The sequence below is a fragment of the Yonghaparkia sp. Soil809 genome, from assembly GCF_001429705.1.
Taxonomy (GTDB): Bacteria; Actinomycetota; Actinomycetes; order Actinomycetales; family Microbacteriaceae; genus Microcella.
Genome location: NZ_LMSV01000001.1, coordinates 465,053 through 521,968, shown reverse-complemented (window position 1 = coordinate 521,968; position 56,916 = coordinate 465,053). Strand labels below are relative to the sequence as shown.

Sequence of the window (56,916 nt, the reverse complement as noted above, 5' to 3'; positions counted from 1 at the left end):
GCGCACCTCTACCTCGCGAAGCAGATGTGGGAGGAGGCCAACCACTGCATGAGCTTCGAGTACGTGCTCGAGACCTTCCCGATCGACCGCGCCGCGGCCTACGACAGCCACATCGACGTGCCGTCGATGGCGCGCAAGGAGGAGTTCGAGGTCAAGTTCATCCGCCGCATGACGGAGGACACGCTCGACATCACGACGACCGAGGGCAAGCAGGACTTCATCCGCAACCTCGTCGCGTACAACGTGATCCTCGAGGGCATCTGGTTCTACTCGGGCTTCATGGTCGCCCTGTCGTTCCGCCAGCGGAACCTGCTGCGCAACTTCGGCTCGCTCGTCGACTGGATCGTGCGCGACGAGAGCCTGCACCTGAAGTTCGGCATCAACCTCATCCTCACGGTGCTGGAGGAGAACCCCGACCTGCAGACGCCGGAGTTCGCCGCCGAGATCAAGCAGATGATCCTCGACGCCGTCGAGATGGAGTCGGCGTACAACCACGACCTGCTTCCCAACGGCATCCTCGGCCTCAACGCCAACTACATCAACCAGTACGTCAAGTACCTGGCCGACCGCCGCCTCGAGGAGCTCGGCTTCGAGCCCGAGTACAACGTGTCGAACCCGGCGAAGTGGATGGCGACGGCGAACGACACCCTGCAGCTCGTCAACTTCTTCGAGTCGACGAACACGTCGTACGAGGTCAACGCGAAGACCTCGGCCTAGCTGTTCCCGACGTGCGGCCCGTGCTCCCGGCAGACCTCCTCTTCATCGGAGGGGTCGTCTACCGGGGCGCGGGCCGCTCCGTCGTTCCCGAGCCCCTCGAGGTCGCGGTGCTCGACGGCTGCATCGCGGCGGTCGACGCCGACCTGAGCGCCTGGCGCGGGCTGGCGACCGACGTGGTCGATCTGGCGGGCGGGATGCTCCACGCCGGGTTCGTCGACGCCCACATCCACCCCATCCAGGGCGGCCTCGAGCGGCTCGCGTGCGACCTGAGCGAGGGCTCGACGCGCGAGGAGTACCTCGAGCTCATCGCCGCCTACGCGCAGCTCAACCCGCCGAGGGGATGCGACGCCTCCCGCTCCTGGATCACCGGGGGCGGCTGGGCGATGAGCGCCTTCCCCGGCGGCACACCGACCGCCGCCGAGCTCGACGCGGTCGAGCCGATCCGGCCGGTGCTCCTCTACAACCGCGATCACCACGGCGCGTGGGCCAACTCGGCGGCGCTCGCTCTCGCGGGCATCACCGCCGAGACGCCCGACCCGGCCGACGGGCGCATCGAGCGGCTGCCCGACGGATCGCCCTCGGGGACCCTGCACGAGGGTGCGGCGAAGCTCGTCGCCGACCTCGCGCCGTCGCCGAGCCCGGACGACGTGCACGCGGCGCTGCTGGAGGCGCAGCGGTACGCGCTCAGCGTCGGCATCACCGGCTGGCAGGATGCGATCGTCGGCGACTACTTCGGCTCGGCCGACACCGCGCAGGTGTATCGGCGTGCGCTCGCCGACGGCCGACTGCTCGTCGACGTCACCGGCGCGCTCTGGTGGGACCGCGATCGCGGCGTCGAGCAGGTGCCCGAGCTCGTCGCCCGTCGCGATGCGCTCGCCGCCGACCTCGGCCCGCACGCGCGCTTCCGCCTCCCCGCGGTGAAGATCATGGCCGACGGCGTCGTCGAGAACGGCACCGCCTCGATGCTCGAGCCGTATCTCGGACCGCTCGGCGAGACCGAGCACCCGCGCGGCATCGCGTTCGTGGGCGGACGGGACCTGATCGACGCGATCGTCGCCCTCGACGCCGCCGGGTTCAGCGCGCACGTGCACGTCATCGGCGACCGCGCCGCGCGCGACGCTCTCGACGGCTTCGAGGCGGCGCGCACCGCGAACGGCTGGGCCGAGCGCGATCCGGCGGATGCCCGGCGCCACCACCTCGCCCACCTCCAGTTCGTCCACCCCGACGACGTCGCCCGCTTCGCCGCGCTCGGCGTGACCGCCAACATGCAGGCCCTCTGGGCCTGCTACGAGCCGCAGATGCGCGAGCTCACCGTCCCGTTCGTGGGGGAGGCGCGCGCCGCGACGCAGTACCCCTTCGCGAGCATCCTGCGCTCGTCGGGAGCCGGGGGCGGGATGCATTCCGACACCGGCATGGATGCTCGCCCGGTGCTGTGCGCCGGCTCCGACTGGCCCGTCTCGACCCCGGACCCGTGGCAGGCGATCCACGTCGCGGTGAACCGGCGCCTGCCGGAGGACGACCCCGAGTTCGACCCCGAGCCGCTGCTGCCGCACGAGGCGCTGACGCTCGCCGAGGCTCTCGACGCGTACACCGCGGGCTCGGCGTGGATCACCGGGCGCGGGCCGGGCGACGCCGAGGTCGCGGGCGTCATCGCGGTGGGCGCGATCGCGGACCTCGCCGCGACGGACCGCGACCCGTTCGCGGGGGAGGCGACGGGTATCCACGCCGCCCGTACCGTCGGCACGTGGATCGCGGGCCGCCGCGTCTTCGGCTGAGCGCCGGGTTCTGCCGCTCCGTAATCGGTCATCCCGTAACCGGGGGCTCAAGTCAATCCTGCGCTCCCGGCGTTGGCGTGGCGTCCTCCGTGCCCTCCGGAGTGCAGTACTGTCATCGCAAGCTCGGATGCCCCTCTAATTCGAATCGCTTTCATCGCGATCCGGCGGGGCGCGACGGTCGACCACTGCGTGCTGCTTCCTCCCCCGGATCGATCGGACCTGCCCATGGGCTTCCTCACTGCACGTGCACCCCGTCGCGAGACTCCCATCGGCGCGCGACGACCTCGCGTCGCGACGCAGGCCGTCTCATCGGTCGCGGTAGTCGCTCTCGGGCTCGGTGCGGCCCTCGCGGTCGTTCCCGCGATCGGCGCGAGCGCGGCGGTGCCCGCCGACTGCCGGCTCGATCTCTCGACCGGAGCGCCGGTCGCCGTCTGCGACTTCACGACCAGCGCGAGCTTCACGGTGCCGTCGGGGGTGACGCAGCTCACCGTCGTCGCGAGCGGCGCGGCCGGCGCGATGAACTGGATCATGCCCGGCGGCGCAGGGGCCACCGTCACCGCCCTCGTGCCCGTCATCGAGGGCGAGCAGCTCACCGTCACGGTCGGGGCCAATGGCGGCGCGCCCGGTGGCGGCGGCGCGTCCGACGTGCGGACCGGCGTCGACTTGACGACCGCGCTCGTCGTGGGCGCGGGCGGCGGCGCCGGGGGCTACGCCGGTGCCGGAGGGCTCGGCGGGGCGGCCGGGGTGCCGGACGGCTCGGCGCCGTGCGCGCCGGGTGCTGCCGGAACGAACGCCTCGACGAACCCGACGCGAGGCGGCAGCGGCACGGGCGGCGGCGGCGCGACCTGCAGCGCCGGCGGCGCGGCCGGAGTGTCGAACGCCGGTGCAGGCCTGCTCGGCATCGGCGGTGCGGGCGGCGTCGGCGGTAACGGCGGAGGCGGCGGCGGGGCGGGCTACTACGGCGGTGGCGGTGGCGGCGCATGGACGGGCAGCAGTGCGAGCAACGGCGGCGGTGGCGGTGGAGGCTCGAGCTATCTCGCCGACGGCGTGACATTCGTGAGCGGCGCCGCGAACGCGTCCACGACCGCATCCGTCAGCATCAGCTACGCGGTGTCGATCGCCAGCATCGCGATCAGCCCCGCCACGAGCGTCGTCACGTTCCCCGCGGCCGCCACCTTCGCCGTCGAGGGTTTCGATCGCGATGGCGACTCGCTCGGGGACCTGACCGCGATCGCGAGCTTCTCGATCACGAGTGCTGGCGGCTGCACGGGCTCCAAGTGCGGCGGGCCGGTGGGGGTGCACACGGTCACCGCGACGGTCGGCGACCTCACGGCGCAGGCTGCGCTCACCGTCGACCCGGCCGAGGTCACGCCTCCGGTTGATCCGGTTGATCCGGTTGATCCGGTTGATCCGGTTGATCCCGTCGACCCGGTGGACCCGGTGGACCCGGTGGACCCGGTCGAGCCGGTCGACCCGGTCGACCCTGTTGATCCTGTTGACCCCGTCGAGCCCGTGGAGCCCGTCGACCCGTCGGTTCCGATGGAACCCGAATCGCCCACTCCTGATCCGCCCACCGCGGTGGACACGTCGGCGACCAGTATCGAGCCCGGCGGCACGATCACCGTGAACGCGTCCGGCTTCCTCCCGGGCGAGCGGCTCCAGGTCTGGCTCAATTCGACTCCCGTGCTGCTTTCGACCGGCGTCGCCGAATTGGACGGGACCTTCGCGACCACAGTGAGGATCCCGGCGGGGACGGAGGCCGGTGCGCACCGCATCGAGGTGCGCGGCGCCGCCTCGGGCTCGGTCTTCACGGGGGTGACAATCCTGCCCGCGCTGGCCGCGACCGGCTCGGCCGGCGTCGACCCGCTCATCCGCACGGCGCTGCTCGTGCTGACGCTCGGGGCTCTGCTCCTCACGGCGCGACGCCGCGAGCTTCTCTCGCAGCCTTGACGGGGCGCCCCCTCACCGGGTGATTCAATCGAGCCATGAAGCCTCCCGCCGACCGCATCACGCTGCAGTTCTTCGCCGAGCCGATGGACTCGGCCGTCGGCGGGAAGACGGTCGCCGCGGGCAGCGTGCTGGAGTGGATCGACAAGGCCGGCTACGCCTGCGCCGTCGGATGGAGCGCGTCATACTGCGTGACCGCCTACGTCGGCAACGTGCACTTCACCCGCTCGATCGCCCCGGGCGACCTCGTGCAGGCGCACGCCCGCATCGTGCACACCGGTCGCACCAGCATGCAGGTGCTCGTCGTCATCGAGTCGGCGAGCCCGCGCACGCGCGAGTTCTCGATCGCGACGCACTGCATCCTCGTCTTCGTCGCGGTGGACGCGAACGGCTCGACGACGACCGTGCCGGAGTGGCGACCGCGCACGGACGAGGATCGTGAGCTGAGGGCGAGCGCCGAGCAGCGGATCCTCGTGCGACGGGAGATCCGCGAGGCGATGCTCGCTCAGGTCTACTCGGACGCGGGGACAGCGCCGCGAACGGTGTTCCGCTTCCTGTCCGCGCCGTCGGTCGCGAACTGGGGCGGGAAGGCGCACGGCGGCACGGTGATGCGCTGGATCGACGAGGCCGCCTTCGCGTGCGCGGCCGGCTGGTCGAGCGAGCACGCCGTCGCCGTGTACTCCGGCGGCATCCAGTTCGCCAGCCCCATCGGCATCGGCGACCTCGTCGAGGTCGAGGCGCGACTGATCCACACGGGGCGGCGATCGATGCACATCGCCGTGCACGTGCGGGCGGGGAGCCCGACGCGCCCGCACGAGCTCGCTCTCACCACGACGTGCATGACGGTGTTCGTCGACCGTGGCGAAAGCGGGCGGGCGGTTCCGATCGCGTCATTGGCGCTGGAATCCGAGGAGGACGGTCGACTCGATCGCCACGCGCTCGACCTGGTCGAGCTGCGGAAGAAGCCGGCGCCGATCCCTCCGAGTGCACTCGCGCCGGTGCTCGCGGGCCGGTAGGCGCCGAGGCTAAAGGGCAGTGAATCGTCCGCCGTGGGGGGCCGCGTAGCCGAGCGGTACCCCGTCGAGGGCCAGTACGAAATCGCCATCCTTGGCCACAGGCTTGCTCGGGAGCCGGGCGGCGACATCGGGGAGCGCCCGGACCCCTTCGAGGCTCACGCGTCGCGCGTCACGTCGTGAGATGACGGATTCCGCGGCCGCCCGCGCCGACTCATCGAGGTACGCGAACACTGCGCTGTGCATGATCACCACTGTCGAGTCAGACGGGGCTCTCGCGACGAGGCGGGAAGCTCGGTCACGAGGTCGCCGTGAAAGATGGCTGGCGGGTCTTCGCGAAGCACGTCGACCGCGCGACGGAATCGATCCCGTCTCGCGGCGTGCTCCGGCCAGATCAGCGTCTCCATCCAGGAGCGCTCGTCAGCGTCTGAGAGATCGACCGGATTCAGATCAAGGCCCGCACGCCAGACAATGTCCGGCATCCGCGCAGGGGCCTCTGTGCCTTCGACGGCACACTCGATCACCAGCGAACCGTCATCGGCAGGTCCGAGCGTGCGTGTCGTCCGTCCGTGGGTGAATCGATAGCCGTAGCGATCCGGAATCAGGCGCCACCCGGGTTCGGCTGCCGGTTCCCGTCAGGCCGAGCGCGAATCAGCGGAAGCCGAGAGTCCGACTCTGAGACGGCCACAGCCCACGCCTCGTAGATGTCACTGGAACCGCGGGCTTCGATCTCCGCCCAGCGGCGATACCCCTCGGCGATTCGATTCACGGCGCAGACCGTAGCAGCGCTACCCGCCGAGCGCCTTGCGGATGCGCTGCACCGAGATCGGCCCGTGCGCGCCGAGCGGCTGCGCGAAGAGCGAGATGCGGAGCTCCTCGAGCATCCACCGGGCGGTCACGAGGTCGGGTCGCGCGTCGGCAGGGAGCGGCAGCGAGCCGCCCGCGCGGGTGAAGAGCGTCGTCGCCTCCTGCTGCTCGGTCATGCGCTGGCGGTCGCGGCCGACGTCGTCGGCGAGGCGCTCCACGCGGTGGGTGATGCCGCGCACGTAGACGGCGAGGCGCGGCAGGCGATCGAGGCCCGTGCGTGAGAGGAAGCCGTCGAACACGAGGTGGTTCAGGTGCTCGCGCGCGTCGGCGAGCGGCGCCATGAGCGACATCGACGAGGCGCGCCCGATCGCGACGTCGGCCTCGCGTGCCGCGGCGAGCACGGAGACGCACGTCGCCACGATCCGGAACAGGCGGTCGGGGAGTCCGGCATTGACGCGATCGCGGAGGGCCTCGAAGGACGCGCGATCCCAGGGGATGCCGCCCGCCGCATCCATCTCGGCCTCGACGACGGCGCGCAGCGCGTCGTCGATGAGCGCCGCGGTCGACCGGTACGGTGAGGCGGCGAGGGTGAGCTTCTCGGGCGTCGTGAGGTGCTCCTGCACGTACGACAGCGGAGAGGGCACGCCGAGCTGCACGAGTCTGCGGACGCCGCCGCGGTGGGCGCGCTCCTGGTCGGCGGCGGTCGCGAAGAGCTTCAGGGCGACGCTCGAGCCCTCGTCGACGAGGGCGGGGTAGGCGCGGATGGTCGTCTCGCCGCGCCGCGAGTCGAGCGCGCGCGGGAGGGTGCCGGCGGGCGCGCCCGAGCCGGCGCCGATCGAGTCGTCCCACGCCGTGATGCCGCCGCGCTCGATCGGACTGCGTGTCGCGGCGGTTGCGACGCGGGCGACCGAGTCGCGCGTGCGCTCCTTGAGCTTGGCCTGCAGAGCGGTGAGGTCGGTGCCGCGCGCGAGGCGCGACCCGCGCTCGTCGACGACCGCATAGCCCATGCGCAGGTGGGCGGGCAGGCGCTCGAGGTCGAAGTCGTCGGGCTCGACGGGCGTGAACGTCTGCCGCCGGATCTCACGCGCGAGGAACTCCGTGATCGACAGCTCGCGCAGATCGGCGCCCTCGGGAACCGCGGCGAGCAGCTTCGCGGCCCAGTCGGCGGCGGGCACGACGCTGCGGCGGATCGCCTTCGGCAGCGTCTTGAGCAGCGCCGTCACGAGCTCGAGGCGCAGCCCGGGCACGAGCCAGTCGAAGCCCGCGGTGTCGAGACGGGGCAGCAGCGGCAGCGGCACGGTGACGGTCACTCCGTCGTCGGCGGTGCCGGGCTCGAAGCGGTATCCGACGCTCAGGGTCTGGTCGCCGAGCGTGAGCCTGGTCGGGTAGGCATCGTCGTCGACCGAGATCTCGTCGGCCTCGACGAGATCGTCGCGCGTGAGGGTCAGCAGATCGGGATGCTCGTGCCGGGCATCCCGCCACCACTTCTCGAAGCGGCGCACGTCCGTGACGTCCGCGGGGATGCGCGCGTCGAAGAAGTCGACGATGCGCTCGTCGTCGAGCAGGATGTCGCGGCGGCGCGTGCGCTCCTCGAGCTGCTCGAGCTCGCGGCGGGTGCGCTGATTGTCGCGGAGGAACGCGGTGAGGCGCTTGTCGATGCGCGAGACATCCCAGTCGCCCTCGACGAGCGCGTGCCGGATGAACAGCTCGCGCGCCTGAGCGGGGTCGATGCGGGCGAGCTGCGCGCGGCGGCGCGGCACGATCGGCACGCCGAAGAGCGTGACCTTCTCGTCGACGACCGCGGCGCCCTGCCGCTTCTCCCACCGCGGCGCGCTGTACTGGCGCTTGGCGAGGTCGCCGGCGATCGGCTCGGCCCACGCGGGGTCGATCGATGCGACCGTGCGGGCGAAGAGGCGGCTCGTCTCGACGAGCTCGGCGGCCATGATCGCGGTCGGCTGCTTCTTCGCGAGCCCCGACCCGGGGAACAGGACGAAGCGCCGCTGGCGGGCCCCGAGGTAGTCGCGCTTCTCGGCGTCGCGGATCCCGAGATGGCTGAGCAGGCCCGCGAGCAGCGAGCGGTGGATGGCGTCGCCGTCGGCGCCGCTCTCGGCCGGGCGGCGCGCCTCCTCCTTGGTGAGCAGCCTCAGCTGCTGCCCCTGGCGAGAGAGCTGCCGGTAGACGTCCTGCCACTCTCTGATTCGGAGGTAGTTGAGGAACTCGGCCCGCACCTCCTTGCGGAACTGGTTGCCGCTGAGCTCGGCCTGGCGCTCCTGCAGGTGGTTCCAGAGGTTGAGGAGGCTGATGAAGTCGCTGCTGGGGTCGCGGAAGCGGTTGTGCAGCTGGTCGGCGCGCTCGCGCTTCTCGACGGGCCGCTCGCGCGGATCCTGGATCGACAGCCCGGCGACGATCGCCATGACCTCGCGCACGACGCCGTGCTTCTTCGCCTCGAGCACCATGCGGCCGTAGCGGGGGTCGAGCGGCAGCTGGGCGAGGTCGCGGCCGAGCTGAGTGATCCGGTTCTGGCCGTTCGCGGGCACGATCGCGCCGAGCTCGAGCAGCAGGTCGAGGCCGTCCTTGATGCCGCGCTTGTCGGGCGGCTGCAGGAACGGGAAGCGCTCGACGTCGCCGAGCCCGAGCGAGATCATCTGCAGGATGACTGCCGCGAGGTTCGTGCGCAGGATCTCGGGGTCGGTGTACTCGGGTCGCTTGGCGTAGTCGAGCTCGGAGTAGAGGCGGATGGCGATGCCGTCGCTCGTGCGGCCTGAGCGGCCCGAGCGCTGGTTGGCGCTCGCCTGCGAGATCGGCTCGATCGGCAGCCGCTGCACCTTCGCGCGCGCGGAGTACCGGCTGATGCGGGCCGTTCCGGTGTCGACGACGTAGCGGATGCCCGGCACCGTGAGGCTCGTCTCGGCGACGTTGGTCGCCAGAACGATTCGGCGGCGGATGCCCGCGGGCGCCCGCTCGAACACCCGGTGCTGCTCGGCCGCGCTGAGCCGACCGTAGAGCGGCAGGACCTCGGTGCCTGCGCCGCGCGGAGCTTGGCGGGCCAGGTGGCCGCGCAGGGCATCCGTCGCGTCACGGATCTCGTTCTCGCCGCTGAAGAACACGAGCACGTCGCCGTCGCCGCTGCCTTCGCGCGCGAGCTCGTCGACCGCGGCGATGACGCCGTCGATCATGTCGATGGCCTCGCCGGGGGTCGACGGGCCGTCGGCCTCGTCATCGTCGGGGTCGGGGTCGGTCAGACTGTCGGTGTCGACGCCGTCCGGGACGAGCGGGCGATACCGCACCTCGACCGGGAACGTGCGCCCGCTGACCTCGATGATGGGGGCGGGCGTGCCGTCGGCGGCGGCGAAGTGGGCGGCGAAGCTCTCGGGGTCGATCGTCGCGGAGGTGATGATGACTTTGAGCTCGGGGCGGCGGGGGAGGAGCTGCTTGAGGTAGCCGAGCAGGAAGTCGATGGTGAGACTGCGCTCGTGGGCCTCGTCGATGATGATCGCGTCGTAGTTCCTGAGCTCGCGGTCTCCGCGGAGGGCGGCGAGCAGGATGCCGTCGGTCATGAGGGTGACGCGCGTGGTCTTGCCGACCTGGTCGGTGAAGCGCACCTTGTAGCCGACGAGCCCGCCGAGCTCGGTGCCGAGCTCTTCGGCGACGCGCTCGGCGATCGTGCGGGCGGCGATGCGGCGCGGCTGCGTGTGGGCGATGCGCTCCCGGCCGAGCTCGAGCAGGATCTTCGGCAGCTGCGTCGTCTTGCCCGACCCGGTCTCGCCTGCGACGATGACGACCTGGTTCGCGGCGATCGCTGCGGCGATGTCGTCGCGTCGCTGACTGACCGGCAGGTCCTCGGGGTAGGTGATGCGCAGGGGGGCGGCGCTCGCCGGAGAGGTGGCGGCGCGGTCCGCGGTCGCCGACGGCGCCGACGAGTCGGCCGGCGTGGTCTCGGGCTGCGCGGTCATGAGCCCTCCAGTCTAGATTCCCGCACCTGCGGCCTCGCCCGCCCGCTCAGCCCGCTCAGCCCGCTCAGCCCGCTCAGCCCGCCCCTCCCGCCCCGCCCGCCCAGCCCGCCCCGCTCGCCGGCCCGCCGGACCGCCGGCCGAGCCGGCCCGCGGCCACGCCGACCGACTGCGGTTTCTGTTTCGCCAGTGTGCCTGTCGCGGCACGTGCCGCGCTTGGCCGTAGTCGTCCACAACCGGGAGGGGCCCGGCGCACTCGACTGATCCGACGCAGGCGCCCCGCGGCATGTGCCGCGGCGGGCACACTCGCGAAATGGAAACTCTCTTCCTGCTGGCGCACCCGCTGCGGTGGCGCCTCATCGAGATCCTCGCGAGCGGCGAGCACAGCGCCGGGCAGCTCGCCGACGCGGTGCAGTCGATGCGGGGCGTCGGACGCGAGGCGGTCTCCAAGCACCTCGGCCGCCTCCGCCGAGCGGGCCTCGTCGAGATCCGCATCGACATGAACAACCGCATCTACCGGCTCAGCCCTCGCGTCATCGGGGCCCTCGACGGTCTCGTCGCCCACCTGATCCAGTTACGAGCGGCGACCGAGTACGACGACCTCGACCTGGACGGCGGCGACCGCGACATCGGCTGGGAGCCGCCGCCGACGTTCGACACCGAGGAAGACGTCGCGCGCTGCTGGTGTATACGACGGGGCCTCTATCTGCAGAATCGCTAGCGCCCGATGCCCTCAATGTATACATTGAGGGCATGGCGATGGATGCGGCGGTGCAGCGGGCGAGCGCCCTCACCTCCGCCGACCGCGCGTTCGAGAAGCTGCGCACGCAGATCGTCGAGGGTGAGCTCGCGCCCGGCGCCCCGCTCGCCGAGGTCGAGCAGGCGACGCGCCTCGGCGTGAGCCGCACGCCCGTGCGCGAGGCATTCGCCCGGCTCATCGCCGCCGGGCTCGCGACCGAGCGCGGGCCGCGCTCCCTCGTCGTCTCCGACATCGACGCGGCCGACGTCGCCGCGCTCTTCGACCTCCGCCGCGCGCTCGACGAGCAGGCCGCCCGCCTCGCCGCCGCCCGCGCGTCCGCCGACCCGCACACCGCGGCTGCCTTCGCCAACCTCGCCGACCGGTTCCGCGCCGTCACCCCATCGACCCTCGCCGACGACGATCCCCAGCGCCACGGCTACTACGCCCTCGTCGCCGAGTTCGACGCCGCTCTCGACGACGCGCTCAGCCGCAGCCCCTACCTCGCGGCCGCGATCGCGAGCACGCGCGTCCACCTCGCGCGCGTGCGGCGCCTCGCCCGCGACGATGACGCCCGCCTCGCGGCCAGCGCCGCCGAGCACGGCGCCATCGCCCGCGCGATCGCCGACGCGGACGGCGAGCGCGCCGCCGCCGCCACCCGGCTGCACCTGCACGAGGCTCTCACGAGCATCCACCGCCACCTGCCGCCCGGCGCCGGCCAGAACCAGGAGACACCATGACGACCGTCCACACCGTCCGCACCTACAAGAGCAGCGAGCCCCTGAGCGCAGAGAACCAGCTCGCCGGCAAGCTCGCGGCGCTCGCCGCCGAGCAGGACCGCCCGCTCGACGACCGCGCCGTCGACATGGTCATCAACCGCATCATCGACAACGCTGCCGTCGCTACCGCGAGCATCGGCCGCGCCCCCGTCGTCAGCGCGCGCGGCCAGGCCGAGGCGCACCCGTACAGCCCCGGCGCGACCGTCTTCGGGCTGACCCAGCAGCAGCGCGTCAGCCCCGAGTGGGCCGCCTGGGCCAACGGTGTCGCCGTGCGCGAGCTCGACTACCACGACACCTTCCTCGCCGCGGACTACTCGCACCCGGGCGACAACATCCCGCCGATCCTCGCGGTCGCGCAGCACACCGGCCAGAACGGCGCGCAGTTGCTGAAGGGCCTGCTCACCGGCTACGAGATCCAGATCGACCTCGTCCGCGCGATCTGCCTCCACGAGCACAAGATCGACCACGTCGCCCACCTCGGCCCGAGCGCCGCCGCCGGCATCGGAACGCTTCTCCAACTCGACCAGAGCACGATCTTCCAGGCCATCGGCCAGGCCCTCCACACGACGACCGCCACGCGCCAGTCGCGCAAGGGCGAGATCTCGACCTGGAAGGCCCACGCCCCCGCCTTCGCCGGCAAGATGGCCGTCGAGGCCGTCGACCGGGCCATGCGCGGCCAGACGAGCCCGAGCCCCATCTACGAGGGCGAGGACGGCTTCATCGCGTGGCTGCTGAGCGGCCCGGATGCCCGGTACGAGGTCCCGCTGCCGGACAGCGGCGAGCCGCTCACGGGCATCCTCGACAGCTATACGAAGGAGCACTCGGCCGAGTACCAGGCGCAGGCGTGGATCGACCTCGCGCGACGCCTCGGCACCGAGCGCCCCGAGCTGCGCGACCCCGCGAACATCGCGAGGATCGTGCTGCACACGAGCCACCACACGCACTACGTCATCGGCTCGGGCGCGAACGACCCGCAGAAGTACGACCCGACCGCGAGCCGCGAGACGCTCGACCACTCGATCCCGTACATCGTCGCCGTCGCGCTGCAGGACGGCCGCTGGCACCACGTCGACTCGTACGCCCCCGAGCGTGCCGCCCGCGCCGACACCGTCGCGCTGTGGCAGAAGATCACGACGACCGAAGACGCCGAGTGGACCCGCCGCTACCACTCGCTCGACCTGAGCGAGAAGGCGTTCGGCGGTCGCATCGAGATCGAGCTGACCAACGGCGAGAAGGTGATCGACGAGATCGCCGTCGCTGACGCCCACCCGCTCGGCGCTCGGCCCTTCGGCCGCGCCGAGTACGAGCACAAGCTGCGCATCCTCGCCGACGGCGTGCTGGCCGACGAGGAGGTCGACCGCTTCCTCGCCCTCGCCGCTCGCCTGCCCGGCCTGAGCGCCGACGAGCTCGGCGGCCTCACCGTCACGCCGATCAGCCCGGTGCCCGCCGCCCCGAAGGGACTCTTCTGATGCTCTCCACGACGACGACACCCAGTCAGCGCCGCCAGGCCTTCCGGGCGGGGCTCGCAAGCGACCGCCTGCAGGTCTTCCCCGGCGCGTTCACGCCGCTGAGCATCCGCCTCATTCAGGAGAAGGGCTTCGACGGCGCCTACATCTCGGGCGCCGTCATGGCCGCCGAACTCGGCCTGCCCGATATCGGCCTCACGACGCTCACCGAGGTCGCGCAGCGCGCCCACCAGATCAGCCGCATGAGCGACCTGCCGACCCTCGTCGACGCCGACACCGGCTTCGGCGAGCCGATGAACGTCGCCCGCACGGTCCACGAGCTCGAGGACGCGGGCGTCGCCGGCCTGCACCTCGAGGATCAGGTCAACCCGAAGCGCTGCGGCCACCTCGACGGCAAGGCGGTCGTGGATGCCGACACGGCGATCAAGCGCATCCGCGCAGCCGTCGACGCCCGCCGCGATCGCGACCTCGTGATCATGGCGCGAACCGACATCCGCGGGGTGGAGGGCATGGACGCCGCGATCGACCGCGCGAAGGCGCTGCAGGACGCAGGCGCCGACGCGATCTTCCCCGAGGCGATGGGCACGCTCGAGGAGTTCGCGGCGATGCGCGCGGCCGTCGACGTGCCGATCCTCGCCAACATGACCGAGTTCGGGAAGAGCCAGCTGTTCACGCACGCCCAGCTCGCCGACGTCGGCGTCAACATCGTCATCCACCCCGTGTCGCTGCTGCGCATCGCGTTCGGCGCGATCGAGCGCGGCCTCGACACGCTGCTCGCGACGGGCACGCTCGACGACGAGGTCGCGGGCATGCAGACTCGGGGCAGGCTCTACGAGCTGCTCGACTACGAGGCGTACAACGCCTTCGACGCCGGCATCTTCACGTACACCGGCCACTGACCCCGCACCCCCAAGGAGCCACCATGACCGAAGACATCCGCAAGGGCCTCGCCGGCGTCGTCGTCGACCGCACCGCCGTGAGCAAGGTGAACCCCGACACCAACTCGCTGCTGTACCGCGGCTACCCCGTGCAGGAGCTCGCTGCGAACTGCACCTTCGAGGAGGTCGCGTACCTGCTCTGGCACGGCGAGCTGCCGACGGATGCCCAGCTCGCCGAGTTCGAGACCCTCGAGCGGGCGCACCGACGCCTGAACCCCACGGTGAAGGACGCGATCGACGCCCTGCCGCTCTCGGCCCACCCCATGGACGTCGTGCGCACGGCCGTGAGCGTCATCGGCGCCCTCGACGAGACGCTCACGACCGACCGGACGTGGATCGATCTCGACCTAACCCTCGAGCGGAGCATCCGCCTCTTCGCCCAGCTGCCCGCGATCGTCGCCTTCGCGCAGCGCCGCCTGCGCGACGAGCACCTCGTCGAGCCCCGCGACGACCTCGGCTACTCGGCGAACTTCCTGCACATGACCTTCGGCGAGGTGCCCGAGAAGGTCGTCGTCGACGCGTTCGACGTGTCGATGATCCTGTACGCCGAGCACTCGTTCAACGCCTCGACCTTCACCGCGCGCGTCATCACCTCGACGCTCAGCGACGTCTACTCGGCGGTCGTCGGCGCGATCGGCGCGCTCAAGGGTCCGCTGCACGGCGGCGCCAACGAGGCCGTGCAGCACACCTTCGACGAGGTCGGCTCGGCCGACGGCGCGCGCGAGTGGCTCGCGACGGCGCTCGCCGAGAAGCGCAAGATCATGGGCTTCGGCCACCGCGTGTACAAGAACGGCGACTCCCGCGTGCCGACGATGAGGGCCGCGCTCGAGACCCTCGTCGTGCACTACGACCGGCCCGAGGTGCTCGACCTGTACGACGCCCTCGAGACCGCGATGGTCGAGGCGAAGAACATCAAGCCGAACCTCGACTACCCGTCGGGCCCCGCCTACAACCTGATGGGCTTCGACACGACGATGTTCACGCCGCTGTTCATCGCCGCGCGCGTCACCGGCTGGACGGCCCACGTGCGCGAGCAGCTCGCCTCGAACGCGCTCATCCGTCCGCTGAGCGCGTACAACGGCCCCGACGAGCGGCACCTCACGGTTTCGTGAGTCAGCATGGGGCAATGACTTCTGCGATTCCCACCCCCCACCTGACGCTCAACGACGGCCGCACGATCCCGCAGCTCGGGCTCGGAGTCTTCCTCGTCGACCCCGCCGAGGCCGAGCGCATCGTCTCCGACGCGCTCGAGGTCGGCTACCGTCACATCGACACGGCGATGATCTACAAGAACGAGGAGGGCGTCGGTCGCGCGATCGCCAAGTCCGGCATCCCGCGCGAGGAGCTCTTCATCACCACCAAGCTCTGGAACAGCGACCAGGGCACCGACTCGGCCCGCGCCGCGCTCGACACCTCGCTCGAGAAGCTCGGGCTCGACTACGTCGACCTCTACCTGATCCACTGGCCGGCGCCGAAGTACGGCAAGCACGTCGAGTCGTGGCAGACGCTCGTCGAGCTGCGCGAGAGCGGCAAGGCGCGGTCGATCGGCGTCTCGAACTTCATGCAGACGCACCTCGACGACCTCGCGCAGGTCTCCGACGTCGTGCCCGTCGTCAACCAGGTCGAGCTGCACCCCGCCTTCCAGCAGCGCGAGCTGCGCGCCTTCCAGGAGCCCCGCGGCACCCTCACCGAGGCCTGGGGCCCGCTCGGCCAGGGCAAGTACGAGCTCGCCGAGCTGCCGGGTCTCACCGAGATCGCCGCGCGTCACGGCAAGAGCGTGCAGCAGGTCGCGATCCGCTGGCACCTGCAGGAGGGCATCATCGTCTTCCCGAAGACCACGAAGCGCGAGCGCATGATCGAGAACGCCGATGTTTTCGACTTCGAGCTCTCGGCCGACGAGATGGCGACGATCGCCTCCGCCGACCGCGACCAGCGCGTCGGCGCCCACCCGCTCAACACCGACTTCTAGGGGCGGGGCGGATGCCCGGCTCGCGCTGAGCTAGAGCGCGAGCTCGGTGCGCTCGCCGAGCGGCGTCGCCGCGAGGAGCGCGCCGCCCGCGGGAGACTCGAGCCCGGCGAACTCCCGCTCGAGGGCGTCGCGACCCTCGCTGAAGTGCGTCCACTGGTCCACGTGCAGCCCCACGACTCGACGGGCGGCGAGCGCGAGGGCGGCGGCGCGCGCGTCCGCCGCGGTGAGGGTGAGGGCCGCATCGATCGCGGGGACGCGCGCCGCGCCCGCGAACAGGATCGCGGCATCCACCGCACCGTGGCGAGCGGCGATCGCGCGCACGACGTCGACCGACGAGTTGTCGCCCGACACGTAGATCGTCGGCTCGCCCGGAGCGGTGAGCACGAAGCCGATGACGGGGCCGAGCTCATCGGCGACCTCGAGCGGCCCGTGCTGCGCCGCGACGGCGATCACGCGCGCGCCGGCCGGGGCGTGCTCGGCGACCGCGTCGCCGACGAGCGCCGCGCTGTCGAGGGCGAGCGACTCGTCCTCGTCGAGTCCGATGACGGTCGCCGTGCCCTCACCGGCCTCGCAGCGGGCGGCGAGCTCGCTCGCGCCCTCGGAGGTCGTGATGACGAGCGGCAGCCCGAGCGAGACGGCGCGGCCGGCCACGTCGAGGTTGTCCTCGTGGTGATGGTGCGAGACGAGCGCGACGTCGATGCGGCCGAGGTCGGCGGCGGCGACGGCGGGCGGGTCGGTCTTCGTGAGGTCGTTGGGTCCGGGGCCGTAGACGGTGGGCGGGTCGAACGTCGGGTCGAGCAGCAGGCGCAGACCCGCCCACTCGAGCAGGGCGGTGGGCCCGCCGACGACGGTGACGGCGACCGGCGAGGCCGGGTGGAGGCTGGGAGACGCGGGGGAGTCGGAGGGGAGGCTCATAGGCTCGAATGTATGGCAGTCAGACTCGAGAACGCCGTCAGCCCGTACCTCCAGTCGCACGCCGACAACCCCGTCGACTGGTGGCCGTGGGGCGAGGAGGCCTTCGCCGAGGCCGCGCGTCGCGACGTCCCCGTGATGATCTCGATCGGCTACGCGACGTGCCACTGGTGCCACGTCATGGCGCGCGAGACCTTCTCCGACCCCGAGGTGGGCGCGTGGCTCGCCGAGAGGGTCGTCAGCATCAAGGTCGATCGGGAGGAGCATCCCGACGTCGACGCCGCGTACATGACCGCCGCTGGCGCGTTCAGCGACCAGCTCGGCTGGCCGCTCACGGTGTTCGCGACCCCGCAGGGGCGCGTGTTCTACGCCGCGACGTACCTGCCGCCGCAGCCGATCTCGGGCGTGCCGTCGTTCCGACAGGTGGTCGACGCGGTGCTCGAGGCGTGGACGAGCCGACGCGAGGAGGTGCTGCAGAGCGCCGACGGGCTGCGCGACGCGATCACCGCCGCGAGCCGCCGCGACCCCGGCGCGCTGCCGAACGCCGACGCTTTCGCCGAGATCGTCGCCGAGCTCGCGGGCTTCGAGGACCAGCTGCACGGCGGCTTCGGAGGCGCGCCGAAGTTCCCGGTCGCGCCCGCGCTGCTGTTCCTGCAGGCGCGCGGCTCCGCCGGTGATGCGGATGCCGATGCCCTCGCCGCGCGCACGCTGCAGCGCATCGCCGCGAGCGACCTGCGCGACCCCGTCGAGGGCGGCTTCTTCCGCTACGCCACCCGGCGCGACTGGAGCGAGCCCCACTACGAGCGCATGCTCAACGACAACGCCCTGCTGCTCGAGGTCGCCGCGCGCGCCGGGGCGCGGGAGACCGCGGCCGGGGTCGTGGGGTTCCTCCGCGAGATCTTGCGCGTCTCCGGCGGCCTCGCCTCGGGGCAGGACAGCGAGAGCCTCATCGACGGAGAGCGGAGCGAGGGCGGGTACTACGCGCTGCCGGCCGCGGCCCGCGCGGAGCATCCGCCGCCCGCTCTCGACGCGAAGGTGCTCACCGGCTGGAACGGCCTCGCGATCGGCGCGCTCGCCGTCGCCTCGCGGCTGCTCGACGAGCCCGAGTGGGCGGCGTTCGCGGCCGGGCTCGCCGACGAGCTGGTCGCCGCGCACCTGACCCGCGTCGACGACGGCAGTGATGACGACGGGGCGCCGCGACTGCTGCGCGCGAGCCGCGACGGGCGCCCGTCGACCGCCCGCGCGGCGCTCGAGGACTACGGCGACCTCGCCGTCGGCCTGCTCGAGCTCGCGATCACGACGGGCGAGCATCGCTACGCGACCGTGGCGCGCGAGCTCGTCGACGCGTGCCTCGTCGCCGGCGACCGCGAGGCCGTCGCGTCCGGGCGGCCGATCACCGCCGCGGTGCCCGGCGGCGGCGACCCCGTGCTCGCGGCGCAGGGCCTCGCGGCGGGGGAGGATCCGAACGAGGGCTCGGCCCCGAGCGGCGAGGCGGCGATCGCGCGCGCGGCCTTCCTGCTGCACCAGCTCACCGCTGAGCCGCGCTACCGGTTCTCCGCCGACGCGCTCGTCGCCGCGCTCGCCCCCCTCGCGCGGCAGCGGCCGATGGCGTTCGGGGCGACCCTCGCCGTCGCGTCGGCGCTCGCGGCGCCCGCCCGGCAGCTCGTCGTCGTGCGACCCGATGGCGCCGCGCCCGGAGAGCTCGAGGCGCGCGCCCGCGGGCCGCAGCGGGAGGGGACGCTCGCCATCGCCCTCACGGCGTCCGCGGCGTCGGCCTGGGCGGGCGCGGGATTCGCGCTGCTCGACGACCGGCAGCCGCAGGGGTCGGCGAGCACCGCGTTCGCGTGCACCGACTTCGTGTGCCGGCTGCCGGTCGCGAGCGTCGCCGAGCTCGACGCCGACGGCTGACAGGGGGAGGGGCGTCCGCCCTCGAGGTATTGTCACCCTGAGTCGATGGGTCTAGCATCGCGCTCGTGCGCATGCTCGCGTCGGCTCTCGCGATCGCGATGGTCGGCGCCCTCGTCGGCTGCGGCCCGACGGGGCCGATCGAGGCGGTCGAGATCATCGAGCTCGACGTGGCGCCCGTCGCGGTGCCCGACGCGGCACCACCGCTGCCCGACGACCCGGGCGGCATCTACTTCGCCACGGCGGAGCCGCTCGGCGACTACATCGCCCTCACCGGCGAGACGGTCGATGTCGCCGGGCTGCTCGAGGCCGAGCGTCTCGCCGGTGAGGAGCTGCGCGCCGCACTCGACGAGCCTGACCCCGACGCGCAGCCCGAGGCCGGGGCAGCGACCGGGAGCCCTCCGGGAGTCGCGCTCTTCGATCCGAGCCTGACGGCGGCGGACGCCCGGCCCGCCGCTACCGCGCAGCTCGCCTTCGTGGGGCCGCTGCTTCGCTCACCCACCGAGTCCGGCGGAGCGGGCGAGTCGCTCGTGGTCGGCATGCTCAGCTCGGGCCTGCTGGTGCCCGCCATGCAGGGCGCGTGGTGGGCGAGAGACCTGCAGATCGGCCAGTCGAGCGGGCGCATCGGCGACGCGCAGACCGCCGCCGCACGCAGCAGCGGTGAGACGGAGGTGCGTCGCGTCGGCGCGAATGAGCTGTCGGTCGCGATCCAGCAGGAGTCGACGTCCGCCAACGGCGTCACGACGCGCAACCGACTCACGCAGGAGGGGAAGGTCTGCCCGAGCGATGACGGTGAGTTCGACTTCACCGTGAAGCTCGATCGCGAGGTGACCGGCCCCGGGGGCGACACGGTGCGGGAGGAGCTCACCGTGCGCGTCACGGGGCGGCTCGGTGAGGACGGCTATCCCGAGTCCATGGCCATCGATGCCACCCAGGCGACCCGGGAGGCGCCCGCGGGCAAGCAGCCGATCTACGTCGAGACGCGGCAGACGCTGCCGGAGGCGAACATCCTCAACGTCGTCCTGGTCAGCCAGCAGCCGGCGCAGCTCGTCCGCTCCTCGAGCGGTGCGACGAGTGCCGACGTTCGTCGAATCGCCAGTCGCGCGGCCGCACGCCTCGGTGCGCTGTCGTGGGGTTCGGCACTGGGCTCCGTGACGGGGATGTGGAACAACGGCTGCGTCGGCATCGAGGCGACGGGTCCGAAGACGGCGCCGCCCCGGTCCGGCACCGAGATCCCGGTCGTCGTGCGCTCGAAGCTCTCGGCTGAGGAGTTCAGCTCCTCCGTCACGGCCGCGCTCACCGGCAGTGACTCGGTGTCACCCGATTCGTTCCGATCGACGAGCTCGGTCACGTTCGTGGCGGGCGAGGCGGGCACGCAGGGCACGATCCTCTTCCGGGCGGCGTCACGTCGCGGCGTTGCGACGAAGGAGATCACGATCTCGACCGGCGGCCGCGCGTACTTCGTCGAGGGCACGAACGGCGACGTGTACGCCTCGGGCGTGATCTGCGACCTCTCGAGCGGTCGCTCGTTCGATCTGGTCGGCACCGGCACTGTGACGACGTTCTCGCCGAACGATGATCGCAGCGGCACCTTCCGGTACGTCGACGACGGCACCTACGGGCAGGGCCTGATCGAGCTGGATGCGCGCGGCACGTACACGATCGCCCTCGAGCCCGACGGGCTCACGGGCCGCCTCACGACCGACGGCACGGGCACGACCGCCTACGAGACGCCGCTCGGCCGACAGGAGTTCGAGTTCCCGGCGAACCTCACCTTCACGATGACAGCGGTGGAGGGAACGCCCGACGCGTGCGCCGGATGAGGCGTCGACCGCGAGGTCAGGGTGCGGTCGGCGGCGAGGGCTCGACCGCCGGGCTCAGCGCACCTGCTTCTTCGCGCTGATGACGCCGGTGTCGAAGCCCATGAGGTGCAGGCCGCCGTGGAAGCGCGCGTGCTCGACCGNTGCAGCGGTCCATGACGACCGTGAGCCCGCGCTTCTCGGCGTCGATCGCGGCCTCCTCGTTCCCGACGCCCAGCTGCACCCAGATGGTCGAGGCGCCCGCGGCGACGACGTCGTCGACGACGGAGGGGATGTCGCTCGCCCTGCGGAACACGTCCCCGATGTCGGGCACCCGCTCACGGGGTCGCGCGGAGCGGCGCCCGTGCGCGTCGTGCGCTCAGCCGCCCAGTCGCGACATCCACACCGACTCCGCGCCCGAGTGCCCGACGAGGATCGTGTACCAGACGGTGTAGATCATCCAGCCGGCCGCGATCACGGAGACGACGATGCGCGCGATCGCGAGTGCGCGCACGGGGGTCGCGCCGCGCCGCGCGGCCCGGGCCATCAGGTGGCTGATGACCGCCCACACGATGCCGAGCAGCAGGGCGATGCCCGCGATCACGGGAAGCTTCTCGCCGAGCTCCGCATGGACCTCGGGCTCGCCGACGCGCTCGGACAGCGCCTCACCCGACTCGGAGGCGACCCACGCCGACACCGCGCCGACCGCGAGAGCGCCGACGACGCTCCAGCGCACGGCCGCGTGGACCCGCGGGAACGCCATGGCCACGATGAGGCCGAGGGCGGCGACGGGGAGCGCGATGACGGCGAGGTGCACCACGAGGGGGTGCACCGGAAGGCCGCCGATCAGATCGAAGACGCCTCCGCCCTCTGTGGGGCGAGCGAGCGGGGCGGCGGCGAGGGCGGCGAGAGCGGTCATGGCCGTGATCTTAGGGGTCGCGTCGATGCGGGGCGCCTGCGCCGCCACCCGACCCGCCGACGATCGGCGTCAGCGCACCTGCTTCTTCGCGCTGATGACTCCCGTGTCGAAGCCCATGAGGTGCAGGCCGCCGTGGAAGCGCGCGTGCTCGACCTNTGCAGCGGTCCATGACGACCGTGAGCCCGCGCTTCTCGGCGTCGATCGCGGCCTCCTCGTTCCAGATGCCCAGCTGCACCCAGATGGTCGAGGCGCCCGCCGCGATGACGTCGTCGACGACGGAGGGGATGTCGCTCGCCTTCCGGAACACGTCGACGATGTCGGGCACCTCGGGCAGCGACGCCAGGTCGGGATACGCGGGCTGGCCCAGGATCTCGGTCGCGTTCGGGTTCACGAAGTACACGCGGTAGTCGCTCGACTGATGCAGGTAGGTCCCGACGAAGTACGAGCTGCGGGCCGGGTTCGGCGAGGCTCCGACGATCGCGACGCTCCTGGCCCGGCGCAGGATGCCCAGCCGCTCCTTCGCGGACGGGCCCACCCAGGTCCGCTGCGACTTCAGCAGCTTCGCGAGCGGCGAGCTCGCCGGGATCGCGCAGGTGAGGCCGTTCGCGAGGGTGACGGTCTCGGTGCTGTCCGTCGCCGTCGCCGTCGGCGTCGCGCCCCCGGCATCCGTCGTCGTCTCGCTCATGTCACACCGCCTTCTGCGCCGCGTCGAGCGCCTGATCGAGGTCGTAGATGATGTCGTCCACGTCCTCGATGCCGACCGAGAGGCGCACGAGGCCGGGGCCGATGCCCGAGGCGTGCAGCTGCTGCTCGGTGAGCTGCGCGTGCGTCGTCGAGCCGGGGTGGATGATGAGCGTCTTCGCGTCGCCGATGTTGGCGAGGTGGCTCGCGAGCTGCACGTTCTCGATGAGCGCCTCGCCCGCGGCGCGACCGCCCGCGACGTCGAACGAGAAGACCGAGCTCGGGCCGATCGGCAGGTACTTCGCCGCGCGGTCGTGGTGGCGGTGCGAGGGCAGCCCGGCCCAGCGCACCTGCTCGATGCGCGGGTCGGCCTCGAGCCACTCGGCGACGCGGCGCGCGTTGTCGACGTGCGCCTGCATCCGGTACGGAAGGGTCTCGACGCCCTGGGCGAGCAGGAAGGCGGAGTGCGGCGCGAGCGCCGGCCCGATGTCGCGCAGCTGCTCGGCGCGCAGGCGCGTCAGGAAGGCGTACTCGCCGAAGTTGCCGGACCAGGTGAGGCCGCCGTAGTGCGGCACGGTCTCCTCGAACAGCGGGAAGTTGTGGTTCGACCAGTCGAAGCGGCCCGACTCGACGACGACGCCGCCGAGGGTCGTGCCGTGCCCGCCGAGGAACTTCGTCGCCGAGTGCACGACGACGTCGGCGCCCCACTCGATCGGGCGGCACAGGTACGGCGTCGCGACCGTCGAGTCGATGACGAGCGGGAGGTCGGCGGCGTGCGCGACGTCGGCGAGCCCCGCGATGTCGGCGATGTCGCCGCTGGGGTTCGCGATCGTCTCGGCGAACAGGAGCTTCGTGCGCCCCGGGATGATCGCGGCCGCGTAGTCGGCCGGGTCGTCGCTGGCGATGAACGTCGTCTCGACGCCGAAGCGGCGCAGCGTGACGTCGAGCTGCGTGATCGACCCGCCGTAGAGGTTCGCGCTCGCGACGATGTGGTCGCCGGCGCCGGCGAGGGATGCGAAGGCCACGAACTGCGCGGACAGCCCGCTGGAGGTCGCCACGGCCCCCAATCCCCCCTCGAGGCTCGCGATGCGCTCTTCGAAGCTCGCCACCGTCGGGTTCGCGAGGCGGCTGTAGATGTTCCCGTACTTCTGCAGCGCGAAGCGCGCGGCGGCGTCCTGCGCGTCGTCGAAGACGAAGGCGCTCGACTGGTAGATCGGCAGGGCGCGCGCGCCCGTCGCCGAGTCGGGGACGTTGCCCGCGTGGAGCGCGCGCGTGCGGAAGCCATAGTCGCGGTCGGCCATTGAGTCAGAGTACGTCGCGGCGGCGGCGGCGACGGGCGCCCGCGTCACAATCCGTAGCGTGCCGCGGGGCGGGTTCGGCGGGGCCCGATCGACGATCCCCACCGCGATCGGGCACCGCCCGGGCGGCACTCGTCCGCCCGCCCCCGAACGCGAGCTCCCCGCCGCCCCGCACCCTCGGGGCAGGCAGGCAGGATCGCGTCACATCGTGGCCCCCGCGCACGGCGCGAGGAGGGGATCGCCGCTGCGGCGGTGACGCGGGGTGGGCGTCTGCCGGGCTTGCGGCGGGTGGGTACAGACAACCTAACCCCCGAACGGGTCACACGGAAGACGGTGTCGCGAAAAGGATCCTCGGGTGTCGGAAGCTCAGATCCAGCCCGGCAGCCAGTAGTGCAGGCGCAGGAAGTCGAGCGGCACGGACCAGCCCGTCCACAGCGGCAGGAAGAAGGCGCTGAGCACGACGGCGGCGACCACGAGCGACGCCACGACCGCGATGCCGAGCCGGCGTCGGGGCGCCGGATCGGCGGGCCCGCCGAGCACCGCACGCAGCACCGCCACGAGCGCGAGCGCGAGGAACGGCGTCAGCACCACCGTGTAGAAGAAGAACATCGTGCGCTCCGGGTAGAGCAGCCACGGCAGCCAGCCAGCCGCCGCCCCGGTCAAGATCACGGCGAGAGCCCACGGGGAGCCGAAGCGCGCGATCGCGGCGCGGGCGCCTGTGCCGCGCGCCGCCGCGACGGCCGCCAGGAGGCATCCGATCACCAGCACGATCACGGCCGCGACCGACGCCCACCACAGCAGCGGATTCGGAATTCCCGTGATCGCGACGGCCGTGCCGTCGCCCTGATCGACGTAGTGCATGTAGGTGGGGCGCAGTAGCAGCGGCCAGCCGAGCGCGGGCGCCTCGTACGCGTGCGGGCTCGACTCGCCCACGTGATACCCGTACACGGACGCCTGGTAGTGCCACAGGTTCTGCACCGCGTCGGGCACCCAGGCGAGGATGCCCGACCATCGCTCGCCGCCCGACGCGATCCACTGCCGGTCGTAGCCGTCGCTCGACAGGAACCAGCCCGTCCACGTCACCAGATGCGCGGCGAGCGCCGCGGGCAGGACGAGCAGCGCGCTCGCCGGAGCCTGCCGCAGGAGCGTGCCCGAGGCCCACAGCGCGACGCCCGCGCTGCGGCGGTCGAGGGCGTCGGCGGCGACGGTGAGCACGGCGAACGCGGCGAGCAGGTAGAGGGCGCTCCACTTGATCGAGACGGCGAGGCCGAACGCGACGCCGGCCGCGATGAGCCAGGGCCGCCCCCACAGCACGGGCCCCCAGTCGGTCGCACGCCCCTCGAATCGTCGTCGGGCGAGCCACTCTCGCAGCCGATGATGGCTCCCGCGCCGGTCGAGGATCACGAAGAGCACCGCGATGAGCACGACGAGCGTCAGCAGCCCGTCGAGCAGCGCGACGCGGCTCATGACGATCGCGTTGCCGTCGATCGCGACGAACCCCCCGGCGAGGCTCGCGAGCCCCACCGACCGCCACAGCCGGAACGCGATGAGCATGACGATCCCGACGACCGCGACGCCCGCGAGCGCCGTCGCGATGCGCCAGCCGACGGGCGAGTCGGGCCCGAGCGCGGCGAGGCCGAGCGCGATGATCCACTTGCCGAGCGGCGGGTGCGCGACGAACGCCGCCTCCGGGCCCACCGCGCCGGGCTCGCCCGCCGCGAAGGCCTCGTTCGCGCCCTCCGGCCAGCGGCCCTCGTAGCCGAGCTGCAGCAGGCTCAGCGCATCCTTCACGTAGTAGGTCTCGTCGAACACGAGCGTCCGCGGCTCGTCGAGCCCGATCAGGCGCGTGGCGGCCGCGACGCCGAGCACGAGCGTCGGTGCGGCGATGCGCACCGCGCGGCGGGCGGCGGGGGATGCCGCGGCCCAGCGCTCGTCGAGGCGCGAGCCGGGCATCCCGCCACCGACCCCCGAGGGTGCGGTCGTGGGTTCGGCTCGCGTCACGCGCTCATGCTAGCCGCGCCCGCCCCGGGCAGGACCCCGCCCGCTCCGGGCCGCCCCGGGCGCTCGAGTGGGAGGATGACCGGATGATCGTGCTCGCCGCCACCCCCATCGGCAACCTCGGCGACGCGTCGCGGCGGCTCATCGAGACCCTCGAGGCGGCCGAGCTCGTCGTCGCGGAGGACACGCGCACGACGGCCCACCTGCTGCGCGCCCTCGGCATCGAGAACCGGCCGCAGCTGCTCGCCCTGCACGAGCACAACGAGCGCGCGCGCTCCGCCGAGCTCGTCGAGCGGGCCCGCGACACCGACGTCGTCGTGCTCACCGACGCGGGCATGCCCGGCATCAGCGACCCCGGCTACGTGCTCGTCGAGACCGCGATCGCAGCCGGGGTCGGTGTCACCGCGCTCCCCGGGCCGAGCGCCGTACTCATGGCGCTCGTGCTGAGCGGGCTGCCGACCGACCGGTTCGCGTTCGAGGGGTTCCTGCCGCGCAAGGGGCGGGCCGGGTCGCTCGCGGCGCTCGCCGCCGAGCAGCGCACCCTCATCTTCTTCGAGGCGCCCCACCGCATCGGAGCGGCGCTCGCCGACCTGCGCGACGCCTTCGGAGCCGACCGCCGCGCCGCCGTCTGCCGCGAGCTCACCAAGAGGTTCGAGGAGGTCGCACGCGGCACCCTCGCCGAGCTCGCCGACCGCTACGCCGACGGAGCCCGCGGCGAGATCGTCGTCGTCGTCGAGGGCGCGCCCGCGCGGTCGGGCGACCTGCCCGGCGCGGTGGCGGAGGTCGTCGCGCGTGCGGCGGCTGGCGAGCGGCTGAAGGATGCGGCGTCGGCCGTCGCCGCCGCCACCGGGCTCGGCACGCGCGAGCTCTACGAGGCCGCGCTGGCGGCCCGGCGCGGGTAGGCGCGGGCGCGCGGCTTCCGCGCCGCGCGCCCGGGCCCGCCGCCCCCGAGCTGTCCCGTCCCCGCCGCCCCCGAGCTGTCCCGTCCCCGCCGCCCCCGCGTTGTCCCGCCCCCGCCGCCCCCGCGCTGTCCCGCACCGACCCCTCTGACAATGCGTCAGTTTGATGACGATGCGCCACATTGATCCCGCGCATTCTCACCAATCCGGCGCATCGTTGGGTCGCACGGCTCGCACGGCTCGCACGGCTCGCACGGGCCGCGCCCGCGCCTCGCGCTTACCCGCAGTCGTCGAGCAGCACGAGGCGCACGGGCGCGATCGTCTCGCGCTCGTCCGTCGTGATGACGACGCCGTTCACGCGGCCCTCGGCGGCGCCCGTGCGCTCGACCTCGATGCCGACGAACGCGGCGGCGCCCGGCTCGATGCTCGCGTCGGCGAGGTCGACGCCGTCGAACCCACCGCGCCCCTCCGACTCGAACAGCACGGGCGTCGCCCGCGCCTCCGGGTCGATCGCGATGAACCGGTCGACGACCGCGACGCCTTCGGCCTCGGCGAGCTCGACCCCGGTGATCTCGAGCGGCTCGCCGGCCGAGTTGGTCACTCCGAGGGCGAGGGTGCCGCGATCGCCGACCAGGCACCCGCTCAGCTCGGCGTTCTGGTCAGGAGGCGGGCCCGAGCATCCGCCCAGCACCGCGACGGTCGCGATGACCGCGCCGACGGCGATCGCGCGGGATGCCCGTGGCCGGGCCGGGCGGGTCGGGTCGCGTCTCACGCTCAGAACGCTACGCGACCCCGCTCGCCCCGACCGTCGGCTCAGCCCTTGAGCCCGGTGTGCGCGAGCCCCTCGACGAACTGCCGCTGCGCGACGATGAAGACGAGCAGCACGGGCACCGCGGTCATGGTCGCCGCCGCGAGCTGCACGTTCCAGAGCGCTCCGCCGTAGGCGTCGGTGAATCGCGTGAGCGCGACGGGGAGCGTGAACAGTTCGGTCGACTGCAGATACACGGTCGGCTCGAGGTACAGGTTCCATACGTGGAGGAACGAGAAGATCGCGACGGCCGCGAGGGCGGGCCGAGCGAGCGGCATGGCGATCCGCCACCAGATGGAGAACCGGTTGAGCCCGTCGAGGCGCGCTGCCTCCTCGAGCTCGACCGGCAGCGAGAGGAAGAACTGGCGCATGATGAACGTCGTCAGCACGCTCGGTGCGCCGAAAGTCGACACGAGGATGATCGGCCAGTGCGTGTCGATCAGCCCGAGGCCGTTGAACATCTGGAACAGCGGGACGATCGTCACCTCGGCGGGGATCAGCAACCCGACGAGCACGACGAGGAAGATCGCGTTGGCCCCCGGGAACTGGATGCGCGCGAACGCGTACCCGGCGAGCGACGACACGAGCATCGTGCCGATCGTGACGACGATCGCGATGTAGGCCGAGTTCCAGTACTGCTGGGCGAACGGCTGAAGTGCGAACACGTCGAGGAAGGGCTGGATCGTCGGGTTCTCCGGCACGAGCGTCGGCGGGAAGGCGAAGATCTCGGTGATCGGCTTGAAGCTCGAGGTGATCATCCACCAGGTCGGGAAGACGAAGGGCACGGCGAGCACGGTCATGGTCGCGTAGAACGCGAGATACGACAGGGTGCGGCGACGCGAGCGGCGGGAGGCGCGGCTCACGTCGGGGGCCGTCTCAGTTCTCATGGAAGACCCACTTCCGGCGCAGCATCCACTGCACGATCGTCAGGACGAGCACGATGAGGAACAGCAGGATGGCGAGGACGGAGCCGTAGCCGAACTTGCCGAACTGGAACGCCTGCTGGAAGAGGTAGTAGACGAGCACGGTCGTCGAGGTGCCCGGCCCGCCCTGGGTGAGCACGGCGATCTGCGCGAACACCTGCAGCGAGCCGACGATCGTGATGATGACGGTGAGCAGGATCGTCGGCGAGATCATCGGGAAGGTGATGCGCCAGAAGATCGTGGACGGGCGGGCACCGTCGACGCGAGCGGCCTCGAAGAGCTCGTGAGGCACGCCCTGCAGCGCGGCCAGGAACAGCACCATGTTCAGGCCGACGTTCTTGAACACCTGCACGATGACGACGCTGGCCATGGCCGTCGGTCCCTCGCGGAGCCAGTTCGGGCCCTCGATGCCGATCGTGGCGAGCATCCCGTTGATGCCTCCGTCGGCCTGCAGCAGGAAGCCCCAGACGATCGTCCAGGCGACGAGCGAGACGACGACGGGGGAGAAGAACACCGTCCGGAAGAATCCGACCCCGCGCATCCGCCGGTTGAGGAGGAGGGCGAGTACGAGGGCGAGCGTGAGATTCGCGATGACGAGCGCGATCGAGAAGATCGTCGTGGCCTGGAGCACGCCACCGAGCTGCGGGTCGGTGAACAGGCGCTCGAAATTCTCGGTGCCGACGAAGCGGAAGGTGCCCGCGAGCACGTTCCACTCGTGGGCGCTGTAGTAGGCGATGAGGCCGAGCGGCACGAGCACGAAGGCGACGATGCCGAGCGCCTGCGGGGCGATGAAGAGGTAGCCGACGAGCGCATCCTGCCGGCGATGCCGGTGGGGCCGCCGCCGGGGCGCGCCCCCGGGCCGGGCCGGAGCCCGGCTCGGGAGCGCGCGAACAGCGGTGAGGGTCACGGTCAGCCCTGGATGAGCGGCTGCATCGCGTCGCACACCGACGTCAGAACCGCGGGGATGTCCGCGTCCGGCGTCCAGAGCGCGTCGAGCTGGGCGCGCACCGCCTGCTGGATCTCGGCGGAGCCCTCGATCGTCGGGCGAGTGACACCCGTTGCGATGCCGTCGACGACGACCGCGTCGAGCTGCTCGGCGCTCAGCAGGGGGTTGGTCTGCGCGAGCGTCTCGCCGGTGAGCAGCGACGCCCGCGGCGGCGGGAAGTACTGCGCGAGCTGGCGCGAGTTCTCCGGGTTGGTGAAGAACGCGAGGAAGTCGGCTGCGGCTTGCGCGTTGGGGCTGTCGGCGATGACGCCGATGCCCGCCTGCCCGAAGACCGAGTACTCGCCCGCGGGGCCCGCCGGCAGCGGGTGGAGCTCCCACTCGAACCCGGCTTCGCCGAGCAGCGCGGCCCGCGAGATCTGGGTCACCGTGTAGGCGACCTCGCCGGCGAAGAAGTCGGCGGTCGTGCCGGGGCCGGGCATCGCGCCGGTCTCGAACGCGGCCTCGTGCAGGAATTCGAACGCGTCGACCATCTCGTCGGAGTCCATCGTGCACTCGGTGCGCTCGTCGTTCCAGGGCTGCGCGCCCCAGCCGTTCCAGACCGTCGAGAGGAGATCCCACTGCTGGTACTCGAAGTCGCGGACGATGAAGCCGGCCTTGCCCGTCGCGGCCTTCACGGCGGCGCCGTTCGCGGCGACCTCCTCCCAGTTCCAGTCGCCGGCGGCGACCTGCTCGCTCGCGCTCGGCACGCCCGCCTCGGCGAGAAGGGTCGTGTTCGAGAAGATCGCCATGGGCGAGGTCGAGAACGGGTAGGCGTAGAGGCTCTCTCCGTCGCGCCACAGGCCGGTCGCCGAGTCGGTGAGGTCGTCGTAGTCGAAGCCCTCCGCCTTCTCGAAGGTCGGGGCGAGGTCGAGCAGAGCGCCGCTGCCGACGAAGTCGAGCGCGGCGTTCTCGAGCACCCACGCGAGGTCCGGGGCGTTGCCGCCCGCGATCTGCGTCGTGATGGTCGTGGTGTAGTCCTCGAACGGCAGCGGGTCGAAGGTGATCGACTCCACGTTCTCGTTCTCGGCCATGTAGGCCTCGGCGATGGAGTCGAAGAGGGCCAGATGGTCCTCGTTGGCCGTCCAGACCGTCATTCGCAGGTCGACCGGGCCTTCCGGCTCGACGGCCGTGGGCTCGGCCGCGGCGCACGCGGCGAGCGTCATCGCCGACGCGGCCAGCACGCCGGTGATGGTCAGCATCTTCGCTGATCTCATGAGTTGCTCCTCTTGGGTGTCAGTAGCCCTCGACGTCGGGCCAGTGCAGCTCGACGCCGGAGCGGTGGAGAAGGGATTGGAACTCCTCGAGAAGTCGAGGAGTGGAGCGGACCGCGCGGGGATCCACCGCACGGTCCAGGCAGAAGGCCGCTAGCCAGCCCGCCGCCTCGCCGATGCTCCACTCCACCGGATGGAGTCGGAAGGCTCCATTGGTGAGGTGAGTCGTACCGACGTTCTTTCCCGCGGCGAGCAGATTCCGGGTCCGAACCGGAATGAGCGCACCGAGGGGGATCTCGAACGGCGCCGAAGCGACGTCGATGTAGTTGTCCCCTCCCGTGGAGGGGTGCAGGTCGATGCGGTACATGCCGACACCGACCGAGTCGGAGAATCGCGCGGGGCGGCCGTGGCCCCTGATCGCGATCGACAGATCCTGCTCGCGGACCGTCACCTGGGCGCGGATGCGACGCGATTCGCGGATGTACGCCGCTTGCGCGAATCCGTCATCGGTTCCGGTCACGTCGCCGCGCAGGCGGAGGCCCGGCCATCCCGTGCCGCCGTCCGGGCGCGGAGCCTCGGTCTGCAGCCAGTAGAACATCGACAGCGACTGGCGCCTGGCGCCCTCGAAGTGCCGCTCGGCGTCGGGGTTGTCGATGACGGTGCCGCCGAGGTAGTCGATCATCGGCCAGTTCACGAGCACGATGTCGCTCGGGTAGAGGCCGCCGGTGAACTGCGCGCGCGCGGCGATGCGGCGGAAGGTCCAGAGCTCGCGGTCACCGCCGCTCGCCCGCTGGTCGGCGATCATGCCGTCCGGGTCGTCGTGCTGGTTCGGCGTGAAGGTGCGCGTGACTTGCTCGAGCGTCCGCGGGTCGGGCCCGGTGAGGGAGAGCATCGGCGCGCCCCAGAACTCGGGCTGGAGCGATCGCCAGTGGTCGTAGTCGTGCGGTCGATCGATCGTCTGGTCTCCGTCGACGTGGTCGACGACGAAGCACCAGCTGATGGCCTGCTGGTTGTCGGGCTGCGCCTCGGAGGGAGCGCTCGGCTCGCCGGTCTCGGCGCTCGACTCGAACCCCGTGACGTACTCGGTGCCGGTGAGCGGCAGCAGGTCGCCGAGCTCCGTGGCGTCGAGGATGTACGCGGCCTCGATCTCGACGCGATCGCCCGTCGAGACGTGCTCGAGCGTCACCGACCGCACGTCGTCCCCGTCGGTGGCGGCGGCGACCGGCCGGTACGGCTGCAGGACGGTGAGCCGGTCGGAGGAGCGCCACGGGGCGAGCAGCTCGTCGATGACGGCCGCGCCGACGCGCGGCTCGGCGCAGAGGCGGCTCACGAGCCCGGCGCCCGGGTTCAGGGCGAGATCGGCGCGAGCCCGCGCGGTGAGCGGGTAGTTGCGGCGGTAGTAGTCGCGGATCCCCTCGCGAAGTCGGCGATAGGTCGCGCTCACGCCGAACTGCTCGACCCAGGTGTGCTCGTCCATCGGCACGGCCTGGCTCGTGAGCTGGCCGCCGAGCCACGCGAACTCCTCGGTGAGCACGACGCTCCGGCCGGCGCTCGCCGCGGCGAGCGCGGCGGCGACGCCGCCCATGCCGCCGCCGACGACGAGCACGTCGCAGCGGAGGGTGCGGTGGCTCATTCGACCACCGCCACGAGCGTCGCGCCGTCGGTGATGTCGCAGTCGAGCAGGCGGCGGAGGTCGGCGTCGGTCGGTTCGTCGTCCGGGTCGAGGATGCGCGTGAGCAGCGCGACGGCGTCGGCGCCGAGCTGGACGCGGGGCGGGCTCAGTCGGGTGAAGTCGACCGCGAGCGCGTCGTGGACGGCGACCTCGCCGAGGACGACGATCGACACTTCGCGAGGGATCTCCACACCGTCATCGATGGCGATCCGCCGGAGCTCGGCGGCGTGGTCGGGCGATTCGACGAACAGCACGGTGGGGCGGAAGTCGCGGATGCGCGTCCACGCGCCGACGAGATCGTCACCGCGGGTCGGGCCGCTCCAGACCCGGATGTCGGCGTGCGCAGCGACCTCCTCGCGGAAGCCTCGCTGCCGGTCCAGCACCGATTCGGCCGTCGAGTCGAGGTGCAGCAGCGCGAGGCGCCGATGGCCGAGCGCCACGGCTCGGCGGACGAGCTCGGCCGTGCCCGCGGCGTAGTCCACGCCGACGTAGGGCACACCGGAGACGTCGCGGCGACCGATCGCGACGAAGGGGAACTGCATGTCGACGAGCCGCTCGAGCTCGACCGGGTCCATCTCGCGGCCCAGCAGCAGGGCGCCGTCGGCGAGCCCGAGACGGTTGTTCTCGTGGAAGAGCCGTCGGCGCCCGTTCTCGACCGGAGCGCTCGTGAAGACGAGGAGGTCGCAGCCGTGCTGCTCGGCCTCGGCCTCGATGCCGGTCAGGAGGGGCGTGTAGAAGTCGATGCTCCCGCTCGGGAAGGCGGGCTCGTACGTGAAGACCCCGAGGATCTTGTTGCCGACGCCCGCGAGCCGCCGCGCCGCGGGGTCGGCGACGTAGGAGGTGCCCGCGATGACGTCGAGCACGCGCTGTCGCGTCGCCTCGGGGATGCGCGCGTCGCTGTCCGCTTTGCCGTTGAGCACGAGGGAGACCGTCGCCTGGCTCACGCCGGCGAGCTCGGCGATTCGGCGTTGGGTCATCTTGATCTTGCCTGGGGCGGTCATGCGCGGGACATCCTTCGTGGGGAGGGTGCTAATCCGTATTAGCGGGGCGTTGTGGCGATGCTAATGCGCATTATCACTTCTGTCCAGTCGGACTTCCGCGACTCTTGCACTCGTCCGGACACTCGGGTTACGGTGATCGCGAATCGGGTGCTAATGCGCATTAGCGTTCGGGAGATTCGCTCCGGTTCTCGAGAGGGCGCCGTATGGGGGCGACGACGATGTCGCCGCGGCGCCTCATGAGGAGACCGTCATGCCATCGTCCCGTCGAGAGCGAACCGGGCGCATCGTCGCCGCGGCGATCGCGATCGTTCTCGCTGCCTCCGTCGTTCCCGGCGGACCGCCCGCGAGTGCCACGCACCCACCCGCCCCGATCGTTGCCGACCCGCTGCCCTCGTGGCGTCACGGGGGAGTGATCACCGATCCCGTGACGATCAAGTGGAAGCCCAACCCGACGAACTACGAGTACATCTTCCCGGGGGTCATCGAGACCACCGAGCTCGAGAATCCGCTTGGGCGCTACTACCTCTACACGGCGCCGCACGACAGGCCGGGCGGCATCATCCTGCTCTACTCCGACTCCCTCGAGGGCCCGTGGACGCAGTACGGCTCGACCCCGCTGATCGACAATCGATGGGAGAAGAACGACGGCTCGGGCCAGGTCTACTACGACGTGGATCACGTCTCGGGTCCGGATCCCATCTGGAACCCGACGGACGGGCTGATGTACCTGTACTTCCACGGCGAGAACTACACCACGCGGTGGGCGACCTCGAGCGACGGCATCACCTTCACCTACGGCGGCGAGGCGCTCAATTCCCAGGACGGCAACACGATCATCAAGAACGGCGTCGCAGTCGGCGAGACGATCACCGAGCGATCGTACGGCCGGGTGTTCGTCCACCCCGCGCCGACCAGCCAGGTGAAGTGGGGCATGCTCTATATGGACCACCGCGGTGACCCGACCTACACGAGGCGAGTCCGCCTTGCCGAGTCGGCAGATGGTCGGAACTGGACGGTGCGACCAGACTTCGTGATCACCGGCGACTCGGTCGCAGGCGCGCAGGTCTCCGGCGGCAACCTCTGGACCTGGAACGGTCAGAACTACGTCGTCTACCACGGGTCCAACGGCAAGACGATCGCCCGGACGGTGAACTCCACCTTCACCGACATCGGCGAGCCGATCGTGCTCCACGAGTCCACGGGCATCAGCGGAGACGTCGGTGGCGTGAAGTCGCCCGAGATCATCACCGATGAGACCGGCACGTACCTCTTCTACACGGGCAATCAGGGTGGCGCCGGCACGAACGAGACCGTGCGCTGGGCGAAGCTCGATCCGTCGGCGCCGTTGCACGACAGCTGCCCCGGGACAGGGTCAGACGAGTTCCGCGGGTCGGCGCTCGGGTCGAGCTGGACCGTCACGAATCGCGCGGGCGTCGCAACAGCCCATCGCGTCGAGGGCGGGGAGCTCGTCATCCCGACCTATGCGGCCGGCGTCGCGGGCGCTCCGCTCGTGCAGCGCTCGCTGCCCTCCGGAGCGTGGGAGTACACGGCCGAGGTCCGCGTGGACCCGCAGACCGCGTATCAGCAGGGCGGAATCCTCCTGCACGGAACTGACTCGACCTACGCGAAGCTCGCACTCGCGCAGAGCTCGAGCGGCGAGCGCTTCGAATTCACGTGGAGGAAGAACGGGACCGAGCAATCCATCGGGGTGGGGTTCGCTCCATCGGAGGACATCGCGGGCGAGCCCGTGTGGCTGCGCCTCGTGAGCGACGGCTCGTCGGTGCGAGCGCGCTACTCGACGGATGGCGATCGCTTCCAGCCGCTCGGCGGCGCGGTGCCGCTCGCGGACATCGCCGCGACGCGCATCGGCCCGGTCGCACTGCAGGGAGCGACGGGCGGCGCAGCGACCGAGGCGTCGTTCCGTTGGGCGCGATTCACGCCGTCCGATGCGCAGCGCGACGCGTGCGCGCTCGGCGGGCCGACAGCGGCGAGCGCGGGCAGCGGCTCCGACGAATTCGCCGCAGCATCGCTGTCGAGCTCGACGTGGCCCATCCGACCGTCGACGTCGACCTACCGGCTCGAGAACGGCCAGCTCGTCATGCCGACGGTCGCGGCGGGCATCTCCGGTGCGCCGCTTCTGGCGCAGCCGGTCCCGGCGAGCGCCCCGTGGGCGGTGACCACGCGCATCCAGATCGACCCGACGCAGCCGTTCCAGCAGGGCGGGCTTCTGCTGAGGAGCGACGGTGATGACTACGCGAAGCTCGTGCTCGGTCGCGCGAGCGCCGGGCTCGTCGTCGACTTCGCCTGGCGTCACGAAGGAGTCGACCGGCCGTCGACGTCGGTCGACACGCGAGGACCGGGTTCGGGCACGGCTGCCGGATTCTGGTTGCGACTGTCGAGCGACGAGCGCTACATCACCGCGAGCATCTCGCACGACGGCGTGCTCTTCACTCCGATGGGTCGACGGATTCCGGTTGAAGAGCTCCCGCTGGCGACGATCGGCCCGGTCGCCATCCACGGCGCGACCGCCGCCTCGCCGACGGATGCCCGATTCGACTGGTTCCGCTGGCGCAGTCCCGGTCGATGACAGACCTGAGGGGGTGCGCGCCTGGGCGCACCCCCTCAGCCATCTCGGCACGCCTCGCGCGCGCTCGAGATCAGTTGACCCAGCCCAGCTCCCGCAACCAGCCCGCGCACTCCTCAGACCACCGCGCGGCCGCGCCCTCACCATGCGCGAGCCCGAGGCCGTGCCTCCCGTGCGGATAGACGTGCAGCGCGTGGGGAACCTCATGCTCCGCGAGGGCGGCACCCAGGCGGTACGCATGCTCGACGCGCACCGAGGCGTCCTCCGCGGTGTGCCAGACGAAGGTGGGCGGCATCGCCGCGGTGACGAGTCGGTCGATCGAGAGAGCGCGGCGTCGCTCGTCAGCGGCGTTCTCTCCGGCGAGCCAGCGCTGCGAGTCGGCGTGCGTCTCGGTCTCCATCGAGACGACCGGGTAGCAGAGGATCGCCGCGTCGACGAGCCCCGAGACGGCGGCATGTCCGGCGAGGTGCCCGCCAGCGGAGAACCCGATGACGCCGAGCCGCTCGACGCCGCTCGCGCGCAGCTCGCCGACCCGGGCTGCCACGGCGTCGAGCGGGCCGGGGTGCTCGGTCATCACCGGGTACAGAAGCTCGCTCGCCTCGAGGCCGAGGGACTCGAGCCACTCGATGACGGGGGCGCGCTCGTGGTCGGCATGACGCCAGTACCCGCCGCCGGGGAGGACGATGATGTGGGGAGGTCTGCTCACGCGGAAAACGCTACGCGACCCCGCCCGTAGACTTGTGCGCTATGGCCGCAGGCGACTCCTTCTCCGTCACGACCCCGATCTTCTACGTGAACGACGCTCCCCACATCGGGCACGCGTACACCGAGGTCGCGGCCGATGTTCTCGCACGCTGGCACCGGCAGAGCGGCGTCGACACCTGGTCGCTCACGGGCACCGATGAGCACGGGCAGAAGATCCTGCGCACGGCGGTCGCGAACGGCGTCACCCCGAAGGAGTGGGCCGACAAGCTCGTCGCCGACGCGTGGGTCCCGCTGCTGCAGACGATCGACATCGCCAACGACGACTTCATCCGCACCACGGAGGAGCGCCACGAGTCGGTCGTGCAGCGGTTCCTGCAGAAGCTCTACGACGACGGCCTCATCTACGACGGCGAGTACGAGGGCTACTACTGCGTCGGCTGCGAGGAGTACAAGCAGCCGTCCGACCTCGTCGACGGCTCGGGCGAGTTCGAGGGCCAGTACGTGTGCCCCATCCACGGCCGCCCGGTCGAGGTGCTGAAGGAGAAGAACTACTTCTTCCGCATGAGCCGGTTCCAGCAGCGCCTGCTCGACCTGTACGAGTCGCAGCCCGACTTCATCCAGCCCGACAGCCTCCGCAACGAGATCGTGTCCTTCGTGCGGCGCGGCCTCGACGACCTGTCGATCTCGCGGCAGAGCTTCGACTGGGGCGTGCGCGTGCCGTGGGACGACAAGCACGTCGTCTACGTGTGGTTCGACGCGCTCATCAACTACATCTCGGCCCTCGGCTGGAACCCGGAGCAGCCCGGCGAGCTGTTCGACCGCTTCTGGCCGTCGAACCACATCGTCGGCAAGGACATCGCGCGCTTCCACGCCGTCATCTGGCCCGCCATGCTCATGGCGGCCGACCTTCCGGTTCCGCGTCGCGTCTTCGGTCACGGCTGGCTGCTCGTCGGCGGCGAGAAGATGTCGAAGTCGAAGCTCACCGGCATCGCGCCGTCGCAGATCACCGACGTGTTCGGCTCCGACGCGTTCCGCTACTACTTCCTGCGCGCGATCGCGTTCGGCCAGGACGGCTCGTTCTCGTGGGAGGACCTCGCCGCCCGCTACCAGGCCGAGCTCGCCAACGGCTTCGGCAACCTCGCCTCGCGCGTGGTCGCGATGGTCGGCCGGTACTGCGACGGGGTCGTTCCCGAGGCGGGCCCGCTCGGCGAGGCCGAGGCGGGCATCCAGCGAACGGTGGCGGATGCCGTGGTCGCCGCGACCGCCGCGATCGACCGGTTCGCGATCCACGATTCGATCGCGGCCGTGTGGTCGATCGTCGACGAGCTCAACGGCTACCTGACGGTGCAGGAGCCCTGGAAGGTCGCGAAGGACGAGTCGCAGACCGAGCGCCTCCGCACGATCCTGTACACGGCGGCCGAGGGGCTGCGGGCGCTCGCGGTGCTGCTGAGCCCGGTGCTGCCGCAGGCGACGCAGAAGCTGTGGACGGCCCTCGGCGCTGAGCCGCACCTGGGAGCACTGGTCGACCAGCGCATCCCCGATGCGGGAGAGTGGGAGCAGCTGCCGGCGGGCGCCCGCACCCAGGCGCTCGAGGCTCTCTTCCCGCGCATCGAGCACGAGGCCACCGCCTAGAAGGGGCGCGACATGACCGACGAGATGGCACCGCACGTGCGCTCCCGCGCCGCGATGGAGGACTCGTCGCGCGACCTCAGCTACCCGCCGAGCCCCGAGGCGCTCGTCGTTCCGGTGTACGACAACCACACGCACCTCGAGATCGCCGACGGCGAGAACCCGATGCACTACCGCGAGCATCTCGACCGCGCGTCGGCCGTCGGCGTGCGCGGCGTCGTGCAGGTGGGCACCGACGTGCCGACCTCGCGCTGGTCGGCGGCGATCGCGGCGCGCGAGCCGCGCGTGCTCGCCGCCGTGGCCATCCACCCGAACGAGGCCGCGACGCTCGCGGCGGCGGGTGAGCTGGATGCCGCTCTCGCCGTCATCGACGAGCTCGCCGCGCAGCCCCGCGTGGTCGCCATCGGCGAGACGGGCCTCGACTACTACCGCACCGAGTCGGGCACCGGACGCGACGCTCAGCTGCACGCCTTCGAGGAGCACATCCGCATCGCGAAGGAGCACGGCCTCGCTCTGCAGATCCACGACCGCGACGCGCACGACGACGTGGTGGCGACGCTGCGCCGGGTGGGGGCGCCGGAGCGCACGGTCTTCCACTGCTTCAGCGGCGACGTCGAGCTCGCGTCGATCCTCGCCGAGAACGGCTGGTACGCCTCGTTCGCGGGCACGGCGACGTTCAAGACGGCGCGCAACCTCCGCGACGCGCTCGACGTCCTGCCGCGCGCGCTGCTGCTCGTCGAGACGGATGCGCCGTTCCTGACCCCGCACCCGTTCCGCGGCCGTCCGAACTCGCCGTACCTGCTGCCGTGGACGCTCCGCGCGATGGCCGACCACCTCGGCACGGACGTGTCGATGCTCGCGGCGCAGATCAGCTCGAACACCGAGACGGTGTACGGCACGTGGGATGCCGAGCCGGTCACCGCCCCCGGCGACCCCTGGGCCGATCGCCCGGATGCCGATCACCCCGAGCGCGACGCTCTGCCGGGCCGTGCCGACGACCTGACGACCGAGCAGGGCGGGGCCTGAGTGGCGGGGCTCCTGGGCCCTGCTGAGGTGCGCGACCTCGCCGCGCTGCTCGACGTCACGCCCACGAAGAAGCTCGGGCAGAACTTCGTCCACGACGCCAACACCGTCCGCCGCATCGTCGCCACGGCCGCCCTGCCGCCGGGCTCGACGGTGCTCGAGGTGGGGCCCGGGCTGGGCAGCCTGACGCTCGGCCTGCTCGAGGCCGGGCATCCGGTCGTCGCGGTCGAGCTGGATGCCCGGCTCGCCGCCCAGCTGCCCCTCACTGTCGCCGAGCTGCAGCCGTCGGCGCGCCTCGAGGTCGTGCACGCGGACGCCCTTCGCGTCACGTCTCTGCCGGAGACGCTGGGGGAGCCGACGTCGCTCGTCGCGAACCTCCCGTACAACATCTCGGTGCCGGTGCTGCTGCACCTGCTCGCGCACGTCCCGTCGATCACGCGCACGCTCGTCATGGTGCAGGCGGAGGTCGGTCAGCGGCTCGCGGCGGGGCCGGGCTCGAAGATCTACGGCAGCCCGAGCGTGAAGGCCGCCTGGTACGGGCAGTGGGGGCTCGAGGGCGTCGTGAGCCGGCAGGTGTTCTGGCCGGTGCCTAACGTCGACAGCGTGCTCGTCGGGATGAAGGCGCGAACGGCGCCGCCGGGGACGGAGGAGGAGCGGCTGCGCATGTTCGCGCTCGTCGACGCCGCGTTCGGTCAGCGCCGCAAGATGCTGCGGCAGGCGCTCGCGGAGCTCTTCGGGTCATCGGCGGCCGCCTCGGCGGCGCTCGAGGCGGCGGGGCTCGACCCGACCGCCCGCGGAGAGCAGCTCGTCATGCGCGACTTCCTGGCGCTCGCGCGCGTGCAGGGCTGAGCCGCAGGCAGATCACCGCTCGAGCAGCACCATGACCTCCGAGTGCGTCGACTGCGGGAACATGTCGAACAGCCGCGCCTCGACGACGCGGTACGACGGCATCGACTCGAGGTCGCGCGCGAGCGACGCGGCGTTGCAGCTCGAGTAGACGACCGTCGGCACCCCCGACCGCTCGAGCCAGCTCGTGAGCGACTCCCCGAGTCCGCGCCGCGGCGGGTTCACGACGACGAGGTCGGGCGGCGGAGCGCCCGCGCCGCGACCCCGGGCGGTCGCGGCGCTCGTCGCGTCGCCGACTTCGAAGCGCACCGCGGGCATCCGCCCATCGGGCCCGGCCGGCAGCGCGGCGGCGGCGATGCGCGCGCTCGCGACCGCGTCGGAGGAGAGCTCGACGCCGAGCACCTGCCGCCCGGGCGCCGCGGCGTGAAGGGCGAACCCGCCGACTCCGCAGTAGAGATCCCAGACCGACGCCGCCTGAGCCGCGTCGATCCACGCGCGGCCCTGGCGGTAGAGCGCCCCCGCGATCGCCGTGTTCGTCTGCACGAAGCTCTGCGGCCGCACCTGCAGCGTCGCGTCGCCCACGCGCATCGGCAACGTCGACCGCGAAGTCAGCACGACCTCCTCCGCTCCCTCGACGACGGCCTTATGCTCGGGGTGCAGATTGACCGAGACGACGGCGATCTGCGGCAGAGCATCCGTCAGCCACGGAACGACCGCCCGCACGGCGGCGACCGACGCGCGCGACCGCACGACGAACCGCACCATGAGCTCGCCGTCGGCTGACTCGGTCACGATGAGGTACTTGAGCTTGCCCGCCCGCGACGGCACGTCGTACGGCTCGAGCCCCGACCGCGTGATCGCCTCGGCGAGCTGGTCGAACACGGCGCGGATGCCCGGCGCGATGATCCCGCAGGCGCGCAGATCGACGCCCCGCCCGCGGCCGTCGAGGATCCCGAGGGTCGGCGCGGTGCTCGAGCCCCCCACGACCATCTTCGCCTTCGCGCGGAAGCCGGACTCCTCGCTCGCGACCGCGGGGAGCCAGCGGGCCTCAGGATGCGCGGCGAGGAGCGTGCGCGCCGTCGCCTCCTTCACGGCCAGCTGCTCGGCGTACGGCGTGCCCATGAGCGTGCACGAGCGGCACAGTCCGGCGTCGAAGTAGGAGCACTGCATGGGCCTCCAGGCTAACGCTCAGGCTGCAACCTGCATCAGTGCATAAGATGCACCAGTGCAAACTTCTGTCGAGCATCCCGTCGGGGCCGCCGTGAGCCTGCGCGAGCGCAACCGGCGCGAGACCTGGTCCGCCCTCTACGAGGCCGCCGCCTCGCTTGCCGAGGAGCGCGGACCGAGCGCCGTGACCGTCGACGACATCGCCTCGCGCGCGGGCGTGAGCAAGCGCACCTTCTTCAACTACTTCGGCACGAAGGAGGACGCGATGCTCGGATTCCGCGAGCCGCGCCTCACCGATGCGGCGGTCGCCGCGTTCCGCGGCGGCGACGGGACCCTCCTCGACCGCACCGTCGCCCTCATCATCGCGGCGATCCACGAATCCACGGATCTGCCCAGCACCGGCGGACGGCGGCTCGCGCTCGTGCGCGCCCACCCAGAGCTGCGCGGACGGCTCGACGCCCTCGCCGGAATGCTCGAGTCGCTCGTCGCGCCCCACATCGCCGACGAGCTCGCCACCGACCACGTCCCCCTCGACGCCCCCGCCGAGCGCGACCCCGACCAGCGCCGCGCCGCCGCGACCTTCATGCTCGCGACGACGATCGTGCGCTTCGCCTACAAGACCGACCTCGCACAGGTGGCCGCCGGCGATGAGCGCCCCGCGCTCGATGCCGCGCTCGACCTGTTCCGCGATCTCCTCAGGAAGGAATCATGACCGCCACCGCGTCATCCAGCCCCACCGCGTCATCCGCCCCCACCGGAGCGTCCGCCGCATCGCCCACCGCGCGCGACCAGGCGCACGCGCGCCGCACTCTCGTGCTGCTCTTCGCGACCCTCATGATCGTCATGCTGCTCGCCTCGCTCAGCCAGATGGTCCTCTCGAGCGCGCTCCCGACCCTCGTCGGCGAGCTCGACGGCGTCGAGCACCTCTCGTGGGTGATCACCGCCTACCTGCTCGCCTCGACCGTGACGATGCCGATCTACGGCAAGGTCAGCGACCTCGTCGGCCGCAAGCCCATGCTCATCGCCGCCGTGGTGCTCTTCGTCGTCGGCTCGGTGCTCGGCGGCCTCGCGACCGACATGACCGCGCTCATCACCGCCCGCGCCGTGCAGGGGCTCGGCGGCGGAGGACTCATGGTGCTGTCGCAGGCCGCGATCGCCGACGTCGTCCCGGCGCGCGAGCGCGGCAAGTACATGGGGATCCTCGGCGGCGTCTTCGCCCTCTCGTCGGTCGCCGGCCCGCTCCTCGGCGGCTGGTTCACCGAGGGCCCCGGCTGGCGCTGGACGTTCTGGATGAACGTGCCGCTCGGGCTCCTCGCGATCGTCGCGATCCTCGTGCTCATGCGGATCCCCCGGCCGGAGCTCACCGCGCGTCCGCGCATCGACGCGCTCGGGATGGCGCTGCTCGCCGCCGCGACGACGGGCGCCGTGCTCATCGCGACGTGGGGCGGCTCGCAGTACGCCTGGAACTCGGCCGAGATCATCGGACTGGCCATCGGCACCGTCGTGGTGAGCATCCTCTTCTTCCTCGTCGAGCGCCGGGCGAGCGAGCCGGTGATCCCGCTGCGACTGTTCGCCGACCGCAACTTCGTTCTCGCCACCGTCGCAGGACTGCTCGTGAGCGTCGCCATGTTCGGCGCCATCGGCTACCTGCCGACCTACTTCCAGATGTCGGTCGGCGCGAGCGCCACCGAGGCGGGTCTGCTGATGATCCCGATGATGGCCTCGCTCCTGCTGACCTCGATCATCACCGGCACGATGATCTCGCGCTCGGGCCGCTACAAGCGCCTCCCGATCGTCGGCACGGCCATCCTCGCCGGCGGCCTCGTCGGCCTCTCGAGCGTCACCGTCGACACCCCCGTGGCGGTCGTCTGCGCCTGGATGGCCGTCATCGGCATCGGGCTGGGGACGAGCATGCAGGTCATGACCCTCGTGGTGCAGAACTCGTTCGCGCATCGCGAGGTCGGCACGGCCACTGCGGCGCACAACTTCTTCCGTCAGGTGGGCGGCAGCCTCGGCTCCGCCGTCGTCGGCTCGGTGTTCGTGACGCGGCTCGGCGACCTGCTCGCCGAGCGGCTTCCCGCGGCGCCGGGCGAGGGCGGTACCGGCTCGCTCACTCCCGCGCTCGTGCAGGAGCTCCCGGACGCCCTGCGCATCCCCATCATCGAGTCCTACAACGACGCGCTCATGCCGATCTTCCTCGTGATCGCGCCGCTCGCGGTCGCCGCCGTGATCGCGCTGCTCTTCATCGTGGAGCGTCCGCTCTCGACGAGCATCGAGCACGAGATCCCCGCCGAGTCGCTCGCCGAGGGTCAGCTGCTGCTCACCGAGGAGGACGACGTCGCGACCGCCCCGCGCGGCGCGCGGAACTGAGCAGGGGGCCCGGGAGAGAGCGCACGAACGCACTCCCGGGCTCCCATAAGGTGTTCTCATGGTCGCCACCGGAGCCTCGCGCGCAGTGCACGTGCGGGCGCCCGGCAAGATCAACGTCTTCATGAAGGTCGGCGTCCTCATGGGCGACGGCTACCACGACGTCGCGACCGCGTACCAGGCCATCTCGCTCTACGAGGAGGTCTCCGCCCGCCCGGCCGACGACTTCTCGGTGAGCTTCTCCGGCTCGATCGACACGAGCGCGCTCGCGACCGACGGCTCGAACCTCGCCATCCGGGCCGCGCGACTCCTCGCTCGCGTCGCCGACTACCGCGGCGGCGTGCACCTCGACATCGAGAAGAACGTGCCCATCGCGGGCGGCATGGGCGGCGGCTCGGCCGACGCCGCCGCGACCCTCCTCGCGTGCGACCACCTGTGGGGCACGGGCCTCGGGCGGGAGGAGCTGCACTCCCTCGCCGCCGAGCTCGGCGCCGACGTGCCCTTCGCGCTCATGGGAGGCACCGCCGTCGGCACGGGCCGCGGCGACGCGCTCTCGCCCGCCCTCGCGCAGGGCACGTTCCACTGGGTGCTCGCGCTCTCCGAGGCGGGGCTGTCGACGCCCGAGGTCTACGCCGAGCTCGACCGGCACCGCGAGCGCCACGTCAACGACATCGCGCCCGCCCCCGAGCAGCCGACCGTCGACATCGAGGTTCTGCAGGCGCTGCGCGCGGGTGACCCGCACCAGCTCGCCGAGTACCTCCACAACGATCTGCAGGCTCCCGCGCTGCACCTCGAGCCGGGGCTCGCCCGCACGCTCGAGGCGGGTGAGAAGGCCGGAGCCCTCGCGGGCATCGTGTCAGGCTCGGGCCCGACCGTCGCCTTCCTCGTCGCTGACGCCGACGCCGCGCTCGAGCTGCAGGTCGAGCTGAGCGCGGGGCGTCACACGGTCATCCGTGCGACGGGTCCGGTTCACGGGGCTCGGGTCGTCGCGGGCTGACGCCCATCAGGCTCAGCAGCACGACGCCGACGGCGCCGAGCACGAGTGCGATGTCGGCCACGTTGCCGATGAAGTAGCCCGCGTAGTCGATGAAGTCGACGATCTCGCCGCGCGCGAACGCGGGCTCGCGGAAGAGCCGGTCGCCGAGGTGGCTGATCGCCCCGCCGAAGAGCGCCCCGGCCGCGATCGCCCAGCGGATGCTCGACAGGCGTGACACGAAGACCGCGAGCCCGATGACCGCGAGCGCGGCGACGAGCGTGAGGATCCACGTGTAGTCGCCGCCGATGCCGAACGCGGCACCCGGGTTGTAGACGAGCCGCCACTGGATGAGCTCGCCGATGACGGGGACGCCCACGCCGCGCTCGAGCGTCGCCTCGGCCCAGAACTTCGAGCCCTGGTCGAGCAGGATGATGCCGGCGGCGAGCACGAGGGTCCACGGCAGCACGCGGCGGATGCGCGCCCGCACGGCGGGGTTGTCGAGCGCGGTCGCGCGCTCCTCGTCGGCGGGCACGGCGGGACCATCGGGCGAAGACATGACCCCATTCTGCCGGGTAGGGAGGCCCAGCCCGCGCGCCGTAGGCTCGAGACGTGGCCCACCTCCTGGGAGCCGAGCAGCTCCGCGTCGAATACCCCACCCGCGTCGTGCTCGACGGGGTGACGGTCGGCATCGGCGACGGAGACCGCATCGGCGTCGTCGGCCGCAACGGCGACGGCAAGTCGACGCTGCTGCGCATCCTCGCCGGCAAGCAGGAGCCGGACGGCGGTCGCGTCACGCGCCGCCGCGGCGTCACCCTCGGGATGCTCGACCAGGGCGACGAGCTGGCGACCGGCCGCACGGTGCTCGACACGGTCGTGGGCGGACGGCCCGAGCACGAATGGGCGGGCGATCGGAACGTTCGCGACGTTCTCGCGGGACTCATCGCGGACATCCCCGGCGACACGCTCGTCGATGATCTGAGCGGCGGCCAGCGGCGCCGCGTCGCGCTCGCCGCGCTGCTGAGCCAGGAGTGGGACATCGTCGTGCTCGACGAGCCCACCAACCACCTCGACATCGGCGGAGTCGCCTGGCTCGCCGAGCACCTCAAGCGCCGCTGGGCGATCGGACAGGGCGCGCTGCTCGTCGTGACGCACGACCGGTGGTTCCTCGACGAGGTCAGCCTCGACACGTGGGAGGTGCACGACCGCATCGTCGAGCCGTTCGAGGGCGGCTACGCGGCGTACGTGCTGCAGCGCATGGAGCGCGACCGGCAGGCCGCGACCATGGAGGCCAAGCGCCAGAACCTCATGAAGAAGGAGCTCGCGTGGCTGCGCCGTGGAGCCCCCGCGCGCACGGCGAAGCCGAAGTTCCGCATCGAGGCGGCGAACGCGCTCATCGCCGACGTGCCCGAGCTGCGCAACCCGATCGAGCTCGCGCAGATGGCGACCGCGCGCCTGGGCAAGGACGTCATTGACCTCCTCGACGTGTCGGTGTCGTACGGCGACCGCCAGATCCTCCACGACATCGAGTGGCGCATCGCGCCGGGGGAGCGCACGGGAATCCTCGGCGTCAACGGCGCCGGCAAGTCGACGCTGCTCAAGCTCATCGACGGCTCGCTCGCGCCGACGACCGGGCGCGTGAAGCGTGGCAAGACGGTCGTCGTCGCGACCCTCGACCAGCAGCTCGGCGACCTCAGCGCCGTCGCGCACGAGCGCCTCTCGGCGGTCATCGCGACGAAGCGCACCAGCTACGTGGCCGGCGACAAGGAGCTCACGCCCGGCCAGCTGCTCGAGCGGCTCGGCTTCACGTCGGCGCAGCTCTCGACCCCGATCAAGGACCTCAGCGGTGGCCAGAAGCGCCGCCTGCAGCTGCTGCTCATCCTGCTCGACGAGCCGAACGTGCTCATCATGGACGAGCCGACGAACGACATGGACACCGACATGCTCGCCGCGATCGAGGACCTCCTCGACTCGTGGCCGGGCACGCTCATCGTCGTGTCGCACGACCGCTACCTGCTCGAGCGCGTCACCGACCAGCAGTTCGCGGTGCTGCCGGGCTCCGACGGCGTTGGGCGCCTGCGGCACCTGCCGGGCGGCGTCGACGAGTACCTGCGGTTCGCCGCGGCATCGGCAGGGTCGGTATCGGATGCCGGGCGCGCGACGGTCGCGTCCGTCACGAGCGCGGGCGGGGCATCCGGTGCCTCGTCGTCGGGCTCGGCCGGTGCAGGCTCGGCGGGCCCTTCGGCTGCCGCGGCTGCTTCGAAGCCCGCTCTGTCGCTCGGAGGGGCCGAGCGCCGCACCGCTGAGAAGGAGCTCGCGTCGATCGAGCGCCGCATCGCGAAGCTTCAGGGCGAGATCGACCGGCTGCACGTCGCGCTCGCCGAGCACGACACGAGCGACTACACGGGGATCGGCGCGCTGCACGACCAGGTGCGCGGGCTCGAGGAGCAGCGCGACGAGCTCGAGACGCGCTGGCTCGAGCTCGGCGAGCTGCTCGGCTGAGGCCGCGCGACGTCAGCGACGCAGCGCCTCGGCGATCGGCAGGCGGGTGGCGCGCACTGCCGGCACTGCGCCGCCAATGAGTCCGGTGCCGATGCCTGCTGCCAGACCGAGAATGCCGGCGCCCCAGGGGAACTCGGGGGCGGCGATGGAGCTGGCGACGGGGAGGAGAGAGGGCAGGAGCCCGTACGTGAGACCGATCGCGATCGCGAAGCCGATGACGCCGATGATCGCTCCCACGAGAACGGCTCCGATGATGACTTGGGCGAAGATGTCGACTCGCCGGGCACCGAAGGCTCGGCGAACGAGAAGCTCGCGCGATCGTTCGGTGACGGCCGCGATACCGACGCTCGCGATCCCCAGCGCCGAGACGACGAGCAGGAGTGCGGCGCAGACGGCGAAGATCGTCGACAGCACCTCGATCTGAGAGCGCACCCCGTCAACCGTGTCAACGCGCCGCACCCCTCCGTCGAGGCTGAGCCCACGATCGGCCAAGGACTCGATCAGCAGCTGCTCGACCGTGGTCGCGTCGCGTGGACTCATGACGAACCTGATGACGCTGTCCTCCGGGGCAGGTCGACTGAGGATCATGCACTCGAGCTGCTCCCACGAGCCGTAGACGATCGGTTGCGATGCCCCGTCGGCGACGATCCCCGCAATCAACACGTACCGGGGCTGCTCTCCCGAATCGAACGACAGCAACGCCTGATCGCCCGCACGAACGCCCGTCACGCGGGCTGCCGGCTCGTTCAGCGTCATCTCCCCGGGGAGGCAGGTCGGAGCGGCGCGCCGCCCGTCGAGCACCGGGATGCGGCGCATTGCCTCGATGGCCCCTGACGTCCAGGTCACCGTCACCGCATTTCCGGCCAGTCCCTGCTCGCTCTCGGTCATCGAGCGCAAGCGGCCGGGGATGTCCGTGGTGACTGCGGCGGCGCGCACGCGAGCGCCGGCCCCCGCCAGCACGCCGTCCAGCATCGCAGTGATGGATGGGTCGATGACCGTCCCGCCCGCTGCCGGATTGGCTCGGGCAGAAGCCTCATAGGTGGCCTCACGACCGTTGAGCTGCTCTTCCTGCGCGATGAGCAAATCGGCGGCGACGGAGTTCCCGAGCGCGACTCCGACCAGTCCGAGCACGCCCAGCAGCATGCTCAGCGCGACGAGTATGTAGCGTCGCGTCTGGCTGCGGAGCTCCTGAGCGAGTACGAGTCGAGAGATCATGATCGCTCTATCCCCGCCGTCTCCAGCCCACGATCCGAGAGACGGAGCGCACGATCCGCCCGCGCGGCGATGACAGGGTCGTGGGTGACGATGACGAGACAGCTTCCCATCCTGGCCGTGGATGAGCGGAGGACCTCGAGAACGTCATCGCCGGTTGCGACATCGAGGGCGCCAGTCGGCTCGTCGGCCAGAATGATCGACGGCTCAGCGACGAGAGCGCGGGCGATGGCGACGCGCTGCTGCTCACCTCCCGACAGCGAGGCGGGCCTCCGTCTTTCGGTACCCGCCATCCCGACGAGTTCGAGGCATTCGGCGATGCGCGACCGACGGTGCTTCGCTCCCATCCGCTTGCCGTAGGAGAGTGGCAGCTCGAGGTTGCCGACAACGTCGAGCTGGGGGACGAGGGCGTAGTCCTGGAAGACGAAACCCATCTCGCGATTGCGCAGTCGAGCCCGCTGGCTGTCACTCGATCGGCTCACGGCGCGGCCATGGATCCTCACCTCGCCCCGGTGCGGCGGCTGGAGCAGCCCCAGGGTCGCGAGCAATGTCGACTTGCCTGCTCCGGAACGGCCGATGATCGCCACTGATTCCCCGTCGTGGACGGTCAGGCTCACATCCTCATAGATAGTGCGACCTCCCGTCCCAGGGATGCGCGCTGCGAGGGCGACGCCCTCGAGCACGGCGGTCACGGTCGGAGGTCCGGCGCGACAGACGAGATCGTTTCCCCGACCTCGAGCCCGGAGACGACTTCTACGAAAGACCCGTCAGAGATTCCCAGGCGAATGTCTCGGCGTTCGCGATCGCTGCCATCGATGACGGTCACGACCCCTGACTCACTCGACCCGAGCACCGCAGAGACGGGAACAGCGACGACCCCCGGGGCTGACGCCGTTTCGATCCCGACGCGAGCCGATAGCCCGGGGACTGCGCTGGTGTCGGGAGGCAGGAGGCAGGCGAACGCTGGCAGCTGGTCTGGAGATGATGCTCCGGCAAGGGGATGCAGCGCGCACGTGATGCCGGCGGCTCCGGCTGTGAGGCTCACGAGCGCGGTCGTGGGTTCGGTGTAGAGACGGTAGAGCTGCTCAGCGGGCACCCGAACCACGACCCCGAACCCCGCGTATGCCGCCGTCGCCACCGGCGCATTGGCAACGACATCTGAGCCACTCGGAACGCTCGGGGCCACGATACGACCGGCGAATGGCAGCGTCAGCGCTGCTCCGCCCACCGTCCCGAAAGGGGAGTTCTCGCCCAACGACGGATCACCCAGGGCTGCGTCGTCGAACTCCACCGTGCCCGCCGCGTTCGCCGCGATGAGGACCTCGGGTGATGCGACGACAGCGCCCTCGACGACGAGCACAGAGGTGAGATCCCGCGTCGTGACGCTGATCCCCTCGGACGCCGGGGACGGAGCCGATTCCGTCGGTAGGTTGCTGAGGGTGCACCCCGTCAGGAGCAGAGCGCTCAGGGTCGTCACCGCGACGGCGCGGTGGAGCCGACCCCTCACGAGGCGCAGCTGCCCTCGACGATCGACTGCACGGCGGTGGGATCGCCGAGCCGCGCGTCCTCGACCGCTGCCTCGAACACAGGGTGGATGCTGACCGGGTCGAAGTATCGGTCGTACGCGTCGGTCTCGGCGAGAGACGCGAACTCCTCAAGGGCGGTGGCGGCAGCGGCGGCATCGCCGCCGCGAAGGTCGAGGTACTCCTGGCCCCACGCGCAGTTCCAGAACAGCACGACCTCGCTCTCGCCGAACCCTGCCTCGTACAGGCCGGCGTCGTCGTCGAACGACGGTTCGGGGTAGCTGTCGCCCGCGGGCAACTCGTACAGCTCGGTGGCGGCACGGTACTCCGCGAGTGCTCCACCAAGGTCGCCAAGTTCGGAGGTGGGAGCGCTTGGGTTCGCCTCCGTCTCAGCGTCCGGGGGTGAAGTCGATACGCAGGCAGTAAGTAAGAGTGGCGCGGTGGCCACCGCGAGGATGGCCACCGCAATTCGGGTTTGAGAGTTCATTCGAAGTAGAGCGTCCCAGAAAAGTAGTTGTCGCACGCTCCATCCGAAACCGGCATGCGTCCGTACATCTTGAAGGCGGTGTTCTTCAGCCAGAAGGTTCCGGAGAGAACCGCATTCGGATAGGACGGAACTGACATGAACTTCAGCCCCTTGTACGAGTTCTCTGCAACGATGTACACACCCAAGTAGGTGCCGTCCGACCCGTAGGTGCTGCCGGTCTCATTCGCGAGTGCGTAGTGGATCATTGCGGAGCCCTGGGTGTATCGGACAGTACTGAAGTACACGGTCGATCCAGTGCAGTTCAGCTCGCCCCACACGGTGGACGAATAGGCGTGCGCGGGAAGCGCGAGCCCTAGGACTGACCCCAGGGCCAGCCCGCTTGCCAGGAGTGCTTTGGCGATCCGCCGCCGCGGCTTGGTTTCAACTCGATCTTTAGCCAACGTTGTGCCTGTTCTCGTGGATGACCCGGTTTCATCGCCATCGGTGGGGCCGATCTGACCCTGTCCGAAATTTGAGGAAGAGACAAGTCCTCCTAAAGGTGGACAAGTCGTTCTAGCTCTTGTCCCTACTTCGTGCGGCCCATGAGCAGGTCGACGCGCCAACCGTGCTTGGTGTGCACGACGGCCACGGGGATGCGCGGCTTGTCGCCTCGGCCGTCCAGTCGGCGCACCGCCTCGTCGTAGACGCTCTCGAGTCCGCGCGGCACGACGCCCACGACGCCCGAGACGCGGCGACCCGAGAAGACGCGCACCTCGATGGGAGCATCCACTCGCTCTTGATCGAGGCTGCGCGCCGGGGTCGCCGTGAAGAGCGAGTCGGCGTCGGTGTCGGCGAGCTCGGCGATCTCGTCCTGGTGCGGCGTCGCGTCGGCGAGGCGCATCGTGATCTCGCGGTTCTTCGGCAGCAGGTCGTACGCGTAGTCGTCGAACGAGCCCTTGCCGCGGTCGCCCTTGGGCAGGGCGGGGTCGCCGAACTCCATCTTGCTCCAGAACGGCACGGCGACTACCCCTGCGCGGCGTCGAACTCGGCGACCGCGGCCCGCAGGCGCGGCGCGACCTCCGAGCCGTACAGCTCGAGGAACCGCGCCTGGTCGGGGCCCGGAGCGTGGAAGACGAGGTGCCGGAAGCCCATGCGCACGTAGTCCATGACGCGCTCGACGTGCTCGTCGGGGTCGGTCGAGACGATCCAGCGCGAGGCGGCGCGCTCGAGGGGGAGGGCGTCGGCGAGCTTCTCCATCTCGCGCGGGTCCTCCACGCCCATCTTCTCGTCGCCGCTGAGCGCGAGGGCCGCCCAGTGGCGGGTGTCCTCCATGGCGCGCTGCCTGTCGGTGTCGAATGAGACCTTCATCTCGATGAGGGTGTCGACGCTCCCGGGAGCCCGCGACCCTTTCTCGAGGCCCTCGCGGAAGGCGGGAAGCAGGTTCTCGGTGTAGAGCTCGCGCGGCTTGCCGGAGGTCGTGATGTAGCCGTCGGCGATGCGGCCGGCGAGGCGCGTCGCGGCGGGGCCGGAGGCGCCGATGTAGATCGGCACCTTGACCTCGGGCCGGTCGTAGATCGTGACGTTCTCGGTGCGGTAGTGCTCGCCCTCGTGGCTGACGCGCTCCTCGTCCCACAGGCGCTCGATGAGCTGCACCGCCTCCTTGAGGCGAGCGAAGCGCTCCTTGATGTCGGGCCAGACGAAGCCGAGCGGGGCCTCGTTGAGCGACTCGCCCGTGCCGACGCCGAGGATCACCCGGCCCGGGAACAGCTGCCCGAGCGTGCCGAACGCCTGCGCGACCATCGCCGGGTGGTGCCGGAAGGTCGGCGTCAGCACCGAGGTGCCCATGACGATGCGCTCGGTCTTCGCGCCGAGGGCTCCGAGCCAGGCGATCGCGGCGGGCGCGTGGCCGTCGGTGTGCTTCCACGGCTGGAGGTGGTCGCTGATGAAAACCGACTCGAAGCCGGCCTGCTCGGCGAGCACGCCGTAGTCGAGCAGCTCGCGCGGAGCGAACTGCTCGCTCGAGGCCTTGTAGCCGATGCGGAACGGGACAGTGCTCATGCGTGACTCCAGTCGACGGCGGCGGGTGCAGAAGAACCCTACGCGGCGCACCCCCGTGGTAGGCATGGAAGCCGCGCCGTCATCGTCGTCGGCGCTCGGAAGAGCTCTCGGAGGACATCCATGCACATCACCGGCCGCACCGCTCTCATCACCGGTGGCGCTTCGGGGCTGGGCCGGGCGACGGCTGAGCGGATGCTCGCCGCGGGCAGCTCGGTCGTCATCGCCGACCTGCCCCAGTCTCCGGGAGCCGCGCTCGCCGACGAGTGGGGCGACCGCGCCGTCTTCGTGCCGACCGACGTCACCGACGCCGAGCAGGTGCAGGCCGCCGTCGACGCGGCGAGCGAGCTCGGGCGGCTCGACGTCGTCGTGGCGTGCGCGGGCATCGTGCGCGGGGCGCGCGTCGTCGGGCGGAAGGGGCCGTTCCCGCTCGACATGTTCCGGCAGGTGGTCGACATCAACCTCACCGGCACGTTCACGGTCGTGAGCCTCGCGGCGGCGCGCATGGTCGAGACGGCGGCCGACGCCCCGGACGAGGAGTCGGGCGTGATCGTCATGACCGCCTCGGTCGCGGCGTTCGACGGGCAGGTCGGTCAGGCCGCCTACTCGGCGTCGAAGGGTGCGATTGTGTGTCTCACGCTGCCGCTCGCGCGCGACCTGGCCGAGCACCGCATCCGGGTGATGGCGATCGCGCCGAGCCTGTTCCGCACGCCGATGGCTGAGATGCTGCCGGAGGAGGCGCTCGCCTCGCTCGAGGAGCAGACGCTGCACCCGCACCGCCTCGGCAGACCTACGGAGTACGCGGCGCTCGTGCAGCACATCGTCGAGAACCCGATGCTCAACGGCGAGGTGATCAGGCTCGACGGCGCGGTGCGGATGGCTCCCCGCTGAGCACGGCCCGGGCCCGCCGCGCGACCCGTCGTGACCGAGCGTTCGCCCCTACGATGAGCACATGACCGACCCCCTCGACGCCATCGCGATCGTCGCCGAGGCCGTGTCGTGGCTGCTGCTGCCGAGCGGCATCATCCTGCTCGTCATCGGGCTCTCGCGCCGCGCGTGGGCGCGCCGCTACCGCACGGCGAAGGCGGTCATCACGAACGTGCACGAGCGCGACGCCAAGCTGCGCTGGTTCGGCGACGGAGGCGACGTGCACGAGACCGTCTCGCCCCTCACGGGGCCGATTCCGGCGGTGGGGGATGCCCGGACCGTCTGGGTGCACCCCTCCCGCCCCGAGAGCGCCCGCCTCGACTCGCCGGCCCACGACGGTCGCGCGCTCATCACGCTCGGCGGCATCCTGACGGCGGTCGGAGTGATCGCGGTCGTGCTGTCGTTCGTGCTGCCGCTTCTGGGCTGAGCCCGCTCAGGCTCGGCGCGGCTCAGGACTCGCGCTCGAGGATCGCCTTGAGCGCCCGCAGGTCGGCGCTCGTTGCCCGCTTCATCGCGAATCGCATGAGGGGCGCGGCGACCTTCGAGAACCCGCTCGGGTTCCCGCGGTTGCGCAACGACATCCGCGTGCTGCCGTCGGGCAACGCCTCGTACCGGTAGGTCGTCTCCATCGGGAACGGCCCTTCGGCGGTGCGCATGACGAGCGACTGCGCGGTGCGCTCGACGATCGCGTACGTGTAGCGCAGCTCCCGTCCGAGAAAGGTCGCGACGAACGCGACCTCGCTGCCCACGCCGACCGGCGGGGGAGTCTTCCACTCGACGCTCGAGATGTTCGCGTACCACTCGGGCGCGTTCGACGGGTCGTTCGCGTAGGCGGCGACGACCTCGACCGGCCGGCGGATGACCTCCGTCACGAGCACGTCGACGCTCGCGGGCTCGGGGGCGTCGGCAACAGTCGGCTCGCTCATGGACCGAGCGTAGCCACGCTGCCCCGAGGCCGGTTCTAGATCGGCTCTTCGAGATGAGTGACGACCGTCGCACTTCGTTGACGGCCGCTGCGCCGCCGTGCCGGTAGCTTCTCTTCCGTGACGCGCGTCCGATCGTTCCCTCTCACGCCGAAATCCAGCCGTGACCTCAGGGTCGGGGATCTAGTTCCGATCATGAGGACGGACGATGCCTGGGGTGTGTTGCAGGTGACTGACCTGAAGCACGAGGGCCCGGGCAGCCGATCCACGTTCGTGGGCGGGCCATTGCCATGGCGCGGAGCTGCGTGGCCGACTTCGGATGATGTGATCGGCCTGCTGGTGAGAGAACAAGCCCTCATCCCAATTGAGCTTTTCGTCGAGGGAGGCCTCGTCGTCGTCGCGAATGCGCCGGTGGCCCCTACGTCGCTGCCATCGAACTACAGGGACCGCGGAGTTGGCGTGGTTCATAAGGTGTGGGGATGGAAGACGGCCATGGGCAGAGTGGCCGGGCTAGACCTGGACTGACCGATTCCTAGTCGGACGGGATCGACAGCGACAAGCGGGCCGAGCCCTTAAACCGATCCCTCGAAGTCGGCGCCGAGCGTCCGCAGCAGGCTCGCGAGCCGCTCCTGGTCGGCGCGGCTGAGCCCGCTGAGCAGCTCGCGCTCGGCGACGACGAGTTCGGCGATCGCGTGGTCGACGCGCTCGCGGCCCGACTCCGTCATCCGCACCAGGATGCCGCGGCCATCGTTCGGGTCCGTCCGCCGCTCCACGAGACCGCGTGCGGTCAGCCGGTCGATGCGGTTGGTCATGGTGCCGCTCGAGACGAGCGTCTGGCGCAGCAGCGAGGTGGGGCTCAACTCGTACGGCGAGCCGGCGCGGCGCAGGGCCGCGAGCACGTCGAACTCCCAGCTCTCGAGCGCGGATGCCGCGAACGCCGCCTTCCGCGCCCGATCCAGGTGCTTGGCAACCCGACCGAGCCGCGACAGCACGTGCAGCGGAGAGAAGTCGAGGTCGGGCCGCTCGCGCTGCCACGCGTCGACGATGCGGTCGACGTCATCAGCGGGGGCGGTCATGCGTTCATTATCGCGGGCGCCTCATGTGCGCCGGTCGCGCCTTGTCTCGGTCGCCTGCCGGCGGCGACGGATGCTCGGCGCGCGCCCGCCGCCCGCGGGCCGCTCGGGCTCGTCTGGCAGACTTGCCCCGCGCCCGTGAGGCGCGATCCGCCTTGGTGTAACGGCAGCACGACAGCCTTTGGAGCTGTTAGGCCCAGGTTCGAATCCTGGAGGCGGAGCTGATGGAACTACGGCGCCCACAGGCGGCATTTCTGAGCCGCTCGCTCTCCTGCCCACGCAGATCGCATGCGCTCCCAGTCTTCTCTCCCGGTCATGTGCGGCCCGAAGAAGTTCGACGGCGAGACCAGACTGCGCGTCGGAACTCGGGGAGCGGGGTCGGCAGGCCATGCTGTCGTCCGTGCTCGCGCGGTCGAGAGCTCGCTTTCCCGTCAATACTTTGGCTTGACATTTGTTTGTTAGTACATTTGAATGGCGTCGCACCAGGACCCGATGGGCCCCCGCTTTCACCTACGAAGAAGAAGGACGAAATGCGCAAATCACGTGGCAGTGTCGCCATCGGACTTGCAGCGCTCATGGCGCTGACCGGTCTCACGGCGTGTGCGAGCGAGGCAGAGGAGCCCGCCGCCGAGTCGCCCCAGAGCGACATCACCCTCACCGTCTCCCGCTGGGCCGGGCCTCAGGCCGACGCTCAGCAGGAGCTCCTCGACCAGTACAGCGCTGAGACCGGCGTCACCATCCGATTCGACGCCATCGACTACGGCCAGCTCAAGCAGAAGCAGACGCTGAACATGAGCACGGCCACGGGCGAGTACGATCTGATCTACGTGCCCGAGGCTTGGGTCGGCGAGTACACCGAGGCTGACTACCTCACCGATCTCTCCGACTTCGTCACTGACGAGGCCCTCACCGGCCCCGATTGGGACTTCGCGGACTTCAACGAGAGCGGCGTCGAGGTCTACACCCGCGACGGCGCTCTGTACGCCCTTCCCTACTTCGTGCAGACGCCGCTCGTGGTCTTCGATGAGGAAGCACTCGACGCCGCCGGGCTCGAGGCCCCGAGCACGTGGGACGAGACGCTGGAAGTCGCGAAGTACTTCAAGGAGCAGGGCTCCGGAATCGCGCTCCCCTTCCGTCAGGGCTCGGCCATCGTCAACATCATGGCGGTGCTTCTCGCCGGGAACGACACCGATTTCTTCGACGAGAGCGGGGCGCTAGACCTCACCAACCCTGATGTCGTCGAAGCCGTCGAATTCATCCAGGAGCTCAGCCAGTACGGACTCGAGGGCAGCAACGCGTGGCACTGGGATGAGGTGAACAAGGCGCTGCAGTTCGGACAGGCTCCCATCGGCATCCTCACCTCCGGCCTCTTCACGGCGCTGGAGAACCCGGACGAGTCCAATGTCGCCGGCAAGCTCGCCTACGCACCGCTCCCGTACAGCGAGACGCCCGCGGGCCTCTTGCAGACCTGGGGCTGGGCCGTTCCGGCCGACTCGAAGCACCAGGAGGAGGCCTTCAAGCTCGGCGCCTGGCTCACCAGCAAGGCCGCGCAGAAGGAGATGGGCACGATCGACCCGTCGTTCATCAGCTTCCGCGAGTCGCTCTATACCGACGCCGACCTCACTGCGAACGCCCCGTGGCTCCCCACGGTTCAGGAGGCGCTCGCTAAGGGCGTGACCGTTCCTCTGCAGCCCAACGCACCCGCGCTGACGGACGCGCTCAGCGTCGGACTCTCGGGAGTGGTGAGCAGCGGTGAAGACCCTGCGACGATGCTGCAGGGGATCCAGGACACGCTGGCCTCGCAGTTCTAGACGCTGGTCCATCGCCGGTGCG

The 56,916-nt window shown here is 71.2% G+C and carries 48 protein-coding genes, 1 tRNA gene and 4 pseudogenes (1 of these 53 running past the window's edge); 25 read left to right on the top strand and 28 right to left on the bottom strand.

What is annotated here, in order from left to right; genetic code table 11:
- From ASG83_RS02495 to ASG83_RS02480, 4 genes are all read left to right on the top strand, one after another.
- A protein-coding gene (locus tag ASG83_RS02495; RefSeq protein ID WP_055856740.1) for a ribonucleotide-diphosphate reductase subunit beta crosses the window boundary here: on the top strand, window positions 1–717 show its 3' portion. The gene continues 267 nt to the left of window position 1, outside the view; 717 of the gene's 984 nt are visible here — the last part of the coding sequence; its start codon lies off the left edge, out of view; its stop codon occupies window positions 715–717.
- Window positions 718–737: 20 nt separating this feature from the next.
- Window positions 738–2,492 (top strand): amidohydrolase, encoded by a 1,755-nt coding sequence (locus tag ASG83_RS02490; RefSeq protein WP_200959253.1) that lies wholly within the window; start codon window positions 738–740, stop codon window positions 2,490–2,492.
- 225 nt (window positions 2,493–2,717) lie between these two features.
- Entirely contained in the window at window positions 2,718–4,442 is a 1,725-nt protein-coding gene (locus ASG83_RS13310) for a hypothetical protein (RefSeq protein WP_055856734.1), read from the top strand.
- Window positions 4,443–4,477: 35 nt separating this feature from the next.
- Window positions 4,478–5,455, top strand: a complete 978-nt coding sequence (locus ASG83_RS02480) for an acyl-CoA thioesterase (protein ID WP_055856731.1) — start codon at window positions 4,478–4,480, stop codon at window positions 5,453–5,455.
- Between the two features lie 245 nt (window positions 5,456–5,700).
- Here the strand turns inward: ASG83_RS02480 and ASG83_RS13380 are convergent, their stop codons facing one another.
- A complete protein-coding gene (locus ASG83_RS13380) occupies window positions 5,701–6,054 on the bottom strand; it encodes a DUF2332 family protein (protein WP_369813382.1) in 354 nt (117 codons plus the stop codon).
- Window positions 6,055–6,240: 186 nt separating this feature from the next.
- Window positions 6,241–10,212: an ATP-dependent RNA helicase HrpA gene (gene hrpA, locus ASG83_RS02470; RefSeq protein WP_082599026.1), complete on the bottom strand. Its 3,972-nt coding sequence runs from the start codon at window positions 10,210–10,212 to the stop codon at window positions 6,241–6,243.
- A 310-nt stretch (window positions 10,213–10,522) separates the two neighbouring features.
- Between hrpA and ASG83_RS02465 the strand changes: the two genes are divergently transcribed.
- From ASG83_RS02465 to ASG83_RS02440, 6 genes are read left to right on the top strand one after another with little or no spacing between them, the layout of a single operon-like run.
- Window positions 10,523–10,930 (top strand): helix-turn-helix transcriptional regulator, encoded by a 408-nt coding sequence (locus ASG83_RS02465; RefSeq protein WP_055856725.1) that lies wholly within the window; start codon window positions 10,523–10,525, stop codon window positions 10,928–10,930.
- A 32-nt stretch (window positions 10,931–10,962) separates the two neighbouring features.
- Window positions 10,963–11,685, top strand: a complete 723-nt coding sequence (locus tag ASG83_RS02460; RefSeq protein ID WP_369813370.1) for a GntR family transcriptional regulator — start codon at window positions 10,963–10,965, stop codon at window positions 11,683–11,685.
- Entirely contained in the window at window positions 11,682–13,193 is a 1,512-nt protein-coding gene (locus tag ASG83_RS02455) for an MmgE/PrpD family protein (protein WP_055856723.1), read from the top strand. The genes ASG83_RS02460 and ASG83_RS02455 overlap by 4 nt, the downstream gene beginning before the upstream one ends.
- Window positions 13,193–14,089, top strand: coding sequence for a methylisocitrate lyase (gene prpB / locus ASG83_RS02450; RefSeq protein WP_055856720.1), 897 nt, complete (start codon window positions 13,193–13,195; stop codon window positions 14,087–14,089). Before ASG83_RS02455 ends, prpB begins: the two co-directional genes overlap by 1 nt.
- A gap of 23 nt (window positions 14,090–14,112) precedes the next feature.
- Window positions 14,113–15,240: a bifunctional 2-methylcitrate synthase/citrate synthase gene (locus ASG83_RS02445; protein ID WP_055856717.1), complete on the top strand. Its 1,128-nt coding sequence runs from the start codon at window positions 14,113–14,115 to the stop codon at window positions 15,238–15,240.
- A 14-nt stretch (window positions 15,241–15,254) separates the two neighbouring features.
- Complete coding sequence (locus tag ASG83_RS02440) at window positions 15,255–16,097, top strand: aldo/keto reductase (protein ID WP_055856714.1); 843 nt, start codon at window positions 15,255–15,257, stop codon at window positions 16,095–16,097.
- Between the two features lie 30 nt (window positions 16,098–16,127).
- On the opposite strand, the gene ASG83_RS02435 is transcribed toward ASG83_RS02440, so the two are convergent.
- Window positions 16,128–17,012: an MBL fold metallo-hydrolase gene (locus ASG83_RS02435; protein WP_082599024.1), complete on the bottom strand. Its 885-nt coding sequence runs from the start codon at window positions 17,010–17,012 to the stop codon at window positions 16,128–16,130.
- Between the two features lie 12 nt (window positions 17,013–17,024).
- Here ASG83_RS02435 and ASG83_RS02430 point away from each other — a divergent pair, with 12 nt between their 5' ends.
- Both ASG83_RS02430 and ASG83_RS02425 read left to right on the top strand, forming a co-directional pair.
- Entirely contained in the window at window positions 17,025–18,917 is a 1,893-nt protein-coding gene (locus tag ASG83_RS02430) for a thioredoxin domain-containing protein (protein ID WP_055856711.1), read from the top strand.
- 65 nt (window positions 18,918–18,982) lie between these two features.
- Window positions 18,983–20,737 (top strand): hypothetical protein, encoded by a 1,755-nt coding sequence (locus ASG83_RS02425; protein ID WP_055856709.1) that lies wholly within the window; start codon window positions 18,983–18,985, stop codon window positions 20,735–20,737.
- Between the two features lie 54 nt (window positions 20,738–20,791).
- On the opposite strand, the pseudogene ASG83_RS13020 reads toward ASG83_RS02425, so the two are convergent.
- The 7 genes and pseudogenes from ASG83_RS13020 to ASG83_RS02400 form a co-directional block, all read right to left on the bottom strand.
- A pseudogene (locus tag ASG83_RS13020) lies at window positions 20,792–20,877 on the bottom strand (CoA-binding protein); the annotation flags it as partial.
- Between the two features lies 1 nt (window position 20,878).
- Window positions 20,879–21,047 (bottom strand): annotated as a pseudogene (locus ASG83_RS02420) (CoA-binding protein); the annotation flags it as partial.
- A 45-nt stretch (window positions 21,048–21,092) separates the two neighbouring features.
- On the bottom strand, window positions 21,093–21,632 hold the full coding sequence (locus ASG83_RS02415) for a DUF2231 domain-containing protein (protein WP_156376731.1): 540 nt from the start codon (window positions 21,630–21,632) through the stop codon (window positions 21,093–21,095).
- 69 nt (window positions 21,633–21,701) lie between these two features.
- Window positions 21,702–21,787: pseudogene (locus tag ASG83_RS13015) on the bottom strand (CoA-binding protein); the annotation flags it as partial.
- 1 nt (window position 21,788) lies between these two features.
- A pseudogene (locus ASG83_RS13010) lies at window positions 21,789–22,143 on the bottom strand (CoA-binding protein); the annotation flags it as partial.
- A 175-nt stretch (window positions 22,144–22,318) separates the two neighbouring features.
- Window positions 22,319–23,614, bottom strand: a complete 1,296-nt coding sequence (locus ASG83_RS02405) for an O-acetylhomoserine aminocarboxypropyltransferase/cysteine synthase family protein (RefSeq protein ID WP_055859097.1) — start codon at window positions 23,612–23,614, stop codon at window positions 22,319–22,321.
- 363 nt (window positions 23,615–23,977) lie between these two features.
- The gene (locus ASG83_RS02400; protein ID WP_055856700.1) at window positions 23,978–25,612 is read right to left on the bottom strand and encodes a dolichyl-phosphate-mannose--protein mannosyltransferase; all 1,635 of its coding nucleotides are present in this window, start codon (window positions 25,610–25,612) and stop codon (window positions 23,978–23,980) included.
- 83 nt (window positions 25,613–25,695) lie between these two features.
- Between ASG83_RS02400 and rsmI the strand changes: the two genes are divergently transcribed.
- Entirely contained in the window at window positions 25,696–26,511 is an 816-nt protein-coding gene (gene rsmI, locus ASG83_RS02395; protein ID WP_055856698.1) for a 16S rRNA (cytidine(1402)-2'-O)-methyltransferase, read from the top strand.
- A 274-nt stretch (window positions 26,512–26,785) separates the two neighbouring features.
- Here the strand turns inward: rsmI and ASG83_RS02390 are convergent, their stop codons facing one another.
- From ASG83_RS02390 to ASG83_RS02365, 6 genes are read right to left on the bottom strand one after another with little or no spacing between them, the layout of a single operon-like run.
- Window positions 26,786–27,280, bottom strand: coding sequence for a hypothetical protein (locus ASG83_RS02390; RefSeq protein ID WP_055856696.1), 495 nt, complete (start codon window positions 27,278–27,280; stop codon window positions 26,786–26,788).
- Between the two features lie 41 nt (window positions 27,281–27,321).
- A complete protein-coding gene (locus ASG83_RS02385) occupies window positions 27,322–28,203 on the bottom strand; it encodes a carbohydrate ABC transporter permease (RefSeq protein WP_082514863.1) in 882 nt (293 codons plus the stop codon).
- Window positions 28,193–29,146: a carbohydrate ABC transporter permease gene (locus tag ASG83_RS02380; RefSeq protein WP_055856692.1), complete on the bottom strand. Its 954-nt coding sequence runs from the start codon at window positions 29,144–29,146 to the stop codon at window positions 28,193–28,195. The genes ASG83_RS02385 and ASG83_RS02380 overlap by 11 nt, the downstream gene beginning before the upstream one ends.
- 2 nt (window positions 29,147–29,148) lie before the next feature.
- Window positions 29,149–30,438 (bottom strand): sugar ABC transporter substrate-binding protein, encoded by a 1,290-nt coding sequence (locus ASG83_RS02375; RefSeq protein ID WP_055856690.1) that lies wholly within the window; start codon window positions 30,436–30,438, stop codon window positions 29,149–29,151.
- A 19-nt stretch (window positions 30,439–30,457) separates the two neighbouring features.
- Complete coding sequence (locus tag ASG83_RS02370) at window positions 30,458–32,068, bottom strand: FAD-dependent oxidoreductase (protein WP_055856688.1); 1,611 nt, start codon at window positions 32,066–32,068, stop codon at window positions 30,458–30,460.
- Entirely contained in the window at window positions 32,065–33,108 is a 1,044-nt protein-coding gene (locus ASG83_RS02365; RefSeq protein ID WP_055856685.1) for a LacI family DNA-binding transcriptional regulator, read from the bottom strand. The genes ASG83_RS02370 and ASG83_RS02365 overlap by 4 nt, the downstream gene beginning before the upstream one ends.
- 424 nt (window positions 33,109–33,532) lie before the next feature.
- Between ASG83_RS02365 and ASG83_RS02360 the strand changes: the two genes are divergently transcribed.
- On the top strand, window positions 33,533–35,695 hold the full coding sequence (locus ASG83_RS02360) for a DUF1349 domain-containing protein (protein WP_162253777.1): 2,163 nt from the start codon (window positions 33,533–33,535) through the stop codon (window positions 35,693–35,695).
- A gap of 70 nt (window positions 35,696–35,765) precedes the next feature.
- On the opposite strand, the gene ASG83_RS02355 is transcribed toward ASG83_RS02360, so the two are convergent.
- Entirely contained in the window at window positions 35,766–36,398 is a 633-nt protein-coding gene (locus ASG83_RS02355; RefSeq protein WP_055856680.1) for an alpha/beta hydrolase, read from the bottom strand.
- Window positions 36,399–36,439: 41 nt separating this feature from the next.
- Between ASG83_RS02355 and metG the strand changes: the two genes are divergently transcribed.
- From metG to rsmA, 3 genes are read left to right on the top strand one after another with little or no spacing between them, the layout of a single operon-like run.
- Window positions 36,440–38,029 (top strand): methionine--tRNA ligase, encoded by a 1,590-nt coding sequence (gene metG / locus ASG83_RS02350; RefSeq protein WP_055856677.1) that lies wholly within the window; start codon window positions 36,440–36,442, stop codon window positions 38,027–38,029.
- 12 nt (window positions 38,030–38,041) lie between these two features.
- The gene (locus ASG83_RS02345) at window positions 38,042–39,052 is read left to right on the top strand and encodes a TatD family hydrolase (RefSeq protein ID WP_156376732.1); all 1,011 of its coding nucleotides are present in this window, start codon (window positions 38,042–38,044) and stop codon (window positions 39,050–39,052) included.
- The gene (gene rsmA / locus ASG83_RS02340; protein ID WP_055856675.1) at window positions 39,053–39,898 is read left to right on the top strand and encodes a 16S rRNA (adenine(1518)-N(6)/adenine(1519)-N(6))-dimethyltransferase RsmA; all 846 of its coding nucleotides are present in this window, start codon (window positions 39,053–39,055) and stop codon (window positions 39,896–39,898) included.
- Window positions 39,899–39,910: 12 nt separating this feature from the next.
- Here rsmA and rlmC read toward each other — a convergent pair whose 3' ends face one another.
- Complete coding sequence (gene rlmC, locus ASG83_RS02335; protein WP_055856672.1) at window positions 39,911–41,065, bottom strand: 23S rRNA (uracil(747)-C(5))-methyltransferase RlmC; 1,155 nt, start codon at window positions 41,063–41,065, stop codon at window positions 39,911–39,913.
- Window positions 41,066–41,120: 55 nt separating this feature from the next.
- Between rlmC and ASG83_RS12855 the strand changes: the two genes are divergently transcribed.
- From ASG83_RS12855 to ASG83_RS02320, 3 genes are read left to right on the top strand one after another with little or no spacing between them, the layout of a single operon-like run.
- A complete protein-coding gene (locus ASG83_RS12855; RefSeq protein WP_082599022.1) occupies window positions 41,121–41,774 on the top strand; it encodes a TetR/AcrR family transcriptional regulator in 654 nt (217 codons plus the stop codon).
- The gene (locus tag ASG83_RS02325; protein ID WP_082599021.1) at window positions 41,771–43,432 is read left to right on the top strand and encodes an MDR family MFS transporter; all 1,662 of its coding nucleotides are present in this window, start codon (window positions 41,771–41,773) and stop codon (window positions 43,430–43,432) included. Before ASG83_RS12855 ends, ASG83_RS02325 begins: the two co-directional genes overlap by 4 nt.
- A 58-nt stretch (window positions 43,433–43,490) precedes the next feature.
- A complete protein-coding gene (locus ASG83_RS02320; RefSeq protein ID WP_055856666.1) occupies window positions 43,491–44,426 on the top strand; it encodes a 4-(cytidine 5'-diphospho)-2-C-methyl-D-erythritol kinase in 936 nt (311 codons plus the stop codon).
- On the opposite strand, the gene ASG83_RS02315 is transcribed toward ASG83_RS02320, so the two are convergent.
- Window positions 44,377–44,961, bottom strand: coding sequence for a signal peptidase II (locus ASG83_RS02315; protein ID WP_082514866.1), 585 nt, complete (start codon window positions 44,959–44,961; stop codon window positions 44,377–44,379). The genes ASG83_RS02320 and ASG83_RS02315 overlap by 50 nt on opposite strands.
- A 53-nt stretch (window positions 44,962–45,014) precedes the next feature.
- Here ASG83_RS02315 and ASG83_RS02310 point away from each other — a divergent pair, with 53 nt between their 5' ends.
- On the top strand, window positions 45,015–46,904 hold the full coding sequence (locus ASG83_RS02310; RefSeq protein WP_055856664.1) for an ABC-F family ATP-binding cassette domain-containing protein: 1,890 nt from the start codon (window positions 45,015–45,017) through the stop codon (window positions 46,902–46,904).
- A 12-nt stretch (window positions 46,905–46,916) separates the two neighbouring features.
- Here the strand turns inward: ASG83_RS02310 and ASG83_RS02305 are convergent, their stop codons facing one another.
- The 7 genes from ASG83_RS02305 to fgd form a co-directional block, all read right to left on the bottom strand.
- Window positions 46,917–48,047 (bottom strand): ABC transporter permease, encoded by a 1,131-nt coding sequence (locus ASG83_RS02305; RefSeq protein ID WP_162253776.1) that lies wholly within the window; start codon window positions 48,045–48,047, stop codon window positions 46,917–46,919.
- 68 nt (window positions 48,048–48,115) lie between these two features.
- Window positions 48,116–48,808, bottom strand: a complete 693-nt coding sequence (locus tag ASG83_RS02300) for an ABC transporter ATP-binding protein (RefSeq protein WP_055856658.1) — start codon at window positions 48,806–48,808, stop codon at window positions 48,116–48,118.
- Entirely contained in the window at window positions 48,805–49,593 is a 789-nt protein-coding gene (locus tag ASG83_RS02295) for a hypothetical protein (RefSeq protein ID WP_156710919.1), read from the bottom strand. Before ASG83_RS02295 ends, ASG83_RS02300 begins: the two co-directional genes overlap by 4 nt.
- A gap of 26 nt (window positions 49,594–49,619) precedes the next feature.
- Complete coding sequence (locus tag ASG83_RS02290) at window positions 49,620–50,102, bottom strand: hypothetical protein (RefSeq protein WP_156710917.1); 483 nt, start codon at window positions 50,100–50,102, stop codon at window positions 49,620–49,622.
- A gap of 20 nt (window positions 50,103–50,122) precedes the next feature.
- Window positions 50,123–50,371, bottom strand: coding sequence for a hypothetical protein (locus ASG83_RS02285; RefSeq protein ID WP_055856649.1), 249 nt, complete (start codon window positions 50,369–50,371; stop codon window positions 50,123–50,125).
- A 320-nt stretch (window positions 50,372–50,691) separates the two neighbouring features.
- On the bottom strand, window positions 50,692–51,123 hold the full coding sequence (locus ASG83_RS02280; RefSeq protein WP_156710915.1) for a hypothetical protein: 432 nt from the start codon (window positions 51,121–51,123) through the stop codon (window positions 50,692–50,694).
- A 5-nt stretch (window positions 51,124–51,128) separates the two neighbouring features.
- The gene (gene fgd / locus ASG83_RS02275; RefSeq protein WP_055856644.1) at window positions 51,129–52,163 is read right to left on the bottom strand and encodes a glucose-6-phosphate dehydrogenase (coenzyme-F420); all 1,035 of its coding nucleotides are present in this window, start codon (window positions 52,161–52,163) and stop codon (window positions 51,129–51,131) included.
- A 120-nt stretch (window positions 52,164–52,283) separates the two neighbouring features.
- Here fgd and ASG83_RS02270 point away from each other — a divergent pair, with 120 nt between their 5' ends.
- Both ASG83_RS02270 and ASG83_RS02265 read left to right on the top strand, forming a co-directional pair.
- Window positions 52,284–53,051: an SDR family NAD(P)-dependent oxidoreductase gene (locus ASG83_RS02270; protein WP_055856642.1), complete on the top strand. Its 768-nt coding sequence runs from the start codon at window positions 52,284–52,286 to the stop codon at window positions 53,049–53,051.
- Window positions 53,052–53,112: 61 nt separating this feature from the next.
- Window positions 53,113–53,514 (top strand): hypothetical protein, encoded by a 402-nt coding sequence (locus tag ASG83_RS02265; protein WP_055856640.1) that lies wholly within the window; start codon window positions 53,113–53,115, stop codon window positions 53,512–53,514.
- A gap of 22 nt (window positions 53,515–53,536) precedes the next feature.
- Here ASG83_RS02265 and ASG83_RS02260 read toward each other — a convergent pair whose 3' ends face one another.
- Window positions 53,537–54,013: an SRPBCC family protein gene (locus ASG83_RS02260; RefSeq protein ID WP_055856637.1), complete on the bottom strand. Its 477-nt coding sequence runs from the start codon at window positions 54,011–54,013 to the stop codon at window positions 53,537–53,539.
- 569 nt (window positions 54,014–54,582) lie between these two features.
- Complete coding sequence (locus tag ASG83_RS02255; protein WP_055856634.1) at window positions 54,583–55,086, bottom strand: MarR family winged helix-turn-helix transcriptional regulator; 504 nt, start codon at window positions 55,084–55,086, stop codon at window positions 54,583–54,585.
- A gap of 146 nt (window positions 55,087–55,232) precedes the next feature.
- Here ASG83_RS02255 and ASG83_RS02250 point away from each other — a divergent pair.
- Together ASG83_RS02250 and ASG83_RS02245 are read left to right on the top strand one after the other, a co-directional pair.
- Window positions 55,233–55,304, top strand: a tRNA-Gln gene (locus ASG83_RS02250).
- Between the two features lie 309 nt (window positions 55,305–55,613).
- Entirely contained in the window at window positions 55,614–56,894 is a 1,281-nt protein-coding gene (locus tag ASG83_RS02245; protein WP_162242495.1) for an ABC transporter substrate-binding protein, read from the top strand.
- Window positions 56,895–56,916: the final 22 nt, after the last annotated feature.

What these genes read in the sequence shown, in the direction of transcription:
- ASG83_RS13310 (WP_055856734.1), top strand. Translation starts at nt 2,718, where the DNA reads ATGGGCTTCCTCACTGCACGTGCACCCCGTCGCGAGACTCCCATCGGC.
- ASG83_RS02480 (WP_055856731.1), top strand. Translation starts at nt 4,478, where the DNA reads ATGAAGCCTCCCGCCGACCGCATCACGCTGCAGTTCTTCGCCGAGCCG.
- hrpA (WP_082599026.1), bottom strand. Translation starts at nt 10,212, where the DNA reads ATGACCGCGCAGCCCGAGACCACGCCGGCCGACTCGTCGGCGCCGTCG.
- ASG83_RS02465 (WP_055856725.1), top strand. Translation starts at nt 10,523, where the DNA reads ATGGAAACTCTCTTCCTGCTGGCGCACCCGCTGCGGTGGCGCCTCATC.
- ASG83_RS02460 (WP_369813370.1), top strand. Translation starts at nt 10,963, where the DNA reads ATGGCGATGGATGCGGCGGTGCAGCGGGCGAGCGCCCTCACCTCCGCC.
- ASG83_RS02455 (WP_055856723.1), top strand. Translation starts at nt 11,682, where the DNA reads ATGACGACCGTCCACACCGTCCGCACCTACAAGAGCAGCGAGCCCCTG.
- prpB (WP_055856720.1), top strand. Translation starts at nt 13,193, where the DNA reads ATGCTCTCCACGACGACGACACCCAGTCAGCGCCGCCAGGCCTTCCGG.
- ASG83_RS02445 (WP_055856717.1), top strand. Translation starts at nt 14,113, where the DNA reads ATGACCGAAGACATCCGCAAGGGCCTCGCCGGCGTCGTCGTCGACCGC.
- ASG83_RS02440 (WP_055856714.1), top strand. Translation starts at nt 15,255, where the DNA reads ATGACTTCTGCGATTCCCACCCCCCACCTGACGCTCAACGACGGCCGC.
- ASG83_RS02435 (WP_082599024.1), bottom strand. Translation starts at nt 17,012, where the DNA reads ATGAGCCTCCCCTCCGACTCCCCCGCGTCTCCCAGCCTCCACCCGGCC.
- ASG83_RS02430 (WP_055856711.1), top strand. Translation starts at nt 17,025, where the DNA reads ATGGCAGTCAGACTCGAGAACGCCGTCAGCCCGTACCTCCAGTCGCAC.
- ASG83_RS02415 (WP_156376731.1), bottom strand. Translation starts at nt 21,632, where the DNA reads ATGACCGCTCTCGCCGCCCTCGCCGCCGCCCCGCTCGCTCGCCCCACA.
- ASG83_RS02405 (WP_055859097.1), bottom strand. Translation starts at nt 23,614, where the DNA reads ATGGCCGACCGCGACTATGGCTTCCGCACGCGCGCGCTCCACGCGGGC.
- rsmI (WP_055856698.1), top strand. Translation starts at nt 25,696, where the DNA reads ATGATCGTGCTCGCCGCCACCCCCATCGGCAACCTCGGCGACGCGTCG.
- ASG83_RS02385 (WP_082514863.1), bottom strand. Translation starts at nt 28,203, where the DNA reads ATGAGAACTGAGACGGCCCCCGACGTGAGCCGCGCCTCCCGCCGCTCG.
- ASG83_RS02375 (WP_055856690.1), bottom strand. Translation starts at nt 30,438, where the DNA reads ATGAGATCAGCGAAGATGCTGACCATCACCGGCGTGCTGGCCGCGTCG.
- ASG83_RS02370 (WP_055856688.1), bottom strand. Translation starts at nt 32,068, where the DNA reads ATGAGCCACCGCACCCTCCGCTGCGACGTGCTCGTCGTCGGCGGCGGC.
- ASG83_RS02365 (WP_055856685.1), bottom strand. Translation starts at nt 33,108, where the DNA reads ATGACCGCCCCAGGCAAGATCAAGATGACCCAACGCCGAATCGCCGAG.
- metG (WP_055856677.1), top strand. Translation starts at nt 36,440, where the DNA reads ATGGCCGCAGGCGACTCCTTCTCCGTCACGACCCCGATCTTCTACGTG.
- ASG83_RS02345 (WP_156376732.1), top strand. Translation starts at nt 38,042, where the DNA reads ATGACCGACGAGATGGCACCGCACGTGCGCTCCCGCGCCGCGATGGAG.
- rlmC (WP_055856672.1), bottom strand. Translation starts at nt 41,065, where the DNA reads ATGCAGTGCTCCTACTTCGACGCCGGACTGTGCCGCTCGTGCACGCTC.
- ASG83_RS02325 (WP_082599021.1), top strand. Translation starts at nt 41,771, where the DNA reads ATGACCGCCACCGCGTCATCCAGCCCCACCGCGTCATCCGCCCCCACC.
- ASG83_RS02320 (WP_055856666.1), top strand. Translation starts at nt 43,491, where the DNA reads ATGGTCGCCACCGGAGCCTCGCGCGCAGTGCACGTGCGGGCGCCCGGC.
- ASG83_RS02315 (WP_082514866.1), bottom strand. Translation starts at nt 44,961, where the DNA reads ATGTCTTCGCCCGATGGTCCCGCCGTGCCCGCCGACGAGGAGCGCGCG.
- ASG83_RS02305 (WP_162253776.1), bottom strand. Translation starts at nt 48,047, where the DNA reads ATGCTGCTGGGCGTGCTCGGACTGGTCGGAGTCGCGCTCGGGAACTCC.
- ASG83_RS02285 (WP_055856649.1), bottom strand. Translation starts at nt 50,371, where the DNA reads ATGATCCACTACGCACTCGCGAATGAGACCGGCAGCACCTACGGGTCG.
- fgd (WP_055856644.1), bottom strand. Translation starts at nt 52,163, where the DNA reads ATGAGCACTGTCCCGTTCCGCATCGGCTACAAGGCCTCGAGCGAGCAG.
- ASG83_RS02270 (WP_055856642.1), top strand. Translation starts at nt 52,284, where the DNA reads ATGCACATCACCGGCCGCACCGCTCTCATCACCGGTGGCGCTTCGGGG.
- ASG83_RS02265 (WP_055856640.1), top strand. Translation starts at nt 53,113, where the DNA reads ATGACCGACCCCCTCGACGCCATCGCGATCGTCGCCGAGGCCGTGTCG.
- ASG83_RS02260 (WP_055856637.1), bottom strand. Translation starts at nt 54,013, where the DNA reads ATGAGCGAGCCGACTGTTGCCGACGCCCCCGAGCCCGCGAGCGTCGAC.
- ASG83_RS02255 (WP_055856634.1), bottom strand. Translation starts at nt 55,086, where the DNA reads ATGACCGCCCCCGCTGATGACGTCGACCGCATCGTCGACGCGTGGCAG.
- ASG83_RS02245 (WP_162242495.1), top strand. Translation starts at nt 55,614, where the DNA reads ATGCGCAAATCACGTGGCAGTGTCGCCATCGGACTTGCAGCGCTCATG.